Consider the following 57,671-nt stretch of genomic DNA (forward strand, 5'->3'; position numbering starts at 1 on the left):
TGCAATATGGCGTGATTCCAGAGTTACAGAAACGCTTGGAACAAGCCGAGGTTGCTGAGGAAAATGAAGAGCCGAAACTGATTCGTACCAAAGTGACTGAGAATGAAATTGCTGAAGTGGTCAGTGCGGCAACAGGTATCCCAGTGGCGAAAATGTTGCAGGGTGAACGTGAAAAACTGCTGAACATGGAAGAGTTCTTGCATAACCGTGTGGTTGGACAAGATGAAGCAGTGGTTGCTGTTTCCAATGCGGTCCGTCGTTCACGTGCGGGCTTGTCTGACCCGAATCGTCCAAGTGGCTCATTCTTATTCCTTGGACCAACAGGTGTGGGTAAAACCGAGTTGACCAAAGCATTGGCGAACTTCTTGTTTGACAGTGATGATGCCATGATCCGTATTGATATGTCTGAGTTCATGGAAAAACACTCAGTCAGTCGTTTGGTCGGTGCGCCTCCGGGCTATGTTGGTTATGAAGAAGGTGGTGTGCTCACTGAAGCTGTACGCCGTAAACCTTACAGTGTGGTGTTATTTGATGAGGTGGAAAAAGCGCATCCAGATGTATTTAACATCCTGCTACAGGTGTTAGATGATGGGCGCTTAACCGACTCGCAAGGTCGTGTGATCGACTTTAAAAATACGGTGATTGTGATGACCTCGAACCTTGGTTCACAAGATGTGCGTGAACTAGGTGAAGGCGCAACCGATGACGAGGTTCGTGCTGTGGTCATGAATGCGGTTACACAGCATTTCCGTCCAGAGTTTATTAACCGTATTGATGAGTTGGTGGTATTCCATTCACTGCAAAAGGCACAGATTCGTGGTATTGCGGATATTCAGTTAGATCGTTTACGTTCACGCTTGAGCGATCGTGATATGGGCTTAACTGTGGATGATAGCGCTTTTGATCTATTGATCGATGCTGGTTTTGACCCTGTATACGGTGCACGTCCATTAAAACGTGCGATTCAGCAACAAGTGGAGAATAACTTGGCTCAGAAAATCTTGTCTGGGGAATTCCAGCCAGGGGATAACATTTTAATCAAAGGTGAAAGTGGTCATCTGGTCTTTGATAAAATGAAACTGAGTTAAGTGAAATTTGAACGTTTGGCTAAAAAGATGGTGATGAAAATCACCATCTTTTTTTGTATCAGTGCAACTGGTCAGATTTTTGCAGGAATATTACCAATAACATTGCGACTTTGTGAAAAACTTGATAGTTTCGGATCAAATAAGAAAAAAATTCAGGATGAATTGCAATGGAAAAGAACAGACATCATTGCACAAATGCTTGTGTAATTTTGTTGATGACTGCCTTATCTTCAATGGTGCATGCCGCACAACCATTGAGTGAAGGGACACTCGCCTTACAAACTGCTATGCTGAATAATGCACTTCCCAGTATTCTCATTAAAGCGCAACAAGATGCCTTAAAGCCTGAAGAAGAACGTTGGCGTTCACAACGGATCTTGAGTGATAAATACTTGGGTGATATTCGTGTCAGTACGATCTTAGGAGGCGTTTTATCACCTCATGAAGAGCAGAAGAAAGTGTTGGCTGTTGATAATCGAGATAAGCGGGCTGCGACCATCAAACCACATGAACAGCCACCTGATCGCTACATGATTTATGAGTTCGAGTCAGGCAATGTTCATGTGACTTATAACGATGACGTAAAAGCCGAGCTAGTGATTAAATAGCAGGGTGTTGAATTTTCCAAGCACGATGAATTTTTTGATTCCGTTTAAAATCTGGACCAATCGTTTCAGAGGTGATCTCTTCAACCTGATACATCGCCTCAATTTCTTCATCTAACTCAAAACCACGATAGTTATTTGAGAAGTACAGGGTTCCATCACTGGTTAAGCGATTCATAGCTCGTTTAAGAAGTGAAACGTGGTCACGCTGTACGTCAAAAGTTCCATAGAACTTCTTTGAGTTCGAGAAGGTTGGTGGGTCAATGAAAATCAAGTCATATTGCTCATGACCTTCTTTTAGCCATTCAAAGCAATCACTTGCAAAGAACATGTGCTGTTCATCTGCATGATCGACAGTCAAACCATTGAGTACAAAATTCTCTTTAGACCAATTTAAGTAAGTATTGGATAAATCGACACTGGTCGTACTTGCTGCACCACCTAAAGCGGCATGTAGACTTGCTGTAGAAGTGTAGCTATAAAGATTTAAGAAGTGTTTACCTCGCGCTTCTTTGGCAATTCTTAAACGCATCTGACGATGGTCCAAGAATAACCCTGTATCCAAATAATCAGTCAAATTCACCAAGATACGTGCTTTGCCTTCCTGAACGATAAAACGTTTAGAGGCAGTACTCTGTTTCGTGTATTGGTTTGCACCCGCTTGTTTTGCACGTGTTTTAATAAAGATGGCATCACGACCTAAACCGGTCACAGCACGGATGGCAGCAAGAGCAAGGTTAAAACGTTTTTTTGCTTTTTCTGGATCAATGGTTTTTGGTGGCGCGTATTCTTGAACATGCAAACGATCGCCATATAAGTCGACTGCGACGTTAAAATCAGGCAAATCGGCATCATATAAACGTAAACAGAAAACATTTTCTTTGACTGCCCATTTTTTCAATGTTTGCATATTTTTTTGCAAGCGATTGGTAAAGTCTTCGGCACCTTCAATTTTTTCAAACTGTTGTGGCTGCCAAGTGGCAAGGAAAGGTTGTGTCACTGTTGCAGGTTTAACGGTACCAAAACGGATATAAATTGGTAATTTACCATTCATTAAACGTAAGGTTTGGGGATCGTTAATAGCAAGTACATCTGCTTGTTCAATTTGTGCCGCAATGACAGCCACAGACTGATTTGGGAAATTCTTTTGTAACAGTCCAGATAAACCTAGATAAAATGCACGACTAGAGGCTTTATCACCTAAACGTTCGCCATAAGGAGGATTTGTAACGATAAATGCTTTTTTACCTTCGGCATGGAAGTTATCCCAATCGGCCAAGGTACGTTCTTCAATCTGAATTTGATCGAGTAATTTTTCGAAACCAGCCGCAATGATGTTTTGACGCGTTGCTTTTACGGCTTCCCAATCAGCATCATAAGCATAGAATTTAGGTAGTGGCTGTTCTAAAGCCTTTTCATGACGTTCAGCAGCTTCAGCTTTTAATCTTAACCAAAGTTCATGGTCATGACCATGCCAACCATTAAAGCCAAAACGACGCACTAAGCCTGGTGCACGGTCTGTTAAAATGAGTAGAGATTCGATAATAAATGTGCCTGAACCACACATTGGGTCAAGAATAATATCGGGTTGGTATTTTGATAATTGGGCTTTTTGTAGAATCGCTGCTGCCAAGTTTTCTTTAATGGGTGCATCGGTCATATAGCGTCGGTAGCCGCGCTTATGTAAAGAATCACCAGATAAGTCTAAGCAATAAGTATGTTCAGTTTTACCTGCTAGAGCGTATAGGGTAATTTCAGGCTGCTTGATATCAATGCTCGGACGCTTACCAACGGCTTCCATAAAGGAATCCACTACACCATCTTTAACTCGTAGGGTCGCGAACTGTGTATTGACCTTGATTTCACGTTCAACATGTAAGCGGACTGCAAAGGTACTTTGTGGTGCAAAAATCAGTGACCAGTCAAAGCTAATCGCGCCTTCATAGAGTTCTTCAGCTACATCACGTGCATCATGGGTATGTTCAAGTTCATGGGTATGAATCGGTAAAAGCACGCGAGAGGCAAGGCGTGACCACATACAAACCCGATATGCATTTTCAAGTGTGCCTTTAAACACTAAACGCCCAGCAAAACGTTGGATATTTTGAATGCCTAAATCTTCAAGCTCTTGTTGTAATAAGGTTTCAAGCCCGTCTGCACAGGTCACCCAATAGTCTGTTAGACGTTGTTTAGCATTCATTCAAATTTCCAAAAACATTTTTAGCAATCGCATATTTTAACTGATTTTTGCTTGCTCTGTCGGTGCATATTTGTGTGATTGTCAGCTTTATTCTGCATTAATCGATATTTTTTGAATAATTTTATCTGTGTTTGGGTGATTCAAAAATGTGATCAAGTGCATTTTTATTTTTTATTTTAATAGTTGGTACAGCTTTTGCTTTTCTCTTGATGAATTATCAGTAAATATTTCTCCCAATGATGTGAGGACTTTATGAAAGAAAGCATGAATAACGAAGTATTGGTCAATGCTGAAGCTTTTACGATTGCAACTCAAATGTATGTCCGTTTAAGACGTGTCTGTGGTCGTGTGATCGATGTAATGTATCTCGTTAACAATAAAGATTATGCCAAGCATGTGCTGGATATCGCCTTAACAACTCAGGACCCAGAGTTGGAACGTTTTGTACATCGTTTAAGCCCATTGATTGATTTATATCCTGAGCCAAATCCATTGGTGGTGGAGACAAAAACTGCGACGGAGAAACAACCAGCTGAGATTTTGGAAACTTATTCCATGGAAGTTACCGATGAAGAAATTTATCAAGCACAGGTACATCATCACTATATTGGTGCATTAAGGTAAATTATAAGTCATTAAAAAATAGAATATTAAAAGGATGTAGAGATGATGCTTACATCCTTATCTTTATTTTGGAGTATTTGTATTGGATCAATATTCAGAATCTATGTTCTGATATTGAATAAAAATAAGATCATGGAAAAGATCTAAAATATTTTTACTTAAGTGCTGAAAAGTTCAACTGCGAATGAAATCCAAAGTCTGTATAATGCGTTAACTTAACGTGTTAGGAATCTCTTATGCACTTGGCGGCATTGCATACTTTGAGTCAGATCCAGCTCAATCAACAAGGAAATCTCAAGCACTTTTTAACAATTGAAGGTCTTTCTAAAGAAACCTTAACCAAGATTCTAGATACAGCGCAAAGCTTTTTAGATGAAAATAATAACTTGATCAATCGTCCGTTGCTTGAAGGACTGACGGTGATGAATCTTTTCTTTGAAAACTCCACTCGTACCCGTACTACGTTTGAGGCTGCAGCAAAGCGTTTGTCTGCCAATGTCTTAAATATTGATATTGCACGTTCAAGTACCTCTAAAGGTGAAACGCTACGTGACACGCTTTGGAATTTGGAAGCGATGGCAGCGGATATCTTCGTGGTGCGTCATTCATCTTCTGGTGCAGCACATTTTATTGCCAAAGATGTGTGCCCTAAGGTTGCGATTATCAATGCAGGTGATGGTCGTCATGCGCATCCTACCCAAGCCATGCTGGATATGTTGACCATTCGCCGCGAAACCCAAAAGCCATTTGAAGACTTAACCGTGGCGATTATTGGTGATATCAAGCATTCACGCGTCGCACGCTCAAATGTAGCGGCATTGCAAACATTGGGTTGTAAAGACATTCGTGTGATTGCACCAAATACCTTATTGCCAGTGGCCTTTGATAAATATGGCGAACATGTACGTCTGTTTAACAAAATGGATGAAGGCGTAAAAGACTGCGATGTGATTATTGCCTTACGTATTCAAAATGAACGTATTGATTCACCTGCATTATCTTCACAAGCTGAATTCTATAAAATGTACGGCTTAAACAAAGAGCGTTTGGCATTGGCTAAGCCTGATTGCATCGTGATGCATCCGGGGCCAATGAACCGTGGAGTTGAAATTGATTCAAGCGTTGCCGATGGTGATCAATCTGTTATTTTGAAGCAAGTCACCAATGGGATTGCAGTTCGTATGGCAGTGTTGGCACTTGCGATGCAAGGGCAGTTACAAGAACAAGGTTTAATTGAAGCGATTGCGCTGTAAAGGATAGATCACATGAGTATAGTAAAAATTGAAAATGTCCGTGTGCTCGATCCAATTCAAAAAACTGATCAAGTCAAAACGGTATATATCGAAAACGGTAAGTTGGTTGATGCAGTAGATCAAGTCGATGAAACGATTGATGGCCAAGGCAAATGGTTAATGCCAACCATGGTTGATCTTTGTGCACGTCTACGTGAACCAGGGCAACAACAGCATGGAACCTTAAAGTCAGAAGGTAAAGCGGCGCGTGCCAATGGTATTTTGCATGTGATAACACCACCTGATTCAAAACCAATTGTTCAAGATAATGGCGCTTTAATTCATGGCTTGATTGAAAAAGCACAATTGGATGGCGGCATTTATCTACAAATTATTGGTGCACAAACCCAAGGTCTGAATGGCAAACAACCTGCCAATATGGCGGGATTGAAGAAGGGTGGATGTACTGCGGTTTCAAATGCGAATGCAAGCTTTGAAAATGATGATGTGGTCATTCGTACTCTGGAATATGCAGCAGGTTTGGGCTTGACGGTCGTGTTCTATGCCGAAGAACCACAGATTGCCAAAGATGGCTGTGCACACGAAGGCTTTATTGCTTCTCGTCAAGGTTTACCCATGATTCCTGCGATTGCTGAAACTGTTGCGATTGCTAAATACTTGATCATGATTGAAGCAACTGGCGTGAAAGCACACTTTGGTCTGTTGTCTTGTGGTGCTTCGGTTGATTTGATCCGTGCAGCAAAAGCCAAAGGTTTACCTGTCACTGCCGATGTTGCTATGCATCAGTTACATCTGACTGAGCAACTGACCGATGGTTTTAACTCACTTGCCCATGTACGCCCACCGTTACGTTCTGAGCAAGATAAGGCATTATTGCGTCAAGGAGTGAAAGAAGGCGTGATTGATGCAATCTGTACCCATCATGAACCCCTTAGTAGCTCAGCGAAAATGGCTCCATTTGCTGAAACACAGCCAGGGATTGCTGCTTTTGATACCTATGTCGGTTTAGGTGTGCAGTTGATTCAAGAAGGTGTGTTTGAACCTTTGGAATGGGTGGAGAAAGTCACCTCTATTCCAGCACAAGTGGCCAATATGACGGATCGTTGGTTGCAAGAAGCCGGTTGGGTTTTGATTGATCCAGAACTACAGTGGACGGTGTCTAAAGACAGCATCCTGTCTCAAGGTAAAAATACGCCATTACTTGGTCAACAGCTGACAGGTAAGGTGATGACGACCTTCGCATAAATGATATGCAAACAGCAGAATAAGGCGATCAAGTCTTATTCTGCTTTGTAAAGTGTGATGTAGATATTGTATTTAAATTTTACAAAACTGATAAAAATAAAAAAATTAGATTAAAGTAAGAAAATAAATGAGATGTGCTTTACATAAAATTATAAAAAATGAGAATTAAACAATTGAAATAATTGGAGCTAAATCATATGGCTATTCACCCAATGGAGCTGCTTAAGCAAAAAGTATCCTCTATTATTGTCAATGATCAAACATGTCTAGTAAATGAAAAAAATGATGTTTTATCAAGATTTTATCCTATTTTTTTGCATCGTTTTTTACAGAAACCAGAACTTGTTGATCAGTTAAAAGAGAAGCTGACACCTTCTGTTTTTGACCTAATGGAAGAAAATGAAAAAGTAAAAAATGCATTACTGTTAAGGTTGGCAGCAGGTAAAGTTTCGGTTGCAGAGGTAGAAATCACATTAAATCGAGCGATCCCGAAGAGTCTAGCAGTACTTTCAAATGAAATCGGAAATGATGCAATCAGCATTATTCATTACCTTCGTGAACATCAAGAATCGATAAATGGACTGTTGCCAAATTGGTCGGAGGAGGTGCTTGCCCTATTAGATGAAGTTCCAAGCGTAGCAGTGTCATTAGAAGAAATTACTGAGCCGGTTGAGATAGCGCCTGAAAAGAAATCTTATCGTTTATTTCCGTTTCTTACACTCATTTTTGCGAGTTTTTCCTTACTGTTTCTATATCAATTAAGCAAGTAAAATGCCTTATTATGAAGATGAAATTATTCCTTATCGCACAATTTATAACTCAACTGAATGATGATCTAAAGCGATTTGGCTTTTTCTCGGTTTTGTAAAGTGTGATGTAAGTATTGTATTTAAATGATATAAAAACGAATAAAAAACACACAAATGATTAGAATGAAAAAGCTTCAGTTTGCTTGTACTTCGCATTTTTCTTAAGCGATCTGAATATTATAAATTTAATGTGTTGGAGAGAATAACAATGTCAATAAACCCAATAGAACTGTTAAAGCAGAAATTGACCTCTGTGCTTGTGAGTGGTCAAGATGGATTGGCGAACGAAAAAAGTGCGCTGTTATCTAAATTTTACCCGATTTTTCTTTCGATTTTAGCTGCAAAACCTGAATTGATTCAGAAACTAAAAGAGTCGATTTCACCTTCCTTATTCGATTTATTTGGTCATAATGATCAAGTTAAAAATGCATTATTATCCAACCTCGCAGGTGGTCAGCTTCCCATAGCTGAAGCAGAGCAAACATTAAATCAAGCGCTTCCAGCCAGCCTTGCTGCTTTAACCAGTGAAGCGGGTAATGATACCCAAAGCATTGTTAATTATTTAAAACAGCATGCTGATTCAATTCGTGCGCTGTTACCTGCATGGGCGGTAGGTTTGCTTGCACCTTTAGGTCTCGTTTCGAGTGCTACAGCCTCCACAACGAGCTTAGCCAGTGCGACCGCGACGACAGGAAGTAAGTCTCGTGCTTGGCTACCGATTGTAGCGCTGATTATTTTGGCATTGTTGGTCGCATGGTTGTGGAAGTCATGTCAACATAAACAAATGGAAGTACCTGTAAGTAATGAGGATTCACCGGCATCACAAGTCGGTACGATGATTGCGCCCGCGAGCTTGGCATTAACCACCGATGCTAATGGTCATGTTGCACAGTGTCAGGTCATGGTTGGTGATCAAGGGCTCCTTGCCAGTATTCAGGCCAAGGTCAAAGAAGTTTTTTCTTCTAATCAGGACTGTACGGTAGATACAGCAGGTACGGCTGCAACACATGCAGGCTCGTTTACTGATCAAGCAGGACTGGCAGGTGTTTTGGGATTGCTTAAAGGGGTTCCAAATGTTTCCTTGGAATGGGTGGGTGATAAGATCACCTTAAAAGGTGCAGATGCAGCTAAACTCAATGAGTTGCTTGGCAAGATTAAAGGATTAGTACCAAATACCGAGGTGGTTGTCGAAGCGCCTGTTAGTGCTGCTGATTCGGTAAGTAATAGTCTAAATGCAGCACAGGATGCATTGGCAAGCATTGATGCCAATCAGGTTGATATTAATGCCGTAATTAAAGCACTTAATCTACAGATTATTAATTTCTCAACGGGATCCAACCAGATTCCAGATGAAAACAAAGCAATCTTGGATAAAGCCGCTGGCTTAATGAAAAATACCAAAGATGCAAAACTGACCGTTGCGGGTTATACCGATTCAACAGGTAATGCCAATAGCAATAAAACGCTATCACAAAAACGTGCACAGGCGGTGGTTGATTATTTAGTCAGTCAAGGCGTGGATGCGGCTCAACTCACAGCGGTGGGGCATGGTGCAGATAATCCTGTTGCAGATAATGCAACTGAAGAAGGACGTTTTAAAAATCGCCGTATTGAGTTTTCAATTAGCCCTTAATTGAGGGTTTGTTGACGTTTAAAAGGAGTTATTGGAAAAATAACTCCTTTTATTTTAATTATTTATTTGAGTGAATATAATTTTAAATGAAGTTGTTTAAATAAAATCAGAGAAAAGACTCGAAAGTATCGTTTTAAATTGAGTAGAATACGCCCGAAAAAAACAAGATTACGAGTATTAATATGAATAAGTTTTTTATATTCACAACATTAACAGCAGCAGTGTTATTAACAGGTTGTGACAAGTTCAAGCCGAAAGATAAAGTTGAAAATACGGATGCGGCTGTCGCTGAGTGGAGTTGTACCAATCAAGACAACTTGAATAATATTCAAGCGGCATTGAAAAAAGACTATTTAAAACAAATCGAGCGTAGCCTAAGAGAAAGTGGGTATCAGGCAGATTATGATGTTTTGGATAAAATCAATAAAGGTCTGAAATTCGAAATTAAAAATGTGCGTACCTTAGATGCAGCAGAAGGCGAGCAAGCATCAAAAACACAATTGAGCTGTGAAAGTCAGTTAATTGTTCAATTCCCGAAAGGCTTACAAAAGCGTGCGGAGAATGCTTATGCTGAGCAGCAAAAAAATTGTGAAGAGTGTGAAGGCGATTATAGTGCCAGTACTTTAGCTGATTATTTTGCAGATAATGAATATTCACTGACCTTAGAAGATGACAAGCTCAAAGGTAGCTTTTTATATGACATTACCAAGACGGATAAAGATGGTTTAGTGTTTAATATTCCTGATCAAAATGCAGTGATTGATGGTGTGGTCTTTATGGCGACCAAAGCCGTGCAATATGTGGCTTATTTAAAAGAAAACCGCCTGATTGAACAAAGCAATGAGCAAGCTCAGCAGCAATATGATGCAGAAGAGTCGGCTCAAATGGGCTTGGCTCAAAAAGCAATGGATATTCGTAAGAAAGAGTTAGATGCTGAAAAAGCACAGCAGGTTGAACGCTTAAATCAAACTTGGGACAAATTTAGTGCAGAGCAAAAAGCACAGTTGCAACAAGACCAGTCTGATTGGTTTGAAAAACGTGATGTTGATTGTAAGGTACTTGCTCAGAAGCATGTATCTGATATTCCTGAAAAAGATTTAGAAACCTATCAAAAGCAATCACGCTATTGGAATGATGCGATGCGTCAACAAGATCAAGATATGCAGTACACCAAGTGCTTCACCCAACGTACCATAGAGCGCATTGTCTATCTCAATAATGTCAATTAAGTAAGCAACAACAAGAAGGACGAATTGATTCGTCCTTTTTTTATTGGCATGCTTAGCACAGCGATGGTTTTAAGATAAATATTATGCGAATTACATTGATTGGAGCAGGTCGTGTTGCAACCCATTTGGCCAAAGTATTGCAATTGCAGCATCAGATTGTGCAAATCTTTAGTCGGAATCTACAACATGCTCAGACCCTTGCAGACCAAGTCAGTGCCCAAGCAATTGACGATGTGCAACAGTTGGATGCGCAAACCGATTTAGTGATTATTGCAGTCAGCGATCAGGCGATTCGTAGCGTGATTGATTCGATTGCGCCATATCTCACTGAAAATCTGATTGTACATACTTCGGGAAGTACTGCTTTATCGGTACTGCAACAGAGACATCCACGCGCGGGTGTGTTCTATCCTCTGCAAACCTTTAGTATGGAAAGGGATGTGAATTGGGCAGATACCCCTTTGTTTGTGGAGGCAGTACAGCAACAGGACTTAACCTTATTAACCGAGTTAGCAAACAGTTTAAGCCAATCTGTCTATCAATATAGTTCGACTCAACGTCTGACTTTGCATTTAGCGGCGGTATTTGCTTGCAATTTTAGTAATTATTGTTATGACATGGCGAAGCAGATCGTTGATGCTGAGCAGGTTGATTTTAGTTTGCTCTATCCACTGATTTTAGAGACCGCAAATAAAGCCACAGCCAATAATCCCAAGGATATGCAGACAGGCCCTGCGATGCGAGGCGACCAAAATATATTAAGTATGCATAGCCAATTATTAGCAGATTCTAATCGCCCAGACTTGCAGAATGTCTATGGTCTTATCAGTGAATCTATTTTAAAACGCCACCATTAAATCGATTTAACAATAAATATACAAAATAGACAAATCAGTCTGTTTTGTATACCATGCCTAAAATTTGATTTAATTTTATATAAAAAGATGTTGGCTAATATATTTCAAGCTTTAGACAATTTAGGTTTGACTGCACAAAAACGTGCAATTCATATTCAATTTTCCAATCAAAATTTAAATACTCAAGTCTTCCTACAGCGTATTGATGGTCAGCATCAACTGAATGAAGGATTTAGGGCAGAACTGATTTGCCTGTCGACCAATGCGACCATTCCTCTTAAACAATTTATTGGCAGCCAAGCGGCAATTGATACCGTCACCGATCAAGGTCAACTGACCCGCGTCACAGGGATTATCACACAAGCCTTACAAGGACAATCAGACGGTAGCTTGACTGTCTATAAACTGACTTTAGAAGATCCCACCGCACTGTGGAAACAACGCCGTAACAGCCGTGTGTTTATGAACAAGAGCGTGCGTGATGTGGTGGAAATTATCTTCAAAGAGTGGCAACAAAAAAGTCCCTTATTTGCATCCAGTTTAACGCTTGATTTAAGCGGACTCAGTCAAAACTACGACATTCGTCCCTTTATTATGCAATATAATCAATCAGATGAAGATTTTTTAACATCTTTGATGCGTAGCGAATCGATTAACTGGCTCATTGATGAAGCTGAACGAACCGTCGCGCAAAGCAGTGCTGCGATTCAGCCGCAAAAACTCCGTCTGATTGATGACAATAGCCAATACCAAGCCTTAGAGCGTCGGCAGATTCGTTATCACCGTAGTAGTGCCACCGAACAATACGACAGCATGACCAGTTTGGTTGGACAACGCTCATTACAACCGAGCAGCGTACATGTACAACGCTGGCAAGCCGATGCACTGGAACAAGAAGATGGTGCAGGCAGTGTACAGAGCACACATAAACACAGTGAACAATATGACAATGCCAGCCTAGGACTAGAGCAGGCATGGCATTTTTCACCCGCGTGGATGCAAGATTTAAATGGGGAAGATGGTGCAACCCCATCGGGCAATGCTCAAATTGAAAAACTGAATCGGAACTTAGGTCAATACTACGACTTACAATCCAAACAATTTACAGCCCATAGCACCGTGCGCGATACCCATGTGGGTTACTGGTTTGAATTGGCTGAACACCCTGAAATTGATCAGCATGATGGTAGTGATAAAGAATTCCTGATTACAGGCAAAAACTTTTATAACCAAAACAACTTGCCTAAAGATCTACATCAACAGATCAATCAATTATTAGCACAAAGCAATTGGCAAATAAAAGAGAGTGACGAACGCCAAGCCAATCAACTGATTTTGCAACGCCGTAGCATTAAAACCGTTCCTGAATATCATCCCTTACAACACCGTCCAGCAGCTTCACCGCAACGTGCCAAAGTGGTTGGGCCAAGCGGCGAAGAAATCTATGTGGATGAATGGGGGCGGATTAAAGTCCGTTTCCTGTTTACCCGTAATGACGATCATAGCCATGATGGTGGTGCGGGTGCCAATGATAACGACACCGATTCTGCTTGGGTTGATGTACTCACGCCTTGGGCAGGTGAAGGCTATGGCGCACGATTCTTGCCACGAATTGATGAAATCGTAGTCATCGACTTCTTTGATGGCAATATCGACCGTCCATTTGTAGTGGGAAGAATCCACGAAGGCCATCGTAGTCCAACTAGATTTGACCATGCAGGCAAGCTGCCTGACACCAAGAAACTGGCAGGGATCAAGTCAAAAGAATATCAGGGCGAAGGTTTTAACCAACTGCGCTTTGATGACACCACAGGTCAGATCAGTGCTCAACTACAAAGCAGTCATGCAGCCAGTCAACTCAACCTCGGCAAACTGAGTCACCCTAAAGCAACCGCAGAAAGTGAAGACCGTGGCGAAGGTTTTGAACTGCGCACTGACCAATGGGGTGCAGTACGCGCAGGCGAGGGTCTACTCGTTTCCACGCATAAACAGGATCAAGCCCAAGGCGAACATCTGGATGCCCAAGTTGCTAAGCAGCGGCTAGAGGGCAATCAAAACAATGCCAAGGCACTGAGTGAAATAGCTAAGAACCAGCAGACCGATGAGATTGAATCACTGGATCAACTGAAAGAGTTTGCGGAAGAAATTGAATCTGATATTGCCAAGTTTAATAAGGCGATGTTGTTACTGAGCTCACCAGAGGGGATTGGTTTAAGTAGCAATGAAGATATTCATCTCTCTGCGGATGGACAGATTAACCAGTTTGCGGGCGATAGTATTAATCTGAGTACGCAAAAAAATTTGATCGCACATGCCAGTGCTAAGGTGAGCCTGTTTGCAGCACAAAATGGAATTAAACAGGTTGCCGCCAAAGGTAAGTTTGAAGTTCATGTGCAAGCTGACACAATGGATTTACTTGCCAAGCAAGGCATCCAGATTACTTCGACTGAAGATCGTATTGAAATTACTAGCCCTAAAGAGATTGTGATTACTGCGGGTGGTTCTCAAATCAAGCTGGATGGTTCAGGTATTTTCCCAACCACAGGTGGCAAGTTTGAAGTGAAGGCAGGGCAGCATTTGTTTATGGGCGCTGCATCTGTGAGTATACCTGCGATTGATTTACCAGACTGTTCTGCGAAACAGCACTCAGCTGCGACCAATGGTGCTGCATTGGTTGAGATATAAAATGTCAGATTTATTTAAATTAGATACACCGATTGAAGCAGTTAATGAAGATTTACTGCTATCTAGATTTGAACATATTTATAAAGAGAATCGAGTTATTGATTTCATTATAGATCGGACTGTTGAACCTGATTTGTTTAGTGAAATTATTGATGATTTTGATCCCCTTATTTCGGTAGAAAAAGTTTTTATCGCTAAGCCGATTACACGGGGGGCAAAACAGCCTCTTGCTCTGCTAAGGCTTAAAAATGATATTAAATTCTATAAATATGCACCTAAGATTATCGAAATATTGTTAGAACAACTGGCTTATACATCCACACGTCAGATTATTTGTGGTTGGGGATATAGTGAACATTCATTAGATGGTTTAAAAATCAAATTTCAAAAAGATTTAATTGCTAAGTCAGAAGGCTCTGCTCAAGCCTTTGTTCTACGTTGGTATGATCCCCGGGTTCAGTATGTTTTTCAAAATATGGCGCCAGAGGTGCTTTATCATCATTATTTGGCGGATTATAAAATTTGGGAGTACCTCCACCCTAAGGGAATTTTCACCAAAGCATCTGTAGCCTATACGTTTAAATTTAATAATATTTTTCCAAAACAGGTCATTGATTTTTTAATGATGTGTGAAGACGTGAACAGCATTAATAAATATCTAGTTAATAAAAATATTCCGTCAAATCAAATCGAGCCTATGTTGACCTATGAACACCTGATTTTGATTAAAGGTAATTCAGCCAATGTTGAGTTTAATGTGATGAGTGAGCTTGTATATTGGTTCTATAAAGTCGGTTCAACTTTGACTGAGCATGCAGACATTAAAACTTTATGGCATAGAGAAGATTATGAGCAAATGCTTGAAAAGCTCAATACAGATTCAACTTTGCAAGCCAATGTTTTAGAAAGAGATCGTGTAAATGGATAATAATTCAACTAAAAAACTTCCCCCTTATTTACAGAATGCACAAAACAATCAAGCAAATAAAACTGTTTCTTGGGGGCAGAATCTTAAAAAATACGATTTAGCCAAGATTGAACAAAAGAAAGCTGAATTACCTGCCAATCAATCTAAAGGCGCACCCAAAGCAATTGCAGTAAAACAGCTTTCTTCAGAAGGGGTAAATGAGCAAAAAAAGGATTGCCCATTTTGTCATGCAGAAGATGATAGTTTTTTTCTATTTCCGACACGCTATGCTATCGCTAAGAAAGCAGATACCCAAGCGGTTTCTCTACCTGCGCACTTGAATAGTTATGTAGGTGATAAGACCATTGCTTATTCGAAGTACACATTAAAATATTTAAATACAGGTTATTTATATGCCTTTGTTGAGTATGAGAATGGAGCAACCCGATGGTTGGGATATCGTGTCAATGAAGAAGGATTTCTAGCAAAGCTCAAGAATATTTTTGACCCGAATTGTGCACCGACGCCATATGGTTGTACCAATGAAAAACACTTTGCAAATAGCTCAATGATTTGTCTTGCGCCTTTTCAGAAGTCAAAGGCAAAAACAGCCTATCTTCTATTTTCAAAGGGATTTCTTACACAAGCAAGATTAAAACTCTACCAAGCAAATCGAGTTAGTTATGCCAATGAAAAAAAATGGCAGAAGATTAATTTAAATGCTTGGCGTGGAGGGCAAAAATCAAACTTTTGTTATAACCAGCAAATTTTTGATCGTCATGTTCCTACACCTAATTTTGCGAAATTTGGTAAGGCTAATCAAACTAGAAAGCAAAAAATTTCAGGTAAATTTGCCCAGTTTCCAAAAGCGGTATGTGGCGTTGCTATTTATGATGCTTTGGGAATTGCAATTGATTTAAATGAAAGAAGAAATGATCAATTTATTGAATTAACAAAATTCATGAATACCTATAAAGATGGTATTAGTAATCAGCAGCGATTTAATAGCATTCCTTTAATTGAATCGATTGAAGAAGGCTTAAAAAGAAAAGCCTTACAAAGTGCAAAAAAATGGGCAGAACACACTAAAAATGTTGATATGAAATCAATTGATGCCCAATTGAACCAACCTTATAGCGAACGTAATTTTCAAATGCATCAACAGAACCTTGAGCAGATGAAAAGAAAAAATCCTGAGCAGTACAAGTTTACCGAAAAAGCGCGTAAGGCTTATTTTGCGCAATATGGTATGACCCCACCAAGCTCTGCCAAACAGGCATATGAACAGCAAAAGGAAATCGCTCAACAGAAGGCAAAAGCACTGGAAAAGGCAAAGATTGAAAGCAATACCGCTTTTGCAATGAATCAGTGGGAGAATAAATATAAGCCTTTAGTCAAATATGATGAGATGCAGACATTTAAATCAAATGTTGCTACAAAGACTAAAAGTGGAATGGACAACGCAAATGTGGTAGGTGCTGATCATTTGATTTGGTTGAAATCGTCTCAATTAGTACAAGAGTTACACGCCTTTGATCCAGAAGATAAAATAAGTGGCTTTGTTTTTTATGAATACATGATGCAGGCCGTTGCTGGTACAGGCGTAACAAAGGCAGGCGCGACTCAGATGGATGGTTGGATTACCAAGCGTAAAGTCGAGTCTGATAATGTGTTTATGCGAGCGGTTCTTTATAACCAGAAATCTGCTATTGATTATTATAATGATGGCACACAAAGCTTCTTTGCATCGGTTGTAAATTATACCGACTGGACAACAGGCCAGAGTACCTATAAGCAGTTGATTGTTACTATTGCTGCCTTAGATGCTGCATGGGATGAATGGGCATCTAATAATGCCAACAAGCATTATATGCCCGATTTTGATAAGACTTTTGTGGGCCGTATAGGGCGTTGGAGCGCAGAGTTTATTCGTGTAGCAGCACAAAAAGCCAGAAGTACCAGTCTCGATCGTTTAATTGCCACACAAATTTGCTGCTTTTTATATGCTCGTACAGGTGTCTTTAGTAAAGGTGTAAATTTACATTCACTGATGTTGTTTGCAACTCCGGGACTAGATCCGCAGCGGCGAGATCCAAAGGTCAGCAATGCAACTTTAGATTCAATTTTAAATGACAGCAAAAACAAAGGTACTGCACGGGTTGCATCTTTTGTCATGGTGTTAGAAGCAATTAATTTAATGTTCCAATTAAATAAAACTATAGATTCTCAGCAGCAGTTGCAAATTTTAGGAGGAGCATGTGGCTTAATCACCGCCAGTTTGGAATTGGTTGGTGTTATTACAGTAACAACCAAAACTGCTACACATAACTTAATTAAATTCGCCGCAAATAGTTTTGCAATAGCTGGTAGTGCATTCTTTTCATTATACGATCTTAGAGCAGCAATGAGCAGTAATGATAGTTTCCTCGCGGTTGTTTATTTTGTTCGTGGTGGTGTGTATTTTGGTTTAGCTTTAAGCTATACGAAAATCTCCATTGATTTTCTACAAAGTGCAGGGAATGCGTTAAAAAGACCAGCTCTGATTAGTTTTTCTAAATTATTAGTTAAATCAAATTTTTACCTAATGATTACACGTATAGGTTCTGTTGTTTGGTTGGCTAGATTTAATATCATTATTCTAGGGCTAACAGCAGTTGAAATTATTTATAAAGTTTATTTTGCAGATAATGCACTTGAAGATTGGTGTAAAAAATCAGCCTTTGGTATTAATGTAGTGAATTTTGAGAATGAAGCAAAAGAGCTTGAGGTTTTTAATCAAGCATTTGTAGAGGTCGTTGGAGTGTAAATATGAAAGTAAAATATGGGACAATTAAAAAACTCCAATTTGTTGATGCAATTGTTGGTGAGTTACCAAAGCTGAGATCTCATGCAACAGCGATGGCTTTAGTATCGATGTTTGCAGAATCTGGAGGGATGGGGGCAGCAGCAACTTTAGCTGGGGTAAATGGGTTTCCAGGTTACTATATTCATTTCTATATTGATGATGTTGAGTTTTATGCAGCCTTTACAGGTCTATTTTTCAAAGAAGGAGAAGATATCTTTGTGGTTTATGATGAAGAAATAAAACAAAACTTTAATGTTTTAGCAGTTATGAATAAAAACACTAAACTATTAGGAATGGTAGCACCTTTTGGGCATACAGTAGAAATATCTGACAAGACTCATAATCGTAATGCATTATATCTGTTTTTAGGAATTAATATTTTTACAACTTTGGTTTTATTCTTTTTTGAATTTAAAATGTTTTTATTTCTTTCTGGATTGATAGGGTCATTTATAATAGTTTTTTCTATAGGTTATAGCGTTAAGAAACAATTTAGAGGGTATGCAGAGGAATCAGAACGAATTTATAAAATATTAGGTATTAGTGATATTAATGCTTTAAATGTAGAAATTAATAAGAATCATCTGAAGCCATACGAAGATAAAGAAACTAATCGTATCTATGATGATGTTCATAATTATACTGAATTTTTAAACTATGATCCTCAACCACTAGTAGATGTAGATATAAAGAAATAAAATTTGAAATAATTAATATTTTATTTATTTTCTGATCTCTAAATTTTTTTGTAATTGAGCCATGTTTTTTATTTTTAAATTTGGAAGTAATTTTGATGTAAGTAATATGTTAATTGGATAGAAAGTTATTTTTGTTGTGTATGCTTTGGCTTTTTATTTTTAATATTTGGTCTTACACATATAAAAGACTTATTTTTTAATATGTTGTTATCTAATTGATTTTTATTAATGCAATAATGTGATGGATTTAGATGAAAGTTGTTTACGGTAAAATTAAAAATCTTCAGTATGTTGATGCAATGATAAGTGAGCTCCCTAAACCAAAAAAAGTTAGAGCACAAGCTGGAGCTACAGCATTGGTATCGATTTTTTCTGAGTCTGGAGGGATGGGTGCTGCTGCTACCTTGGGTGGAGCAAATGGCGAACCAGGTTATTATATTTATTTCTGTATTGATCATATCAATTTTTATGCCGCGCTTACTTCTGTTTTCTTTAAAGAAGATGAAGACGTATATGTCGTTTATGATGAAAATGTGGAAGGTGACTTTAATGTCTTAGCAGTTATGAATAAAAATAATAAGTTATTAGGCATATCTTTGCCTTTTGGAGAAACGGTAGAAATGGTAACAAATAGCCACAGCCCCAAGAATTTGGCTATTGTTGCATCGGGAATGTCGATATTCATGCTTATAATATCATTGTTCTTGACTGATAACGGCACTATTAATGTAGACATAATGGATTATGTCTTTTTATATGCATGTATTTTAGTTTTACCATTTGTTGTGATATTTGGGATAGGGGCGAGTGCGAAAAAAGAGTTACTCCGTTATGCTCTCATATCGGATCAAATTTATAAGTTGTTAGGAGTAAAAGACTTAAAAGTATTTGAGAAAAGGGATCTTACATTAGCTTATCATGATGTTGAGAATAGACAGTTATGTAAGGATATACATGATTACACCCAGTTTTTAGATTACGATCCTCAGCCACTAGTAGATGTAAAGACTAATTGAGTCATATAAAATCTATAAATAAATGAGAAGAAGTAAAAAGCCACTAAAAAATTAGTGGCTTTCTCGAAAAACTAAATCAGCTTATTTAATTTTCTTAAAGATAAAATCATTAATCTTATGACCAGATTCAAGACCACGACGCTCAAATTTAGTCACTGGACGCCATTCTGGGCGAGGGTAGCTATTGCCTTTACCTGCCAAGTTTTCCATATCTGGACGGTTATCTAGGATATCAAGCATCCACTCTGCATACGGTTCCCAGTCAGTTGCTGAGTGGAAGGTACCACCAAGCTCTAACTTCTGTTCAACCAGTTGCATACGCTCATGAATCACAAAGCGGCGTTTAAAGTGACGCTTCTTCTGCCACGGATCTGGGAAATAAAGCTGTACACAGTTAATGCTGTTGTCTGGCATTTCACGTAACACTTGGATTGCATCGGCATCCAGTACAAACAGGTTCTTTAAGCCCGCCATACCCGCTTCATAAACACACTGTGCGATACCAGGCACATGCACTTCGATGCCGACAAAGTTACGTTCTGGATTGGCTTTTGCCATCAATACCAAAGAGCGACCCATACCAAAACCGATTTCAACAGTTAAAGGGCGTTCAGGATGTTCAAAATGCTGGCGTAAATCACCAACAGGGTATTCCAAAATTAAATCACGATAATCTTCTAAAGCAGTACGTTGTGAAGTATTGAGCGGAGCTGAACGACGCATAAACGTCACAATTTCACGGTGCTCAGGCAAATTGTCGAGTTCCGTAATTTGCGTTTCTAACTGATCGTTTGACATGATTCTGGAGATATAAATATAGAAATGCCGTATTTTAAGTGTTCAGGTGGTCAAGTCAAACTTTAAGTGATTTTATTTAGCCGATCATTTCTAAAATTGCTTAAAATTTGTCAAAAAATCTTCATGTAGCTGTCACAGAAATTGCATAGCCTAATTACAATTTTAACACTAAGTAAAAAACCATGAACAATTTTAAATACCATTCGATCGCCATTTGTTTAGGCCTGTTAGGTGCATCTTCACTCTTTTCTGCTGCACATGCACAACTGATGTTTAGCCAGTATGTCGATGGCAGCAGTAATAAAAAGGGACTGGAAATCTATAACCCCGATGCCACAACCGTGAATTTAGCCGATTATGAAATTCAGCAGTTTAATAATGGTGGCACAGTCAAAACCGCAGCTTTTCCTTTACAAGGTAGCTTGGCCAGTAAACAAAAATTTCTGATAGGTCGTTCTGAATTACAGGCACAATTGGGCGATAAGGTTAATCAAGTTGCGGGATTATCTTTTAATGGCGACGATGCCATTGTGTTGCTTTATCGCGGTACACCCGTAGATCGTTTTGGTCGTATTGGTGAGCGTCCAACGGCAGGTTGGGGCACAACGGTATTCAGTACTGCGAATAGCTTTAAACGCATTCAAACAGTTAATCCTGTAGTGAGTGTTGACCCGACCAGTCCATTTGACCTTGACCAATCTTGGCAGGCATGGACAGATCGAAATGATTTTTCGAATTTAACAGGTTCAACCACCACTCCACCTGTAGATGCAGTCAGCTGTAGCAGTAGCGATACACCAATTGCCAGCCTTGCGCAATCGACTCAAAATCAAAACTATACTATTCGTGGTGTAATCACGGCGGATTATCGTTATAGCAATGGTTTCTCAGGTTTCTATGTACAAACCCCTGATAGCAAAGCTACGCCAAATGTCAGTAATGCGATTTTTGTCTATATTCCTGCAAGCAGTGTAGTCAAAGGTGGGCAGGTTGGTGATGAAGTTATCCTACGTGGTCGTTTAACCAGTTATCAAAACCAACTTCAACTGGATCAGTTACAGCAGGATATTAAAACCTGTAACCAGAATATGGCATCGCTGATTCAACCACTGGACTTAAACTTGCCATTTAGCAGCTTGACCGATACTGCTGGTAATTCACCTAAGCGTTATCAAGGGATGTTGGTGAAATTACCGCAAACGTTGACGGTAAGTGAAAACTATAATTTTGGTCGTTATGGCGAACTTTCTCTAAGCCTTGGTCGCTTATTTATTCCGACCAATCTTTATCCTGCACTTTCAAATGAAGCCAAGGCTTTAGCGCAACAAAATCTGCTTTCAAAGATTATCTTTGATGATGGTTATAACAATCAAAACCGTGCACCGTGGTTGCCACAAAACTTTAGTGCGTTGAATACGCTACGTTCGGGCTATCAGTTAAAGAATGCACAAGGGATTCTAGAATATCGTTTTAATGCATGGCGTGTACAGCCGATTGCAGGTGCAAACTTGCCAGAAGTGGTGAACACGACCAATCCACGTACAACGATTGCGGCTAAACAAAGCAAACATATTCGTGCTGCGGCATTTAACGTGCTGAACTATGACAATGGCAAGAATGGTTTCCCAACCGAGCGTGGCGCCAACAGTCAGGCTGAATTTGATAAGCAACATACCAAAATCGTCAATGCATTAAAATCAATCGATGCAGACGTGTATGGTTTGATGGAGATTGCCAATAATGGTTATGGCAGTGATAGTGCAGTTGCTAACTTGACTAAAGCTTTAGGGCCAGACTGGAAATATGTGATTCCAGAAGGACTTAATCAGTTGGGTACTGATGTGATTGCGGTTGCGATTATTTATAACAGCAAACGTGTTCAGCCAGTGAATAAGCCTGCGGTATTGGATTTAGGGGATAAAAGCCGTTCAACCATTGCACAATCCTTTAAGCCTGTACAAGGTGGACAAATCTTTACAGTGATCCCAAATCATCTTAAATCGAAGAGCTGTCGCGGTGTCGATGAAAACTCTCTGGATGCAGATCAACGTGATGGGCAGGGCTGTTGGAACCCAACCCGAGTGAAAGCGGTTGAGCAACTCACCCAATGGATTGCCAAGAATCCAACCCAAGTGAAGAATCCGAATATCTTACTGTTAGGCGATATGAATAGTTATGCCAAAGAAGACCCAATCTTAAGTTTTGAGAAAGCCAATTACAAAGTTTTGCTGAATGACAGCAAAGTCGGTGAGGGGAGTAAGGCATATAGCTATGTCTTTGGTGTGGCGAGCGATGCCGATGGTTATGGCGGTGCAGGTAACCTTGATCATGCCATTGCCGATGCCAATCTGTATAAACGTGTGATTAAAACCTTTGCATGGCATATCAATGCCGATGAACCAACGGTATTGGACTATAACGAAGAATATAAAACTGATGAGCAAAAGGCTTTGTTCTTCTCGGCAGATGCTTATCGCTCGTCAGATCATGATCCTGTGATTGTAGATTTGGATATGAAAAGCTCGGATTCTCAACTTGAGCCAAATAATCCGAAGAATATCATCGTTGAATTTTTAAACTCATTATTTGAATGGTTAGGCAAACTTTTTGGTCGAGCGTAATCTGATTTCCGTGACATTGTTTGGTTTGTTTTTTCATAAATTAATCAATCGTCACGGAATATAACTTGCAAGGCAGAAAAAAATTCATTAATAGTAGTGGTGTAGATGTTCTTAGCATGAAAGCTATTATAAATTTTGGTTATTTCTGTTCTCGAGTTTCGTAGGAACGTTCTAGGGCATAAGTTGTTAGATAACAAGGATCAATTATGAAGTTGTATTATTCACCTGGTGCATGCTCATTGGCAGCCCATATTATTTTAAATGAAATAAATGTCGATTTTGATTTAGAACGAGTTGATCTAAAAACACATAAAACTTCAAAAGGTGCAGATTATTACGAGATTAATCCAAAAGGCTATGTCCCTGCTTTGGAAATTAATCCAGGTTTGATTTTAACTGAGAATGTGGCAATTTTACCGTTTTTGGCACAGCATGATCCTAAACAGGATTTGATTCCACCATCAGGAATGGGGCGTGCTAAAGTCCTAGAGTGGTTAGGCTACTTGAATTCAGAATTGCATGATGCTTATTCAGTATTCTTTGGCGGGAAGCTCACTGACGATGAGAAAACCAAAGCCTATGCAGAAGTTGATCGTTTGCTTAAATATATCGACAATTATTTAGCTGAATCGGATTGTGATTATTTGGTCGATGATAATTTTGGTCCTGCGGATGCCTATCTATTTGTTCTTACCAACTGGTCAAACCATATTGAACATGACTTAACGCCATATATCAATATTATTGCATTGCGTAATAAAGTGGCTGAACGTCAGTCTGTACAAATTGCGATGCGGGATGAAGGTTTATTAAGCTAATTCAAACCAATAAAAAAGCCTCTGTTTACAGAGGCTTTTTTATTTCAACTCAATTATTGTTGAGCTTTTTCTTTCACATCAGCAGCAGTTGATTCTACTGCACCAGCAACTTTAGCCGTTGCATCACGTGCCGCAGCCTCAGTTTTAGCAGCAGCTTCAGCCGTTGCAGTTGCAGTGTGATCAGCAGCAGCATCAATTTGATCACCAGCAGTATCTACAGCCGTTGCAACATTGCTCGCAGCTGCATCAGCCGCATTTTGAACGTCTGCACCAGCTTGATCAGCAGCATGTTCTAAATGCTCACCCGTGGTTGCACCAGTTTCAGGTGCTTTATCTTTATTACAGCCTACAAGCGCAACAGTAGCAGCAAGACCTAATGCAACAAGTAATTTATTCATTGTCTATTTCCTTTTCTTTGTGGCATCCAATCGGATATGGATACCGAAAATATAAACATAAACTTGATGAATAATAAAGTTGAAAATTTGTTGATAACTTGTAAAAACACGCACTTACATCGGAAAATGTAAGTGCGTGCACATGTTCTGAGTAGACTTATACTCCAGAACGGATCATATAATCAAAAGCAGACAGCGATGCTTTGGCGCCTTCACCTGTGGCAATGATGATTTGCTTGTACGGTACTGTCGTACAGTCACCTGCGGCAAAGACACCTTTGACATTGGTTTCGTTGCGATCATTAATCACAATCTCACCACGATTACTCAACTCAACCGCACTGCTCTTTAAGAAATCTGTGTTTGGTAATAAACCAATTTGTACAAAGATCCCTGCAAGTTCAACTGTGTGTTCAACATTAGTAGCACGGTCTTTGTATTTCAATGCCGTTACCTGAGCACCATCACCAACCACTTCAGTACTTAAGGCATTCATGATCACAGTGGTATTTGGTAAGCTATTTAATTTGTCCTGCAACACTTGGTCTGCACGAAGTTTGGTATCAAACTCAACCAAAGTCACATGCTCAACAATCCCTGCAAGGTCAATCGCTGCTTCAACACCAGAGTTACCTCCACCAATCACCGCAACACGTTTGCCTTTGAATAATGGACCATCACAGTGTGGGCAGTATGCTACACCACGAGTACGGTATTCAGCTTCACCCGGTACATTCATTTCTCTCCAACGTGCACCTGTAGACAGGATGATGGTTTTCGATTCAAGCTTGGCACCATTTTCCAGTTCCACTTCAACCAGACCATTGGCCGTTTGATCTGCACCAGTGATTTTGCTGACACGTTGCAAGTTCATGATATCGACACCGTATTCACGAACATGTGCTTCCATGTCTTGAGCGAACTGAGGACCGACAGTTTTTTGAACAGTGGTGAAGTTCTCAATGTCCATGGTATCCATCACTTGACCACCGAAACGTTCAGCCACAATACCCGTTTTGATGCCTTTACGTGCCGCGTAAATCGCTGCTGTACCACCCGCAGGCCCACCACCAATCACCAACACATCAAATGCATCTTTGGCATTGATTGCGGCTGCATCTTTCTCAGCCGAGTTGCTATCCAACTTCGCTACAATTTCTTCCAAAGTCATACGACCTTGACCAATATGCTGATTGTCTTGGAACACCATTGGCACAGCCAAGATTTTGCGTTCTTCAACTTCGTCTTGGAAGAAAGCACCATCAATCATGGTTGCCGTGGTATTTGGATTGTTAATCGCAATCAAGTTGAGTGCTTGAACCACATCCGGACAGTTATGGCAGCTCAGCGATACAAACACATCAAAGTTGGCAGTCAAGTTTAAGCCTTTGATCTGAGTGAGTACTTCATCAGACACTTTAGGCGCATAACCTGATACTTGTAATAATGCCAAGATCAAAGAAGTAAACTCATGTCCCATCGGTAAGCCAGCAAAGAACACACGTGGTTGTTCACCTGCTTTGGCTACACCGAAACTAGGACGGCGAGCGTTTGAACCGTCAAAACGCGCCGTAACTTGGTCAGAAAGTTCCGCAATTTCAGTCACGAGTTCTTTAATTTTTTCTGCTTTGTCGGAGTCATTTAAAGCAGCAACCAACTCGATTGGACTTTCTAAACGTTCTAAGTAAGCTTTTAATTGAGTTTTAATATTTTGATCTAACATGTATTTCTCCAAACGCTAAGACTTTTAAATCAGCTAAATTCATTCAATGAGGCTATAGTACGCAAAAGTACTGAATAGGTAAAACAGTATGTTTTTATGAGTTTGATCGGTTTTTTGAATTTTTAATAAATTTACTATTTTTTGAAGATTTCTTTCACAAAAAATTTGAGTACAATCAAAGTTGTTATATAACTGCAATCATTTCGTGGCATAAATAAAGGGTAAGTAATATGACCTTACAACGTGGCATTTATCAACACTATAAAGGTCAGCTGTATCAAGTGTTTAATGTGGCTCGTCATAGTGAAACCGAAGAGGAATTGGTGGTCTATCAATGCTTATATGGTGATTACTCAATGTGGGTACGTCCATTGGCAATGTTTAGCGAAACCGTTCAGCTCGATGATGGTCAAATTCTGCCACGCTTTAAACTAATACAAACGACTTAAATTAAATACACTTTGCATAAGCGTAGTTGGGGGATCAGATATGACCAGCACTGTATTTTTAAAACGTATCTCTGATTTATATGATGAGTTTAAACAACATGATGCTCGACAGTCTGATCGTTTAAGACGCTACCGAAATATTGAAGCTGAGTCAGCTAAGCTACTTGCGATGTTGGTTCGTACTCAACGATCAAAACGGATTCTAGAAATTGGGACATCTACAGGCTATTCAACACTTTGGCTGGCGGAAGCAGGTAAAAGCGTCGGTGGGGCTGTACAAACCCTAGAAATTAATGCCTTTCGCAGTGCGCAAGCAAAAAAATATGCGGAAGAATTTGGCTTGGAGCCGTTTATTGATTTTTGGGTGGGAGATGCTGCTGATTATCTGGCCCAAGCGGTTGAACCTTATGATTTGATTCTACTGGATGCTGAACGTGGTAGTTATGTGAGCTACTGGCAAGACTTAAAGCGTTTATTGCAGTCTTCGGGAAGTACTTTAATTGTTGATAATGTGATTTCTCATGCAGCAGAGGTGAAGGAATTCCTCGAACTGATTAAAGATGATGAAGATTACATGAGTACCATTCTGCCGATTGGTGCAGGTTTATGTATGGTAGTGTTGAAGTGAATTGATTTTACTTTGATGATGTAGTCGATATGCTTGAGGGCTACAGCCAATCACTTTATTAAATGCACGGGTGAAATTGGCAGGATTAGAATAACCCAGCTCATAGGCAATATGGGTAATGGTAAAGCTAGAATTTTCTAATAACTCAATCGCACGCTCAGTGCTGATTTGCTGCTTTAAAGCTTGAAATTCAACGCCTTGTTGCTGTAAATAGCGTTGCAAGGTCTTGGTCGAAATGTTTAATACTTTGGCACATTCCATGAGGGTTGGGACTTGATTGGCTTGTCGCAACATCATGCTGACCCATTCCACAATTTCTCCTTGATGATAGATCTTCTGGATTTGTTCCTGACAGCGTTGTTCAACTATTTTTAAACTATGTGCATCTGCCAAAGGTAAGGGGAGTGCTAATTGCTGCTGATCAATCACCACGCGGATACCTGAAAGCCAAGTATAGTTAAAGTGGAAATTGGCTTTTACTAAGGTTAAATAACGTTCTTGATAGCTTGGCTCTGGAACACTCAAATAGACTTGATAACGTTGTAATTGCTGACCTGCCAACTCTAATAGGCTGTAGTAGAACGCTACGGCAATCGCTTCAATATGAAAGGCCAAACATTGCTTATTCATCTGCAAAATTGGTTCAAATAATAGTTCAACTTTTTGTGAGCCTGTTGGAAACTGAATGCTGAGCTTAAAACTTGGCATAATCAGTCTAAAATATTGTGCAATCAGCCTAAGTGCATGTTCCAGATTAGGACTGGTCATGAGTGCATAACCGACGAGACTATGTGAGCTGAGCTTGATATTTTTGCCCAGTTCAAAGGCCAAGTCTTGGGTATTGGGCAGACTTAAACCAATCTCAATGAATTGTTCAATTTGCTGAATCGATAATAATTCTGTTTTTGCCAGTTCTTGCTGCACAGCCATCAACAAATCATTATCGTATTGATGCGTACCGATTAGAATTTCAATCAGTCGTAAATAATAACGTGATGGAATAACAGGGATCTGTTGCTTTTGCACAAGAAAAACTCAGTAAAGTCTTAAAATGATAATAGCAAGTCTTAAAATGATAATATAGAGGGCCGGTGAAGAGACACAATCAACTCAAGCAAAACATTTTGTGTTTGATTGAGGAGTTTCTAATGAATATGCATACTCAACTGGATGTCGAGCAAGCGACAACAACATTTAAGGATAAGAAACGTCATTTATGGCTATTGGGTTTGGCTGTACCGACCATTGCGATGGGTGGTTTGGCGGGCTATCAGTTTGGCCCTAAAAAAACGAAAAAGTTCTTTGCTTCATTTGGGCCATTATTTATTCATGGCGTTATTCCAACATTAGATAAATTAATTGGTGAAGACACCGAAAACCCACCATTAGATGCAATCGCGGATTTAGAAGCCGATCCGTATTACGCTCGAATTGTTAAACTTTTTATTCCATTACAATATGCAACCAATATTTATGGGGCTTATTTAGCCAGTCGTAAAGACACCCCAGTTGCAGATCAGGCCTTATTGGGAACTTTGGTGGGCATGGTCAATGGAATTGCGATTAATACTGCACATGAACTGAGCCATAAGAGTGGGCGTCTAGAGCATTATCTTTCGCATTTGGCTTTAGCGCCATCGGGTTATAACCATTTTCGAATTGAACACCCGTATGGACATCATCGTCGCGTTGCAACACCTGAAGATCCAGCATCTTCACAATTTGGCGAAAGCTTTTGGAGGTTTTTACCGCGTACTGTGATTGGCAGCTTTAAATCGGCGATCGAAATTGAGAAAAACCGTTTAGAACGTAAGAAACTGCCTTTCCTCTGTAAGGAAAATGAGTTAATTCATGGCTGGGCGATGTCTGCTGTATATCATGCCGCCATGTTTAGCAAGTTTGGTATGCGTTCAGTCCCGTTCCAAGTCACGCAAGCAGCTTATGCGATTACCTTGTTTGAATCAGTAAATTATATTGAACATTATGGTTTAAAGCGTGCAAAGAAAGAAAATGGCCAATATGAACGGACTTTGCCAGAACATAGCTGGAATAATAATAATGTGGTGACCAATTTGTTCTTGTATCAATTACAACGTCATTCGGATCATCACGCCAATCCGACTCGAAGCTTTCAAACCTTACGTCACTTTCAAGATGCGCCGCAGTTACCCGCAGGTTATGGTGCCATGATTCTGCCAGCATTTATTCCATCTTGGTGGTCAAAAATCATGGATGATCGGGTTGTAGCGCATTATAAAGGTGACCTCAGTAGAATTAATATGCATGCTGATGTGAAGGAAGAAATGCTCGAGAAGTATATTGAGCAAAATGACGCGGCTTAAATAAGCGAAAGATATAAAACAGATCAGCCCCAACGGGCTGATTTTTTATGACTAGGCTGAAATACAGAGTCGTTTAAAATGTAGATCAAATTCTAGATATTTATGCACAAAGGCAGTTTTATCATTGGTGCGAAGTAAATTATTGTAGATAAACTCTGGAACGGGATGATAAAGCTCACCTGAGCCATTGCTATAGAAAATTTTTAAATAGCGTGAAGAAACATCATATTTCCAAGAGGTTACAACAACTGGTTTTTCCATATATTTGTCCCCATTTTGATTTGATCTTTTAGTACATGGTTAATAACTCTGGTGTTCTATTCTTTGACAGTACTCCAACTGTAACCGTCTGACAATTCATAAATGAAGCTTGCTATAAATTTATAAGTATAAGAATTGTAAAAAAATAGCTATAAATTTTGGGTGTGAAATAGGGCTTGGATTGATAAAAATAATCAATAAAAAAACCACCCTAAAAAGGGTGGTTTCAAACCAATTGGTCTAATCTAAATAATTAGATTTTACCAACTAAGTCGATAGATGGAGCAAGCGTAGCTTCGCCTTCTTTCCATTTAGCTGGGCAAACTTCACCTGGGTGAGCGTGAACATATTGAGCAGCTTTAACTTTACGAAGAAGTTCAGATGCATCACGGCCGATACCACCAGCGTTGATTTCAACGATTTGGATTTTGCCTTCTGGATCGATTACGAAAGTACCACGGTCAGCAAGACCAGCAGCTTCGATTAATACGTCGAAGTTTTTAGAAAGTGTCCAAGTTGGGTCACCGATCAATGGGTATTGGATTTTACCAATAACTTCTGAAGTGTCGTGCCAAGCTTTGTGCGTGAAGTGAGTGTCAGTAGACACGCCATAGATTTCAACGCCTAATTTTTGGAATTCAGCATAGTTGTCAGCAAGGTCGCCTAACTCAGTTGGACATACGAAAGTGAAGTCAGCTGGGTAGAAGAATACAACAGACCATTTGCCTTTAAGATCTGCTTCAGATACGTCAACAAATTGACCGTTGTGGTACGCAGTCGCTTTAAATGGTTTAACTTCAGTATTAATTAAGCTCATCATTGTCTCCATGATTGAGGTTTTATTGAGAGGCTAACGCCTTACTTGTTTACGAGGTCAAGAATAAATAATTTTTAGTTATTGGGGAAATAGTATTTTTACATGACTAAAATCGGAAAATTGAATAAATCAATAAAAACGACTTTCACCCAAGAATATCTGTCCTATTTGACTGCATCGAGATGAAGCAAACATGACAAAAGATCCAGAACTAATGTGCATAACAACATGAAGTCTACGCCATCAAAATTCAAGGGTAAAATTGAAAAAATCTAAAATTATATAAAAAACGGAGATATACGATTAAATATTCTACATCAGATGAATATGTAAAATGATCTGGGAATAAAAAAGTATAATTGGACGAATAAGTGCGGTTTTAGATTTTATCTCAAACAGTTTGAAAAGGTTTCTTTGCATAGCAAGGGCTTAAGGCGTAAAATAGCCGATTATTTAATTTTTCAGGAAAGCTGTTCAGTGCAGAGTCATTTAAATGTAGATCAATTGGTTATGGCACGTGACCGTCACCGTTTAAATCGACTGCGCAAAGATAAAAAAACAGAAACAGCGGAAATCGAAAAACTGATTCAACAATCGAATCATAAAGTAAAACAACGCTTAGCACGTGTTCCCAAGATCAAGCTGAATCAAGACCTACCTGTTACCCAATACGCAGACCGTTTAATTGAGGCGATTCAAAAGCATCAAGTCATTATTGTTGCTGGTGAAACGGGTTCTGGTAAAACTACACAGCTTCCCCAAATCGCGATGCTGGCAGGGCGTGGACTCACTGGGATGATTGGTCATACTCAGCCACGTCGATTGGCGGCTCGAAGTGTCTCACAACGTATTGCAGAAGAAGTGGGCGAGAAGCTTGGCGAATCAATTGGCTTTAAGATTCGTTTTAATGAGCAAGGTTCACAAGATTCAATCGTCCGTTTGATGACAGATGGTATTTTGTTGGCTGAATTGACCAATGACCGTTTTTTATCAAAATACGATACGATCATTATTGATGAAGCGCATGAACGTTCACTCAATATTGACTTCATTATGGGCTATCTCAAGCAGCTTTTGCCAAAACGCCCTGATCTAAAAGTTATCGTGACCTCGGCTACGCTAGATGTAAATCGTTTTAGCCAGTATTTTTATAATGCACCAATTTTTGAAGTAGAAGGTCGCAGCTTTCCTGTCGAGCTACGTTATCGTCCAATCTCTGAGCTGAGTATTGTCGGTAGCGATGACGACGAGTTTGACGATTTTGAAGAAAATTTACCGCGCGCTGTAGTACAAGCGGTAGAAGAGTGTTTTGCCGATGCTGAAGCAAAAGGTCATCCTGAATATGCGGATATTTTAATTTTTGCCAGTACAGAGCAGGAAATCCGTGAATTACAGGAAACGCTGCAAAAATATGGTCCTCGTCATACTGAGGTGTTGCCTTTATATGCACGTTTAGCACTGGCTGAACAGCAAAAGATTTTTAGTCCAAGTGGCAAAGGTCGACGCATTATTATTGCGACCAACGTGGCTGAAACTGCATTGACGGTTCCGAATATTCGCTATGTGATTGACAGTGGTTTTGCTCGTATCTCGCGTTATAACTACCGTTCTCGGGTACAGCGCTTACCGATTGAAGCGATTTCACAAGCTGCAGCCAACCAGCGTAAAGGCCGCTGTGGTCGTATTGCTGCGGGTGTATGTATTCGTCTATACAGTGAAGAAGACTTTTTAAGTCGTCCTGAGTTTACTGAACCTGAAATTAAACGGACCAACTTAGCCTCTGTTATTTTGCAAATGCAAAGCTTAGGTTTGGGCAATCTAGAAGATTTTGATTTTATTGAGCCACCTGATTTCCGTTTGGTGAATGACGGACGTAAGCTCTTGGTTGAGTTAGGTGCATTAAACGAACGTAAGAATGATTTAACCAAAGTCGGTCAAATGATGGCGCGTATGCCAATTGACCCACGTTTAGCACGTATGTTGGTTGGCGGGGCTCATTTTGGTGTGCTCAAAGAAACGTTGATTATTGTCAGTGCCTTGGCTATTCAAGATCCGCGTGAGCGTCCTGCGGACAAGCAAATGCAGGCAGATCAAAAACATGCCTTGTTTAAAGAAGCTGACTCAGACTTTTTATTCTATTTAAAACTTTGGAGTACGCTGCAAACCAGTCCTGAAACACAAACTGAAAATAAGCGCCGTCAATTTGCACGTCAGCACTTTTTAAGTTGGTTACGTCTTCGTGAATGGAAACAAACCCATCAGCAATTGGTTGAATTGGCAGAAGGTTTAAAGCTCAGTTTTAATGAAAAATCAGCCAATTATGAAAACTTACACCGTGCGCTGTTAACTGGTTTGCTTTCATTTATCGCGAATAAAACAGATGAACGTAATACTTTTATGGCGGTGCGCCAGCAGAAGGCTAAAGTTTTTCCTGCCAGTACCTTACACAAGACCAATACCGCTTGGGTTATGGCATTTGAGATGGTGGAAACCTCTCAGGTGTATTTACGGACTTTGGCAAAAATTGATCCTGAATGGATTCTATTGGCTGCGCGTGATTTATTGAAATATCACTATTTTGAACCACATTGGTCGAAAAAAGCGGGTATTGTTAATGCTTATGCGCAGATTTCTCTGTTTGGTTTGATTATTGAACCGAAAAGATTAATCAATTTTGAAAAAGTGGACCAACCTGCGGCACATGAAATCTTTTTACGTGATGCCTTAACGACAGGTAATTTAGGTATTACGCCGCCATTTTTAAAACATAACTTACTCAAACTTCAAGAAGTTGAACGGGTTGAAGATAAATTACGTCGTCGTGATTTGGTGGTGGATGAAGAGACTATTTACCAGTTCTATGCAGAGAAAGTGCCAGAAGAAATTGCCAGTCGCAGCAGTTTTGAAGATTGGCGTGCAACCATTGAGTCAGAGCATCCGCGTTATTTATTTGTAGATGATGATGCGTTATGGATGAATGATCGTCCAACGACGCAACAATTCCCAGATTATTTGCATAATGGACAACTGCGACTTGCTGCCAGCTATCGTTTTGACCCTAGCCATGATGAAGATGGTGCGACAGTTAAAATTCCAGTGCAGGCTTTACCGCAAGTGGATGAAAAGCAGTGGTCATGGGGCATTCCAGGGTGGCGTCAGGATTTAATCGAAGCTTTATTAAAAGCACTACCAAAAGACAAGCGTCGCAATTTGGTGCCGATTCCAGATACAGCTAAAAAGCTCATGCAGGGGATTGATGCGGTTCATCTGCGTGAACATTTATTTAGCTACTTGGCGTTTGCTTTACGCGGTGAGCAGATTACGGAAAAAGATTTTTCTTTTGAGCGCATTGATCAGTATCTGATTCCGTTTATCAAGGTGGTAGATGAAAAAGGCAAGTTGATTGCACAAGGGCGTGATCTAGATGAGTTAAAAGCACGTTGTCGTGTTGAAACCCATCGTCCAGTGAAACAGCAACAAGGCGAGTTCCAGACCTTCCCTGAAAATTTTGTATTCGAAGCATCGCAAAAAGTAACAGGTGTTGTGATCAAGCAATATCAGGCCTTGGTGCCAAGCAAGCTATTTGCTGATCTTGACGCCAAAGATGAATCTGGCGTGGTGATTCAAACCTTTAATGATCAGGATGAAGCGATTAAGCAACATCGAGAAGGGGTGATTCGTCTTGTACATATGCAGTTGGGGGATTTAATCCGTCAATTGAAAAAACAGATTTCCAAGCCGTTGGCTCTCGCTTATTCACCCCTGGGTGATCGTGCCAAGCTGGAACAAATGCTGGTTTATGCAACCTTGCAAGTTTCAATTCAAGATCTACCAAAAAATTCGGCTGAGTTTCAGCAGTTACTCACTGAAACTAAAAAGCAATTTTTAGCAAATGGTCAACAGACATTAAGTGATTTAACTGAAATATTTACTCAATGGCAGCAGATCCGCCGTGAGTTATTGGTGTTGGATCAAAGCATCTTTGGTCGAAGTGTAGATGACATTGAAGATCAACTTGATTTAATGTCATTAGCAAACTTTGTTTATAGCCGTCCTGCTGAAATTTGGCAGGAATACCCGCGTTATTTAAAAGCGCTGCTATTGCGTTTAGATCGTTTGCCCAATAATCTACAACGAGACCTTGCTGCAATTGATGATGTCGATCCATGGATGGACAAAGTATTTAAATTTAAAAATGATCCTAAAATCAAAGAACTGTATTTGATGTTGGAAGAATTTAGAATTTCTTTGTTTTCTCAGCCGATGAAAACAAAGCTGCCTATTTCACCAACTAGATTACAAAAACTATGGGATCGATTAGCAATCGGTTAAACTGAGAAATATGAAAGTTAGAAGCATTCTTTACAGGAGTTTTACATGGGCATCCGTATAACAGGTACAGGTTTATTCCACCCAACCGAATCTATTTCCAATGAAGAATTGGTTGAAAGTTTAAATGCTTATGTAGAACAGTATAACCAAGATAACGCAGCGCAAATTGAAGCTGGCGAAATTGAAGCACTTCGTGGCTCAAGCCCTGAATTTATTGAGAAAGCATCGGGTATTCAACGCCGTTATGTGGTCGAAAAATCAGGTATTCTTGATCCGACACGTTTACGTCCGCGCTTGCAAGAGCGTAGTAATGATGAACTTTCACTTCAAGCAGAGTGGGGTGTTATTGCTGCTAAGCAGGCGATGGAAAATGCAGGTGTTACCGCAGAAGATATCGACGTTGTAATTTTGGCATGTTCAAATATGCAACGTGCCTATCCAGCGGTTGCAATTGAAATCCAGTCAGCTTTGGGTATTCAAGGTTATGCTTATGACATGAACGTGGCATGTTCTGCTGCAACGTTTGGTTTGAAACAAGCCTACGATGCAGTGAAATGTGGTGCACGCCGTGTACTCTTGCTCAATGTTGAAATTACATCGGGTCATTTAGACTACCGTACTCGTGATGCACACTTTATCTTTGGTGATGTTGCGACAGCATCAATTATTGAAGAAACTGAAACCAAATCGGGTTATGAAATCTTAGATATCCATTTGTTTACCCAGTTCTCAAATAATATCCGTAACAATTTTGGTTTCTTAAACCGTAGTGAAGATGCAGTTGTTGACGACAAGTTATTCCGTCAAGATGGTCGTAAAGTCTTTAAAGAAGTTTGTCCACTAGTTGCGAAAATCATTACCGCACAATTGGAAAAACTTGAGTTAAGCGCTGAACAAATCAAGCGTTTCTGGTTACACCAAGCCAATGCCAATATGAATGAACTGATTTTGAAATTGGTGGTCGGTAAAGAGGCTGATTTAGAGCGTGCACCGATCATTCTGGATGAGTTTGCCAATACCTCATCTGCAGGTGTGATTATTGCGATGCATCGTACTGGTGAGCAGGTCAATGATGGTGAGTATGCTGTGATTTCTTCATTCGGTGCTGGTTATTCTGTCGGTTCGATTGTAGTGCAGAAGCATATTGCCTAAAGTTTTGTTTTAATCATAAAAAAAACACCACAATTGTGGTGTTTTTTTATTGCCAACTAAAAAGTTAAGCTTCAATCGCCTGAACTGCAATTTTCTTGGCAGGATCGACTTTACGGCGTACCACTGGAACAGGTTCACCATGGTATTGGCGATCAGCAAAGTAGCTTGAGCGAACCATTGGCGCAGACCAGATATTTCTAAAGCCAAGTTTACGACCATGCTCAGCATAACGCTCGAATTCATCTGGCGTTACAAAGCGGTCAATCGGCGCATGTTGCTTAGATGGCTGTAGATATTGACCAATGGTAATGTAGTCAACATCATGTGCTCTAAGGTCATCGAGCAGGGCAATCACTTCTTCTTCAGTTTCACCGATGCCGACCATCAAACCACATTTGGTTGGTACATCAGGGCAGTATTCTTTAAACATTTTTAACAGCGTTAAAGAGTGCTGATAATCAGAACCTGGACGCATCGCTTTATACAAACGTGGCACAGTTTCAATGTTGTGGTTGAATACATCTGGCGGACATTCAGTCATGATGCGTAAGGCAATATCCATACGACCACGGAAGTCAGGTACTAGAATTTCCAATAAGGTTTTTGGGCTTAATGCACGGGCTTCTTTGATACAATCAACGAAGTGTTGCGCACCACCATCCAAAAGGTCGTCACGGTCAACCGAGGTAATCACGGCATATTTGAGGCCGAGATTGGAAATGGTTTCTGCCATGTGGCGTGGTTCATCTGGATCTAGAGCATTTGGGCGACCATGTGCAACGTCACAGAATGGACAGCGACGTGTACAGATATCACCCATGATCATGAAGGTTGCTGTACCACCACCGAAACATTCTGGTAGGTTGGGGCAAGCCGCTTCTTCACATACGGTATGCAGTTTTTGCGAGCGCAAGGTTGTTTTGATACGCTGAACTTCTTCTGGAGCGGTCATCTTGACTCGAATCCAGTCAGGTTTGCGAGGTACTTCAACCGTAGGGATAACTTTTACAGGAATTCTCGCGACTTTTTCCGCGCCACGAAGTTTTATACCCTGTTCAGGTTTACGGTGTTCAGACATATAATTTCTACAGCCTTTGACTTGAGATATCCCGTTATTATAGTCAAATTTACCGTAATAAAGCATGAAAAGTGGTATTCATTTTGAAAATGTAAATATATAAAAATATATAGTTGTGAAATACATCATCTGGCTGCATATTGGTTATCATATATATAGCAAAACGGTTAAGAGACAAAGGAGCTTTGAATGCCACGTAAGAAAGAGGTCGTTGGTGGGAATATTGTCAAATATGATGCAGTAATTCTCGGTTCTGGCCCAGCTGGCGAAGGCGCGGCAATGAAGCTTGCAAAAGCAGGTAAGCGTGTTGCAATCGTTGATGTTCGTGATCAACTCGGTGGTAACTGCGCACACGTAGGCACAATTCCAAGTAAAGCTTTACGTCAAACAGTTTCAAGTATTATTCGTTATCAACGTGACCCAATGTTTCAAAAAGTAGGTGAGTGGAAACAATTCACCATGAAACAGGTACTACGTAATGCGCATAAAGTCATTCAACAGCAGGTTGATACGCATACACGTTTTTATGATCGCAATAAAATCGAAGTTTTCCACGGTCGTGCGTATATCCAAGATAAAAACACCGTACTGATTTTTGGTCAGGATGGCATTAAAGATACCATTATTTGCAAGCAAATCGTGATTGCAACGGGTAGCCGTCCATACCAACCAAAAGGTTTAGATTTCAATCATCCGCGCGTATTTGATTCGGACAAGATTCTTGACCTTGATTATTCAATCCAAAAGATCATCATTTATGGTGCGGGCGTAATTGGTTGTGAATACGCTTCTATTTTTATCGGACTCGATCATAAAGTTGATTTGATCAACACCCAGCAAAAGCTTTTAAGCTACCTTGATGATGAAATTGCCGATGCATTGTCATATCACTTACGTGAACAAGGGGTATTGATTCGTCATAATGAGCAAATTGATCGTTTAGAAACTTTTGATGATCATGTGGTCTTACATTTACTCAGCGGTAAGAAGATCAAGGCAGATGCGATCTTATGGTGTAATGGCCGTTCAGGTAATACCGATGGTCTAGGCTTGGAAAATGTGGGCTTGGTACCGAATGGTCGCGGTCAGCTCATGGTCAATGATCAATATCAAACTGAAGCTGAAAATATTTATGCTGCAGGTGATGTGATTGGTTGGCCTTCACTTGCTTCCGCTGCGTATGACCAAGGTCGTTGCGCAGGTGCAAACATGGTAGGCGAAAAGAATGTGAAGCCAATCCGTGATGTACCAACAGGTATTTATACCATTCCAGAGATTTCTTCAATTGGTAAGACTGAACAAGAACTGACTGAAGAGAAAGTGCCTTACGAAGTTGGTCAGGCTTCTTTCCGTCATTTGGCACGTGCACAGATTACTGGTGATACCGTCGGTGAATTAAAGATTCTGTTCAATCGTGATACTTTAGAGGTCTTGGGTATTCACTGTTTTGGTAACAATGCAGCAGAGATTATTCACATTGGTCAAGTGGTGATGCACAGTCCAAACAATACCTTGAAGTATTTCGTAGAAACGACATTCAACTATCCAACCATGGCTGAAGCCTATCGTGTTGCGGCTTTGAATGGTATGAATCGACTATTCTAAATGTGATAGACGTTGTATGATCAAAATGCCAATCAATTCGATTGGCATTTTGCTATTTTGCGTCTGATAAAAGGTAAATATGAAAACTCAAAAAAATAATCTGATCATTATTGCGATCATTGTGTTGATTGCAGCTTATTTCGGTCTTGATTTTAAGCAAAAACAAAATACCAGTAATTCTTCCTCTATACCAAGTACGAGTAGTGCTGTAGCGGTCGATGATCAAAACAAGATCATGCAAGCCTATCAGCATCAACGAAGTAATGTACAGGTCCAAGCACAAGGTGTTGTGAAAGCGATTTTGCCAGATGACAATGAAGGTTCAAGACATCAGAAAATGATTCTTAAACTGGAGAATGGTTTAACCGTATTGATCGCACACAACATTGATTTAGCCCCAAGAATCGAAGGGCTGAAAAAAGGCGATACAGTTGAGTTTTTTGGTGAATATGAATATAGCCAAAAAGGTGGTGTCATTCATTGGACCCATCATGATCCACGTGGAAAACACATCGATGGTTGGTTGAAATACCAAGGGAAAATCTATCAATAACAGTTTCCCTTGGCTGGTTGCTTGCAAGATGTGCGCTAAATTAGCTTGTAAGCGCTGATTTTTGACGAATTTTCCATTTAGGTAGGACTTTAGCTAAATAAGCGTCCATGCACCACACAGGGCCAATCAGAAGGAATTGTAAATCTTTAAAGAATGAAGGCTTCTTGCCCTCAACTTTATGCCCATAAAATTGTCCGATCCACGCAATCACAAAAACACCGATATAGAATCCAACTCCCACAGGTAGGATCACAATTAGCCACGCCATGACGGCTAATAAAGCAGCCATTGCTATTGCAAGTACGACATCCAGACGTGCGTAAAACACCAAAGTTAAAACCAGCAATAGGGCGGTGAGTAAGGTGCTAAAGTGCGCCAGAATACCAATGATCGAAAATAGAATGGCAGGAACACAGACCCAGTGGATTTTTTTGTTGGTTTGGTTTTGGTGACTGTCACTATATTCATCAAACCATTCGTCAATCGATTTCACAGCGCGCTCCTTGCAGTATTCATTTTTATTTATTCAATATACCGAAGAATAGGATAAGGCGTAAAGCATTAACAAATGTAATAGATAAAAATAAAAAAGCCGCAATAAGCGGCTTTTTAGTAATGGTCTTAATGATTAAGAATTAGGACCATCAACACGTTCAATGCTCACATTGCCCGTACCTGAACTAGACATACCAAGTTGCTTTGCAGCGCCATAAGATAAATCTAATACACGGTTACCATGGAATGGACCACGATCGTTAACTTTTACAACAACACTTTTGCCATTGTCTTTGTTTGTTACACGGATATAACAGTTCAAAGGAAGGCTACGGTGAGCAGCAGTCATAGCATTCATATCGAATGTTTCACCGCTTGCTGTTTTGCGACCATGGAATTGACGACCATACCACGATGCAACGCCATTTTGGCTGAATTTACGAACGGTGTTCGAAGCAACAGTATTCAGTTTTTCAATCACTGAAGGCTCTTCTGCTGGGATATCGATCTTAGCAGCGATCGTTTGGCGACGTACTTTGTCACCTGAACTCTCAGTGATTGAAAGACTATTAACGTTTGAAAAACGAGAATTAAAATTTTGAGAATCTTTGCTTAGTACGCGGGCAGCCAAGTTAGAACCTTCAACATCATTGGTTAATGATGAAGACTGTACCATTTCAGCATGTAACGGGCTTAAACTTAAGCCTGCCGTCAGCGCTATAATATATTTTAGCGAAAACTGCATTGTATAAACTCCTAGAGAACATGCTTTTCTATTTCAATAAAAACACCTTGAAATATAGTGCACATGTCTAATTATTCACTTTTGCAATTACTTTATCTTGCGGCGATAATATTCATCACTTACGAAGTGTGTCTAGTCCTTAACGATAAATAGTTACAAAAAGGGCAAAAACTTACAGTTTCTGGTTAAAAAATAATCAATATTGTAACAATTTATAAATTTTGCTGATTAAGTGTACTTTTTTAATAAAAAATTTATTGACTTTTCATAATGTTGTAAAAAAGCTAGCCTATCGGCTAGCTACTTCGGTGCCTAATAACCATACAGCAGTTGCATACATGCGACTCTTGTTGTAGGTCGTAATGACTTGGAAATTTGGATAAGTAATATAGTAAATTGGACCAAATTGGTCTTGTAATTGAATAACATTGACTAAATCAAGATCATCAATTTTTACCAAAGGGTCAATTGGTGCGACTCCCAATTTTTTCAATTCACCATAAGGAACTGGCTGGGTCAAATCTTTAGCAATCACGCTATCTGGATTGTTACCTAAGTAGCGAGCAGGGAAGCCAATTGGACGATCTCGCTGCCAACCGTGTTGAGCTAAATAGTTGGCAATTGAACCAATTGCATCAGCAGCAGAGTTTCTTAAATCGATATGTCCATTACCATCGTAATCCACGCCTAATTTTTGAATATTGCTTGGCATGAATTGCGGGTAACCAATCGCACCTGCATAAGAACCCATGATACTGTTGGTTGGATAGCCTTCTTTATATGTCCATGAAATTAATGCAGCCAATTCATCGCTAAAGTAGTCAGCACGACGAGGGTAACCAAAGGCAAGCGTTGCTAAGGCGTCTCTAGTGATGAAAGAGCCTTTATTGGCACCATAGCCCGTTTCTACACCTAAAATGCCGAGAATCACCGATTTAGGTACACCATACTGCTGTTCAGCACGATTTAGTACATCTTCATATTGGCTTTTAAAACGTGCACCACGTTGAATGGTACCTTCAACTAAAAACATTGAACGATATTGATACCAAGGTTTACTTTCACCAGGGCGAGTCATGATGTTCAAAATATTGGGTAAATTACGCGCACCACTCATCGCAGCATCGATTTGTTCGCTGCTTAAGCCGTAGGTTGTCATTGCCTTTTGTTTGAAAGCAAAGTAATTAGGGTGATTGTAAAATTCATTTGCTTGTGCCCAATTACTGCTCAAGAATAAACCAGCACTTAAAGTTAAAAATTTAAAAGTTTTATTCAAAGTAGGAAGAAACATAAGTTTATAAAATTCCTCATTATCGATGTGTATGAATAGACATAACCAGTCCAAAAGTTGACATAAGGGTAATAATTGCAGTTCCGCCATAACTCATGAACGGCAAAGGCACACCTACTACAGGTAAAATACCACTGACCATGCCTGCATTTACAAATACATAAACAAAAAATGACAAACCAAAGGCACCAGCAACCAAACGACCATAGTTATGAAAGCTTTGTAAGCCAATCTGGAATGTTCTAAAAATAATTGCACAATAGAGAAGAATCAGCAGTGTAACGCCAATCAAGCCAAATTCTTCTGAATAGGCGGCAATAATAAAGTCAGTATGACCTTCAGGTAAAAAGTGTAAGTGGGATTGAGTTCCCTCTAAAAAGCCTTTACCTGAAAAGCCACCAGAACCGATTGCAGTTTTAGACTGAATAATGTTCCAACCTGTACCTAGAGCATCGGCTTCTGGGTTAAATAAAGTCAAAACACGTTGGCGCTGATAGTCGTGTAGTAAAAATTCCCATGCGATCGGAATAATGACACCTGCTACACCCGCTGCACCTGCAATCAATTTCCATGATAAGCCACTGAGGAAAAGCACGAAAATCCCACTGGCGAGTACCAATAAGGAGGTGCCTAAGTCGGGTTGTTCAGCAATGAGGAGAAAAGGCACCACAATCAGCAATAAAGACAGAATGACTTGTGAGAAGCTTGGCGGCAGAGCTTTACGTGACAAGAACCACGCTACCATCATCGGCATACCAATTTTCATAAACTCACTGGGTTGCACGCTACCAAAGCCGGGGATGTCAATCCAACGCTGAGCACCCATACGAACTTCACCAAAAATCACCACTGCAAGCAGCGACAGCACTCCAAATACATAAAAGTAGGGAGAAAATGCTTGATACACTTTTGGTGGGATCTGAGCCAAACTAAACATGACCACGAAACCGATACCAAAGCTCATGGCTTGTTTACTTACAAGCCCAACGTCTTGTGCAGATGCACTATATAAGACCGTGAGCCCTAGTATGGCATTGAGAATCAGAAATAGACAAAGCCATGGGTCGATATGCAGTTGTTGCCAACGAGAAGGCTGATTGGCTGTGCTCAAGCCATCACGAGGTGCTTGACGTAAAAATTTGTATTGCGGGCTTGGAGACATGCGATTCTAAATCAGGTAAATCAACGCTTCGCGAATGCTAACATAAACGCTGATTTAGACAATGTAAATTTAGAAATTGTGACATTTATAAGAGATTAATTTGGCATAAAAAAAGCGACGATTTGGCAATCGTCGCTTTCTCAGCATTCTAGGCTTATTTTTGTACCAAAAGTTGGTCGAAGTGCTTGGTAAAGACTTCAAGTTCCACTTGGCTTAAGCTCGGAATCAGTTTTTTAATCACGATATGAACAGCAGTTTCTACGCCGCTGGTCGCAACGCTGGCAACGCCACGTTTCACCATACCTAGACCAAGAGTTTTGTTGAATTCAGTCATAAAGTGATGGATGAGGGCATCAGCAAAAGATTTAAACTGCTTTGTTAAAGCATCACGTTGCTCTTTACCGTTTCCAGCAGCAACTTCTGCAAAGCTTTTTTTCATGTCGTTGACAAGATTGTCTGGTAATACCGTACCGATACGTTGTTTACCCTCATTATCAATAAACAAGCTCTTTTCCATGAATGCTAATGATTCAAGCACTTGTTCATTTGAAGCTTTGCCTAGGAGCTGCTTCATCAAGGTTTCAACAATGCCGCGAATTTTAATCGCAAGACCTTCAGTCGTATCACGTTTGTCACTTGGTGGAAATTGTTGAACCAAGTGAACCAACATAGTGTCAATTAACTCATCAGTTAGCTGTAGAGAAATTTTGTCGCGTAAAGGGTATTGAGGCTCTTTACTGTCACGGTTGGCTTGTGCAAGTTGAATGTCCTGACTCAAACTTGCTGACGGAAGAATCCCGAAATAACTGGTCATTGAAGAACGTCCTCTATATCAAATTTATTCGTTTTATTGTCGTGCCAAGCGAATTGGCTCGGGCATCCATGACAAATCTGATACTCGGCATGGGTTAATATCCAAGCCCCCACGGCGAGTATAAGTTGCATAGACCATCAGTTTTTCTGGTTTTAACAGTTGCCAAATATCCGCAAATATTTGCTCAACACATTGTTCATGGAAACCATTATGCTGACGGTACGAGATAATATAAGCTAAAATGCTGCGATAACAAGGCTTTTTACCTTGCAAACGAATAAAAACAGTGCCCCAGTCGGGCTGACCCGTCACTGGACAATTGCTTCTCAATAAATGTGAATACAACTCGATTTCAACCTCATCTTCAGCGCTTGTATCTAACTGCAACAAAGTCGAATCAGGATGTTCTGATAAACGCTCAGGAATGAGATCGTCAATACAGATCCCTTGAGGTTTAGAAATCGCTAAATCATCAACTTGAAACAGTTGCAGCTCGACTTTAGCACCCGCAGCATTAGATAAATCACCTTCAACGGTTTCAATAAAGGCTTGCTGAGACTCAAATTGGGTGAAGTTCATGCTGTTGAAATAAAGTTTAAGCGACTTTGATTCAATTAAATTGGGTGAATGGGCTGGTAATGTCAAACGGCCAATCGCAACTTGTGGTAAGCCAAGTTGGTTCAACCATGAAATTTCAAAAACATGCCACCAGTCTTTACCCTGCGTAATTCCGTCAACATGTAAATATTGCTGACGTGACTCGGCACGAGCAATCGGAAATAAAACATCGGGTTGATATTGAGTTGGGTATTGGGTGTCTTTACCCAATAAAGAATGTTCAACACTCATTCACGCATTCCTGAACCACGAGCTAATAAATGATAGGCAACTGCATAGAGGACAACACAGCACAACGTCACGATGCCTAAAGAGAAAGATACATTGACATCGCTATGACCCAAGATACCGTAACGGAATGCATTGACCATATATACAATTGGATTAACTAAAGAGACGTTTTGCCAAAATGGGCTGAGTGCACTAATGGCATAGAACACACCACCTAAATAGGTGAGTGGTGTCAATACGAAAGTCGGGATAATTGAAATATCATCGAAGGACTTGGCATAAACCGCATTGATAAAACCGCCCAGTGAAAATAATAATGAAGTAATGATGACGGTATATATAGTCACAAATACATTATAAATTTCTAGATGAGTAAAGAATAGGCTCATTATCGTGACGATCAAACCAACCAATACACCACGGCTAACACCACCAATCACATAACCCCATAAGATTAAGTGTAAGGGTACTGGGCTCATGATCAGTTCTTCAATACTTTTCTGGAATTTGGCACTAAAGAAGCTTGAGGAAACGTTAGCATAGCTGTTGGTGATCACGGCCATCATAATTAAGCCAGGCACAATAAACTGCATGTAGCTAAAGCCACCCATTTCACCAATACGTGAACCCACCAAGTTGCCAAAAATTACGAAGTACAAACTCATGGTAATTGCTGGTGGAAGTAAGGTTTGTGGCCAAATTCGCATAAAGCGACGAATTTCTTTAACCACTAAAGTCCAGAGTGCGGTTTGTAATTGACTGAAATTCATTGATCCGCTCCTGCAAGATTTTTCTCGACCATTTTCACGAACAATTCTTCCAAGCGATTCGATTTATTCCGCATACTGCTGACTTGGATATTCTGTGACTGTAATAACAAGAACAGATCATTCATGCTATGCGCTTTGTCCATCGTTACTTCTAAGGTGACGGGGTCAATTAAATTGAATTTAAAACCAATAATATTGAGATCAAATCCATTGATCGGCTCAGCTAAATCAAAAATGAATGATTCTTCATTCAGCTGATTGAGGAAACCTTTCATCGAGGTATCTTCTTTAATCACACCGCGGTCAATGATTGCGATGCGACGGCACAGCATTTCTGCTTCTTCTAAATAGTGTGTTGTGAGAATGATGGATGTGCCATTTTCATTCATTTCGGTGAGGAAGTCCCACATCGAACGACGCAACTCAATATCAACGCCAGCTGTCGGTTCATCGAGGATCAGCAGTTTAGGTTCATGCATCATCGCACGTGCAATCATCAAACGGCGTTTCATACCACCAGAGAGCATACGCGATTGAATATTACGTTTTTCCCATAAACCGAGCTTTTCTAAATAATGTTCAGCACGTTGTTCGGCCAATTTCTTCGGAATGCCGTAATAACCCGCTTGGGTCACTAAAATATCGAAAGTTTTTTCGAATTGACCAAAGTTAAATTCTTGAGGAACAACGCCAAGACATTGTTTTGCATGTGAGGGATGGGTATCTAAGTTATGCCCAAAAATCTCAACTGAACCAGATGTTTTTTTGGTTAAAGAGCTGATGATACCAATCGTTGTCGATTTTCCTGCACCATTAGGTCCTAATAATGCATAGAATTCACCTTCAGGTACGGTAAGGTCGATCCCTTTTAACGCCTGAAAACCATTACGATAAGTTTTGGACAAACCGCTCAACACCAAAGCATCAGTCATAAACGTCTCACGTTGTTAAATAGAACGGGTATTTTGAGCGATATGAAAAAATAAACCAAGTAGAAAAATAGGTTTATGGCGTGTTAAAAACAGAACGTTGTCTGTTGGGCTTGATTCAAGCGTAAGGAGATCGGTTTTTGTTAAATTAAACTGTTTAAAAGTAATTAGATAATTCTATAAGACCAAAATCGTTGTTTTAATAGGCAATAAACATTTTTGTTTAAGGCTATGTATTTACCAATATGCTTTTTTTGCCTATGATGTGGCTCGCATGCGCTCATAGCTCAACTGGATAGAGTACAGGTCTCCGAAGCCTGTGGCGTGGGTTCGAGTCCCGCTGAGCGCACCAAAATTATTAATTTCTTACATAATATAATAAGCATCGTCTCTCTAAATGAGCTTTTAGAGGATTGCGATTGGCTCAAATTCTTTCTTTTCACTTCTCTATAAATGTTGCACTGAATAATTGATCAACTTTAACGTTTGATTCAGTTGAGCCGGTGGAATGCGTGATTCTTGCAAGGACGTAATCCATTGCATTTGGCAGGCCTTCAGTTGTTGTAAAGAACTAATCGACTGAATTTTTTGTATCAATGGACGCGCCATCAAACCACAATAGGTCGTGAGTGTTTGAATCATGACTTGCTGGATTTCAACAAAAGGTAATTTTTCTAACTCAAGAATTTCAGGTTCGATTTCAGGTTTTAGTTCAACTTCAATCGGTTTTGGTGCGATTGCGATTGTTTCTTGTGTTGTAACGGGCTCTGATGGTGTTTTGAGATCATTAACTTTTAATTCTGACGCTACATTTTCTTTTTGAACAATAGGTGTTGTTTGTTCAGCCAGTAGGCCCATATCAATCAGTTGTTGAACCAGTTCAGTCGGTGCAATCCTTTCCTTATAGTCTTGATCCAGTTCTTTAAAATCTTCATGATCAATTAAAAGTAGTAGACGACGTTGACGTGCAGTCAATGCAATACTACGTTCTTGTAGTGCAGTTTGCCCAAGCTCTGTTTTAAAAAAATGTGACATCTCTTAATCTCCCCAAATCAAGATCTAGACGGAGATTAAGATAAGGTTAAAAAATGACAATAATGTTAACAATTTATTAAATATCATTGTCTTGTTTAAAGTAACTGGCAAATAAGATAAAAATTGAGAACTTTATCCTTTATTTCACTCATTTAGTTTCTAATGCTTTGCGCAAATATGGGTCAAGATCATCCTGACGTATTAACCATTGAATGTAATCAGCAGGGAGGTCTTGAATGGCAGTGCCTTTATGTTTACCAAAGGTAATGCTTTTAGGAATACGGGCGTCTTCAGAAGCAAGATAAAGTTGTTCAATATTTTGAATGTTAAGCTGATGAATAATATGCATCAGAATGTTGGCGGTTAAGATAATGTCTGCATCAGCTCGATGTGCACCTTTCAACATTTCCCGTGCTTTATCACTGCCTTTTGAGATCAAATAAATCAAGGCGGAAATGTTATGTGCCTCTGCATCTTCCCATACGCGACGAGCTAAGGCCAAGGTACAAATTGGTTTTAATTTTGAGGTATCAACGCCACAACGTGCAATAGCTGCAATATCATAATCAACGTTGTGACCAATGATATAAGTTGTTTGAGCAGGAAGTTGAAATTCATTATAAAAAGGTTGGTCTACGAGATCAGATTCTAAAATATGATGTACCGCCATCGCAGCAAATGAAATGGGCTGGCCAACTTGATAAAGCTGATCAAAAATTTGTTTTTTATCGAGACTGAGTTTGCCATTTTCAATTTCAATCGGGGCATAGGCAATTTCAATCGGCAAACCATTCAGTGTATGTGTTTCAGTATCTAAGATGATTGCTTGCATAAAACTAACCTAGCTTGAGTTGAGTGTGCGAATATCTTACAAGAAATTCATAGTCAGCAGTGCTGAATGAAGGGGATGCGATTTAATTTTCTAGTTATCAAAAAGAGTTTGAATAAATAAACAGCAAAATAAAAAAATACTTGAACAATTTGATATTAAGCGCATCCTTATGGAAGTAATTGCCTTAGTAAAAGAAATACTAAGCACTAAAATGAAAACGATAATAATCAGGGAAACATGACATGAACATGAAATTATTAACGGTTGCACTGCTGAGCTCAAGTGTGTTGCTTACAGCTTGTAATGATGATGACGACAATATTTCGTTTGTACCGAAGCCAGAAATTCCAGAAAATAATATTAAAAATCCTGTGGTGGGTATTCCTGTCGCTTATACCAAAACAGATTTTAGCGCTGTGGCTGCTGAAAGTTCGGTCATGACGTATAAAATGCTAGGACAAAATGGTAAAGAGACCATGGCAACCAGTTTATTGTTTGTCCCTGGTGGACCAACGCCAGCAGGTGGCTGGAAAATTGTTGCTTGGGCGCATGGTACAACAGGGGTTGCAGATCAATGTGCACCGAGTCGTAATGCGACTAATCCTGCTATTAAAGATATGATTAGCCAATTTCTGGCAGCAGGTTATGTGGTGGTTGCACCTGACTATGAGGGTTTAGGAGAGCCAAGTGGTCGCGAACTTCATCCTTTCTTGAATGTTAAAAGTGAGGCATATTCAATTACCGATGCGGTGGTTGCTGCACGCTATTATTTAGCAGGGCAAGGTAAACTGCTTTCACGTCAATGGATGACCGTTGGGCACTCTCAAGGTGGGCAAGCCGCATTAGGTGCAGCACAATATCAAAGTCGTGCTAAGCTTGACTATAAAGGGACAATTGCTGTTGCACCTGCCTCAAATTTAGCTGCGATTTTAGTCAATGGTAATGCGTCAGTTGAGAATGCACCTTTAGCGCAAAAAATTGCGATGTACGCACAGTTAGATACATATACTGCATTGATCACAGCTGGGCTTAGAAATAGTGCGCCTGCTTTAACTTATCGAGATGTATTTAAAGTTCCTACAGATGATGTGGCAAGTAAAGCTGAAAGCTTATGCGCTAGTGGCGACAAAAGTTTAGGGCAGGCTTTTGTCCAAAGTATGGGGATTTATGCTGCAAGCCATAATAATAGTCTAGATGGTTACCCGCGAACTCAAACTAACTTTATGGGTATTCCTGTGATAAAAACATTCTTGGATACAGATTCCCAGCCAGCTCAAGTGAAGTTGAATCAACCTGTCACTATTTATCAGGGCGACAAAGATACAACTGTTCCTAAAGCTGTAACGGATGTGTTGGTCACAACTGCTCAAAATAAAGGATCAAAAATCCAATATATTACCAATGCAGAGTGGGACCATAGTACTGCCTATGAGGCGAATATTGTGAATATTGTGGATGATGTAAAAACGAAAATGCCTGCCAATAATTAAGAGACCAGAGGAGCCCGATTTTCCCTTTTGAGAAGATTGGGCTTTTTCAATTTTAGCCTCTAATATATAAAAATGTATAAAAAATAGCTTGTTGATTTTGGCTTATCAAAACCACTGCTAGGAATGAATAAAATTCACGAATAATTAAATAAATATCAATCTGTGAAACCATAAACTTCGTGCTACAATATGCACCAATCTTTAGCACGGCTTAAAAGCCCTAATATATAGGACCCTCCGCTAATGTTTGCCAATATTTCTATTGCTGAATTTGATCCAGAATTAGCTCAAGCGATTGCTTCTGAAGGCGTACGCCAAGAAGCGCATATTGAGTTAATCGCATCTGAAAACTATTGCTCACCAGCTGTAATGGAAGCACAGGGATCAAAACTTACGAATAAATATGCAGAAGGCTATCCTGGCAAACGCTACTACGGCGGTTGTGAATATGTGGATGTGATTGAACAACTTGCGATTGATCGCGCTAAAGAGTTGTTTGGTGCAGACTATGCAAACGTTCAACCACATGCGGGTTCACAAGCAAACTCTGCGGTTTACCTCGCGCTTCTTAACCCAGGTGATACCGTTCTTGGTATGAGCTTGGCTCACGGTGGTCACTTGACTCACGGTGCTAAAGTAAGCTTCTCTGGTAAAACCTATAACGCGGTTCAGTATGGTTTAAATACTGAAACTGGCGAAATTGATTATGAAGAAGTAGAACGTCTAGCGTTGGAACATAAGCCACGCATGATCGTTGCTGGTTTCTCTGCATATAGTCAAATCGTTGATTGGCAGCGTTTCCGTGACATCGCAGACAAAGTAGGTGCATACCTTTTTGTTGATATGGCGCATGTTGCAGGTTTAGTTGCTGCTGGTGTTTATCCTAACCCAGTTCAAATTGCAGACGTTACTACAACAACGACGCATAAAACACTTCGTGGTCCACGTTCTGGTTTAATCCTTGCGAAAGCAAATGAAGAAATCGAAAAGAAACTTCAATCTGCTGTATTCCCAGGCAACCAAGGTGGTCCTTTGATGCATGCGATTGCCGCTAAAGCAATCTGCTTCAAAGAAGCAATGTCTGATGAGTTTAAAACTTACCAACAACAAGTTGTGAAAAACGCGCAAGCAATGGCTGAAGTATTAATTTCACGTGGTTTTGATGTTGTTTCTGGTGGCACAGAAAACCATTTATTCTTATTGTCTTTGATTAAACAAGACGTAACGGGTAAAGAAGTTGATGCTTGGTTAGGTGATGCTCACATTACCGTAAACAAAAACGCAGTTCCAAATGACCCGCGTTCTCCGTTCGTGACTTCTGGTATCCGTATTGGTACGCCAGCAGTGACGACTCGTGGTTTTGGCGAAGCTGAAGTACGTGAACTTGCAGCTTGGATCGCTGACGTGATCGACAGCAAAGGTGACGAGAAAGTTATCGCTGACGTAAAAGCTAAAGTTGAAGCTGTTTGTGCAAAATTCCCAGTATATGCAAACTAATTTGTATATCTAAAAAAGCGCCGTAAGGCGCTTTTTTTATGGATAAAGAAAACCTAAAAGTATCAATCATTCCAATTTCACAGCATCAAATTGGTGCTTTCTTTTTAAAAGCGCACCTAGAATAATCTAAAAATGATCATTTTAGTATTACGAATATGGAAAATCGTATTACCAAACTGGCATGTCTTTTGCTTCATACAATACAGATAAAGTTGTCTAGGGTTCCGATGTGTCCGTAGGGAGACATGACTGGTCCGAGAGATAACGGTTCGATAGAACTACACGGAGGGATAAAAGCCCGGGAGGACAGGCATATCGCCATAACGAGGTTAAGCATCCGCAAGAGGTTTGTTATGAATCAATCGTTCTATCACGACAATAAAATACTGTGGGAAGAAACACTACCGGGTGGGCATCACTGGTCTGATCGCATTCAACGTGGCGCAGTTTTGCAGTTTGAAGCACTGGAACATCGTGCCAATGTGTCTTTGTTCTGTGTCAATGCCGATGACAAGTTGGAGCGCTTTAATATGCCGGATAGTTTGAAAGCACAACATACGGCTTTTCTCTCGACAGGGCATGTTCTGTATTCTGATCTGGGTCGTGTGATGGCCTCCATTGTTCAAGATCAACATGGCTGGAATGATGTGTTTTGTGGTCCGAGTACGGCACAGCATATTGCACAACATTTTGGTCAGAAAAACTTTCAGGATGCGCGTAATGACATGCATCAAAATGGTCTAGATAGTTTATTGGTGGAATTGACCAAGTTTGGTCTAGGCCAAGCGGATTTGAGTGCGACGGTAAATTTATTTTCAAAAGTCCAGCCTGATGATCATGGTCGATTAAGCTACATCACAGACGATAATCAAAATCAAAAGATTGAACTGCGTTTTGAAATGGATTGTTTGGTGTTTCTTTCTGCGGCACCGCATCCACTCGACTCATCCACACCTTATCAGCCCTCCGATATCCAACTTCGCCTATTCAAAGCCAATACCTTAACTGAACAGGACGTTTGTCGGGATTCATGCACGCAAAATCAGCGTGGTTTTGCCAATAACACACGCTATTACGCATTGTCGAATTAAGGTGGGGAGCGAGAAAATGACAGCATCTGCAAAAATTGAACAGATTGTTTTAGATGAGATTTGCCTTGCAGGCGAAGCGTGGATGGGGGAGGTTAAACAAGGTCAGTACTTCCGCATTATTGATCTGGAAGGCAACCAAGCCGTTGATACCTTATTTATCAGTGCCAACAATGCCGAAGAGCGTTATAGCGCAACAGATACTTTGGCGCAAAATCAGCAGCTTTATCTGGAAAAAGGCACAACCTTATTTAGTAATTTTGCCCGTCCTATTGCCAGCATTGTCGATGACAATTGCGGCAGACATGACACCTTAGGCGGCGCGTGTTCATGTGAAAGCAATACGGTACGTTATGCACACGATAAATATCCGATGCACAGTTGCCGTAATAATTTTATGTACGCCTTGGCACAGCACCCAATTGCCAAAAAGCATCAGCTCAATGTCCGTCATATTGGACCCAATATTAACTTTTTTATGAATGTACCTGTGACCGCTGAAGGCCACTTAAAGTTTGAAGATGGGGTGTCTGCACCGGGTAAATATGTCGAGATCAAAGCGGAAATGGATCTGATCATTCTGATTTCGAATTGTCCGCAATTGAATAATCCTTGTAATGCCTATAACCCGACCAAAATTCAACTTGTTATACGTGACACGTGAGGTGACATAATGTTTAAAAAAGTACTCATTGCCAATCGTGGTGCGATTGCCTGTCGTGTCATTCGTAGTTTAAAGAAACTTGGGATTCAATCTGTTGCGGTTTATTCCGAAGCGGATCGGGATTCCTTACACGTCAGTTTAGCTGATGAAGCGATTTTTATTGGTGATTCAGCTGCACAGCAAAGCTATCTTAATATTGAAAAAATTCTGGCTGCAGCACAGCATACTGGGGCCGAAGCGATTCATCCTGGTTATGGTTTTTTATCGGAAAATGCCGCATTTTGTGATTTGTGCGAGCAACAAGGTATCGAATTTATTGGTCCGACTTCACAGCAAATGCGTGATTTTGGTCTAAAACATACTGCACGTGAATTGGCAATTCAAAACAATGTACCCTTACTCCCAGGCAGTCAGTTGCTTATCGACTTGGCTGATGCCGTGTTTCAGGCCGATCAGATTGGCTATCCCGTGATGCTGAAAAGCACCGCAGGCGGTGGCGGTATCGGGATGCGTTTGGTATGGAATGCGCAGGAATTAAAAGAAGCCTATCAAACTGTTTCTTATCTGGCACAAGCCAATTTTAAAGATGCAGGGCTGTATCTGGAAAAGTTTGTCGAAAATGCGCGTCATATTGAGGTACAAATTTTCGGTGATGGTCAGGGTCATGTCATTGCACTTGGTGAGCGTGATTGTTCCGTACAACGCCGTAATCAAAAGGTGATTGAGGAAACACCTGCACCGCATTTGAATGATGAGCAACGTACTTATATTCAAAAAGTTGCGATTCAATTGATGCAGTCGGTGCAATATCGTTCCGCGGGTACGGTGGAATTTGTGATGGATACCGATACACAACAGTTCTACTTTTTAGAAGTGAATACACGTTTGCAAGTGGAACATGGGGTGACGGAACAGGTTTATGACGTTGATCTGGTTGAATGGATGGTGAATTTGGCCAGTGGGGATTGGCAAGCACCGCAACAGATTGCGCCACCCAAAGGTCATTCGATTCAAGTGCGTTTATATGCCGAAGATCCGATTAAGAACTTTCAACCTAGCGCAGGCTTATTGACCAGTGTCAAATTTGACCCTCAATCACGGGTGGAAACCTGGGTGGAAACAGGCTCAAATGTTTCTTCATTCTATGACCCGATGATTGCAAAAATTATTGTCACGGCGACAGATCGCGAGCAGGCGATTGCTGCCATGCAAAATAGCCTAAGCAATACGGAAATTGCAGGGATTGAAACCAATCTCGAATACTTACAGGAAATCATTGCAGGAGAGGTGTTTCAGCAAGGCATACAGACCACGCGTTTCTTGAATCATTTTGAATGGAAAACCCAAAAAATAGAGGTGTTACAGGCAGGGATTCAAACTGCAGTGCAAGATGTAACAGGTCGCTTGGGCTATTGGGACGTCGGTGTTCCGCCTTCAGGCGCAATGGATGCATTGAGTCTGAATGTTGCCAATCAATTGTTGGGCAATACATTTAACAGTTCGGGACTAGAATGTACCTTGCTTGGACCGACTTTAAAATTTCATTGTGACACTCAGATTGCCATTACAGGCGGCGAGATGGAAGTCAGTTTGGATGGCCAACCGGTTGCGATGTGGTCAACGATCAATGTGCGTAAAGGGCAGGTGTTAAAATGTGGTCGTATCAGTACAGGTTGTCGCAGTTATATTGGGATTAAACATGGATTTAATCTGCCTGCTTATTTAGGCAGTTTAGCCACATTTACCTTAGGGCAATTTGGTGGTCATGCAGGGCGTAACTTATTGATTGGTGATATGTTGCCAATCACTGAGGCGAAAACCGAGCAAACAGTTGTATTAAAGCCTGAACAAATCCCTAGTTTTAAAACTGAATGGGAAATTGCGGTCATGTATGGCCCGCATGGTGCACCTGATTTCTTTACGCCAAATGATGTTGCCATGTTTTTTGATCAAGACTGGGAGATTCATTTTAATTCGAGTCGTACTGGTATTCGCTTGATTGGACCGAAGCCTAAATGGGCACGGATTGATGGAGGTGAGGCTGGTCTACATCCGTCGAATATCCATGACAATGCCTATGCGATTGGTGCAATTGATTTCACTGGAGATATGCCGATTATTTTAGGGCCAGATGGTCCGAGTTTAGGCGGTTTCGTTTGTCCTGCGGTGGTGATTAACTCAGAGTTGTGGAAGTTGGGGCAACTGAAAGTAGGCGATAAAGTCAGATTTATTCCTGTCAGCTATACACAGGCGCAACAGCTAGAACAACGCTATCAATCGGCTTTACAGGATGAAACGATATCGCAGGTTAATTTTTCACCTGTATTCAAAGCTGAGCCTGTTACTTTAAAAAATGCGGTGTTGGCGACTTTGGATCAGGGCGCTGATAAACCCAAAGTGAGCTATCGCCCTGCAGGTAACCAATATCTGCTGGTGGAATATGGTGAACTGGTCTTGGATCTTAATTTACGTTTCCGTATTCATGCCCTGATGCAATGGGTACAGCAACAAAATATTCAGGGCATCATTGATCTGACGCCGGGCATTCGTTCATTACAAATTCATTTTGATTCGACAGTCTTAGAGCAACTGGATTTACTCCGCTTGTTACAGGTCGCTGAAAGTGAATTACCTGATATTGAAAATATGCAGGTACCGTCTAGAACTGTGTATTTGCCGTTAGCTTGGGAAGATTCACAAACGCAGCTTGCAACCGAAAAATATACCCAATTGGTTCGTCCAGATGCACCGTGGTGCCCAGATAATATCGAGTTCATTCGCCGTATTAACGGTCTTGCATCTAAGCAAGCAGTAAAAGATGTGGTCTATGACACGGCTTATTTAGTGATGGGTTTGGGAGATGTCTATCTGGGTGCACCTGTTGCCACACCGCTAGACCCGAGACATCGTTTAGTCACCACCAAATATAATCCTGCTCGAACATGGACGCCTGAAAATGCGGTCGGAATTGGCGGCGCCTATATGTGTGTTTATGGCATGGAAGGGCCAGGTGGCTATCAGTTTGTTGGACGTACCACACAGGTGTGGAGCCGTTATCGTCAAAATCCGAATTTTGAACCGCACAAGCCGTGGTTGCTTAGATTCTTTGACCAGATCCGTTTCTATGAAGTGTCCGAATCTGAGCTGTTGGAAATGCGTGAAGACTTTAAAGCAGGACGTTTGCAATTACGGATTGAAGAGGGGGTGCTGAATCTCAAAGACTACAATGCTTTTCTAAAAGACAATGAAAGCAGTATTCAGGCTTTTAAACAGGTTCAACAAAGTAATTTTGAAGAAGAACGCCGTCGCTGGCACGAAGCAGGCTTGGCTGAATATGTTTCCGAAAACATGGATGTAGTACTGGATGATTCAGAAATAATTGTTCCGAGTGGTGGCATGATCGTGGAGTCACATATGCCAGGCTCAGTCTGGAAAATTGAATGTACCGTGGGGGATATTATCGAAGAAGGTGAAACCTTGGCGGTAATTGAAGCAATGAAAATTGAAATCCCAATCCTGGCGCCTGCAAAAATGAAAGTTGACAGTATCTTGATTGATAAAGCACAAACGGTAAAAACAGGACAGGCATTATTCACGCTTGCACCTGCCGTATAGCGATTAAATTCATGATGCAGAAAAGGCCCTATGATGAAACATAGGGCTTTTTTTATGTGCATTTATTCAGCAATGCACACGTTTTTTTCTACTTTATTTGGCTAAAAAACTGGCATAGATACTGCATTAAATATTACGAATTATAAATTTGGTATTACTAAGGCTGAGGTGGTTATGAAAACGCAATCAATCCTAATTCAGTATTTCAAAGTTGCAGCGCGCTGTTTTGCCAATTTACTGAGCGTCCGTGCAGGTCTGTATGTAAAGCAAACCCAGCTTCCTAAACAGTAGTCTTCATTATGAATGCTCGTCCTAAACTAACCCGAATCAGTATTACCGTCCCTGAAAAAACGGTTGAGGCCTTAGATCAAACTATTGTCGAAGAGCATTATGAAAGTCGCTCTCAGGCAATTGTCGACATGATCAACAAGCATCTCATTGCTGAGCAGGCACAGCAAAATGCAGTCATGGTTGGCACGCTGACCTTGCTCTATGACGCCAGTTGTATGCCGTTGCGTATGCAGCTATTAGATTTACAACAGAAATTTTTAGAACAGGTGATCAGTTCATTACATATTCAACTGGATCAACAAAAAATATTGGAAGTGATGCTATTACAAGGTGGCAGTAATGACCTTAAACAAATTAGTCAACAATTTACGGCCTTAAAAGGAGTCATTAAAGGGCATCTGGAACTCATGGATGCCGTGATGCCACCCTTACAGCAAAATGAATAGGAAGCGTCGGCATTGGTATTGTCGCAAAACGTGGGATTCACATGTTCTCTGGGCAAAATTTCAAAAAAGATATGGGGTGATTATGAAGCAAGCAATAGCAACTTTATCCGTTTCAGTGCTGTTGGGACTGAGCCTTACAGCGTGTGATAATTCGGCCAAGGTGCCAACAGCGGAGAAAGCAACCGAGGCCAAAGACTCAATGTCGACGACACCAATGACGATTGGTTATAGTGATTGGCCTGGTTGGGTGGCTTGGCAAGTGGCGATTGAAAAAGGTTGGCTCAAAGACGCAGGCTTAAATGTTGACTTTAAATGGTTTGATTATTCAGCCTCAATTTCTGCCTTTGCTGCCAATCAACTGGATGCGGTGTTTATTACCAATGGAGATA

Annotated in this window: 49 protein-coding genes, 1 tRNA gene and 1 riboswitch (2 of these 51 cut by a window edge); of the genes, 32 read left to right on the forward strand and 18 right to left on the reverse strand. The window is 40.3% G+C overall.

Annotation, left to right across the window (positions count from 1 at the left end):
* The 3 genes in view from clpB to B2727_RS11075 are tightly spaced (each overlapping or abutting the next) and all read left to right on the forward strand, a layout consistent with a single transcriptional unit that may run on beyond the window.
* Positions 1 to 1,088 carry the 3' portion of an ATP-dependent chaperone ClpB gene (gene clpB, locus B2727_RS11065; protein WP_004806339.1) on the forward strand. 1,492 nt of this gene lie to the left of the window's left edge, so 1,088 of the gene's 2,580 nt are visible here — the last part of the coding sequence; the start codon falls outside the window, past its left edge; the stop codon is at positions 1,086 to 1,088.
* Complete coding sequence (locus B2727_RS11070; RefSeq protein ID WP_033134033.1) at positions 1,089 to 1,295, forward strand: hypothetical protein; 207 nt, start codon at positions 1,089 to 1,091, stop codon at positions 1,293 to 1,295.
* The gene (locus B2727_RS11075; RefSeq protein WP_004806342.1) at positions 1,256 to 1,696 is read left to right on the forward strand and encodes a hypothetical protein; all 441 of its coding nucleotides are present in this window, start codon (positions 1,256 to 1,258) and stop codon (positions 1,694 to 1,696) included. The genes B2727_RS11070 and B2727_RS11075 overlap by 40 nt, the downstream gene beginning before the upstream one ends.
* Here B2727_RS11075 and rlmKL read toward each other — a convergent pair.
* On the reverse strand, positions 1,689 to 3,893 hold the full coding sequence (rlmKL, locus tag B2727_RS11080) for a bifunctional 23S rRNA (guanine(2069)-N(7))-methyltransferase RlmK/23S rRNA (guanine(2445)-N(2))-methyltransferase RlmL (RefSeq protein WP_005204447.1): 2,205 nt from the start codon (positions 3,891 to 3,893) through the stop codon (positions 1,689 to 1,691). The genes B2727_RS11075 and rlmKL overlap by 8 nt on opposite strands.
* A gap of 252 nt (positions 3,894 to 4,145) precedes the next feature.
* Between rlmKL and B2727_RS11085 the strand changes: the two genes are divergently transcribed.
* The 12 genes from B2727_RS11085 to B2727_RS11140 all read left to right on the forward strand — a co-directional run bounded on the left by B2727_RS11085 (position 4,146) and on the right by B2727_RS11140 (position 19,694).
* Entirely contained in the window at positions 4,146 to 4,517 is a 372-nt protein-coding gene (locus tag B2727_RS11085) for a hypothetical protein (RefSeq protein ID WP_004806346.1), read from the forward strand.
* Positions 4,518 to 4,753: 236 nt separating this feature from the next.
* A complete protein-coding gene (locus B2727_RS11090) occupies positions 4,754 to 5,770 on the forward strand; it encodes an aspartate carbamoyltransferase catalytic subunit (RefSeq protein ID WP_033134032.1) in 1,017 nt (338 codons plus the stop codon).
* Between the two features lie 12 nt (positions 5,771 to 5,782).
* Complete coding sequence (locus B2727_RS11095) at positions 5,783 to 7,015, forward strand: dihydroorotase (protein ID WP_033134031.1); 1,233 nt, start codon at positions 5,783 to 5,785, stop codon at positions 7,013 to 7,015.
* 197 nt (positions 7,016 to 7,212) lie between these two features.
* Entirely contained in the window at positions 7,213 to 7,785 is a 573-nt protein-coding gene (locus B2727_RS11100) for a hypothetical protein (protein ID WP_004806349.1), read from the forward strand.
* A 247-nt stretch (positions 7,786 to 8,032) separates the two neighbouring features.
* Entirely contained in the window at positions 8,033 to 9,457 is a 1,425-nt protein-coding gene (locus B2727_RS11105) for an OmpA family protein (RefSeq protein WP_033134030.1), read from the forward strand.
* 182 nt (positions 9,458 to 9,639) lie between these two features.
* On the forward strand, positions 9,640 to 10,686 hold the full coding sequence (locus B2727_RS11110) for a hypothetical protein (protein WP_033134029.1): 1,047 nt from the start codon (positions 9,640 to 9,642) through the stop codon (positions 10,684 to 10,686).
* Positions 10,687 to 10,769: 83 nt separating this feature from the next.
* Positions 10,770 to 11,543, forward strand: a complete 774-nt coding sequence (locus tag B2727_RS11115; protein ID WP_033134028.1) for a Rossmann-like and DUF2520 domain-containing protein — start codon at positions 10,770 to 10,772, stop codon at positions 11,541 to 11,543.
* Positions 11,544 to 11,630: 87 nt separating this feature from the next.
* On the forward strand, positions 11,631 to 14,228 hold the full coding sequence (locus B2727_RS11120; protein ID WP_241345079.1) for a type VI secretion system Vgr family protein: 2,598 nt from the start codon (positions 11,631 to 11,633) through the stop codon (positions 14,226 to 14,228).
* Position 14,229: 1 nt separating this feature from the next.
* Complete coding sequence (locus tag B2727_RS11125) at positions 14,230 to 15,156, forward strand: hypothetical protein (protein WP_241345080.1); 927 nt, start codon at positions 14,230 to 14,232, stop codon at positions 15,154 to 15,156.
* Positions 15,149 to 17,941 (forward strand): T6SS effector BTH_I2691 family protein, encoded by a 2,793-nt coding sequence (locus tag B2727_RS11130; RefSeq protein ID WP_033134777.1) that lies wholly within the window; start codon positions 15,149 to 15,151, stop codon positions 17,939 to 17,941. Before B2727_RS11125 ends, B2727_RS11130 begins: the two co-directional genes overlap by 8 nt.
* A 2-nt stretch (positions 17,942 to 17,943) precedes the next feature.
* On the forward strand, positions 17,944 to 18,678 hold the full coding sequence (locus tag B2727_RS11135; protein ID WP_033134776.1) for a putative type VI secretion system effector: 735 nt from the start codon (positions 17,944 to 17,946) through the stop codon (positions 18,676 to 18,678).
* A gap of 251 nt (positions 18,679 to 18,929) precedes the next feature.
* The gene (locus tag B2727_RS11140; protein WP_033134775.1) at positions 18,930 to 19,694 is read left to right on the forward strand and encodes a putative type VI secretion system effector; all 765 of its coding nucleotides are present in this window, start codon (positions 18,930 to 18,932) and stop codon (positions 19,692 to 19,694) included.
* An 81-nt stretch (positions 19,695 to 19,775) separates the two neighbouring features.
* Here the strand turns inward: B2727_RS11140 and trmB are convergent, their stop codons facing one another.
* Positions 19,776 to 20,492, reverse strand: a complete 717-nt coding sequence (trmB, locus tag B2727_RS11145) for a tRNA (guanosine(46)-N7)-methyltransferase TrmB (protein WP_004654068.1) — start codon at positions 20,490 to 20,492, stop codon at positions 19,776 to 19,778.
* A 182-nt stretch (positions 20,493 to 20,674) separates the two neighbouring features.
* Here trmB and B2727_RS11150 point away from each other — a divergent pair, with 182 nt between their 5' ends.
* Positions 20,675 to 23,113: an ExeM/NucH family extracellular endonuclease gene (locus B2727_RS11150; protein ID WP_033134774.1), complete on the forward strand. Its 2,439-nt coding sequence runs from the start codon at positions 20,675 to 20,677 to the stop codon at positions 23,111 to 23,113.
* 206 nt (positions 23,114 to 23,319) lie between these two features.
* Positions 23,320 to 23,931 (forward strand): glutathione binding-like protein, encoded by a 612-nt coding sequence (locus B2727_RS11155; protein WP_005294962.1) that lies wholly within the window; start codon positions 23,320 to 23,322, stop codon positions 23,929 to 23,931.
* A gap of 53 nt (positions 23,932 to 23,984) precedes the next feature.
* Here the strand turns inward: B2727_RS11155 and B2727_RS11160 are convergent, their stop codons facing one another.
* Both B2727_RS11160 and ahpF read right to left on the reverse strand, forming a co-directional pair.
* The gene (locus B2727_RS11160) at positions 23,985 to 24,329 is read right to left on the reverse strand and encodes a hypothetical protein (RefSeq protein ID WP_004806359.1); all 345 of its coding nucleotides are present in this window, start codon (positions 24,327 to 24,329) and stop codon (positions 23,985 to 23,987) included.
* A gap of 157 nt (positions 24,330 to 24,486) precedes the next feature.
* Positions 24,487 to 26,052: an alkyl hydroperoxide reductase subunit F gene (ahpF, locus tag B2727_RS11165; protein ID WP_241345081.1), complete on the reverse strand. Its 1,566-nt coding sequence runs from the start codon at positions 26,050 to 26,052 to the stop codon at positions 24,487 to 24,489.
* Between the two features lie 230 nt (positions 26,053 to 26,282).
* Between ahpF and B2727_RS11170 the strand changes: the two genes are divergently transcribed.
* Positions 26,283 to 26,501 (forward strand): DUF1653 domain-containing protein, encoded by a 219-nt coding sequence (locus B2727_RS11170; RefSeq protein WP_005204420.1) that lies wholly within the window; start codon positions 26,283 to 26,285, stop codon positions 26,499 to 26,501.
* Positions 26,502 to 26,541: 40 nt separating this feature from the next.
* Entirely contained in the window at positions 26,542 to 27,129 is a 588-nt protein-coding gene (locus B2727_RS11175; RefSeq protein ID WP_005204419.1) for an O-methyltransferase, read from the forward strand.
* Here the strand turns inward: B2727_RS11175 and B2727_RS11180 are convergent.
* Positions 27,106 to 28,155: a helix-turn-helix domain-containing protein gene (locus tag B2727_RS11180; RefSeq protein WP_033132995.1), complete on the reverse strand. Its 1,050-nt coding sequence runs from the start codon at positions 28,153 to 28,155 to the stop codon at positions 27,106 to 27,108. The genes B2727_RS11175 and B2727_RS11180 overlap by 24 nt on opposite strands.
* A 122-nt stretch (positions 28,156 to 28,277) precedes the next feature.
* Here B2727_RS11180 and B2727_RS11185 point away from each other — a divergent pair, with 122 nt between their 5' ends.
* Positions 28,278 to 29,471, forward strand: coding sequence for an alkane 1-monooxygenase (locus B2727_RS11185; protein WP_033132994.1), 1,194 nt, complete (start codon positions 28,278 to 28,280; stop codon positions 29,469 to 29,471).
* 51 nt (positions 29,472 to 29,522) lie between these two features.
* Here the strand turns inward: B2727_RS11185 and B2727_RS11190 are convergent, their stop codons facing one another.
* Together B2727_RS11190 and ahpC are read right to left on the reverse strand one after the other, a co-directional pair.
* Entirely contained in the window at positions 29,523 to 29,732 is a 210-nt protein-coding gene (locus B2727_RS11190; protein ID WP_005204416.1) for a KTSC domain-containing protein, read from the reverse strand.
* Positions 29,733 to 29,985: 253 nt separating this feature from the next.
* A complete protein-coding gene (ahpC, locus tag B2727_RS11195; protein ID WP_004654049.1) occupies positions 29,986 to 30,549 on the reverse strand; it encodes an alkyl hydroperoxide reductase subunit C in 564 nt (187 codons plus the stop codon).
* A 477-nt stretch (positions 30,550 to 31,026) separates the two neighbouring features.
* Between ahpC and hrpA the strand changes: the two genes are divergently transcribed.
* Both hrpA and B2727_RS11205 read left to right on the forward strand, forming a co-directional pair.
* The gene (gene hrpA / locus B2727_RS11200) at positions 31,027 to 34,881 is read left to right on the forward strand and encodes an ATP-dependent RNA helicase HrpA (RefSeq protein ID WP_033132993.1); all 3,855 of its coding nucleotides are present in this window, start codon (positions 31,027 to 31,029) and stop codon (positions 34,879 to 34,881) included.
* 45 nt (positions 34,882 to 34,926) lie between these two features.
* Positions 34,927 to 36,033 (forward strand): beta-ketoacyl-ACP synthase III, encoded by a 1,107-nt coding sequence (locus tag B2727_RS11205; protein WP_004806370.1) that lies wholly within the window; start codon positions 34,927 to 34,929, stop codon positions 36,031 to 36,033.
* 64 nt (positions 36,034 to 36,097) lie between these two features.
* Here B2727_RS11205 and lipA read toward each other — a convergent pair whose 3' ends face one another.
* On the reverse strand, positions 36,098 to 37,111 hold the full coding sequence (lipA, locus tag B2727_RS11210) for a lipoyl synthase (RefSeq protein WP_033132992.1): 1,014 nt from the start codon (positions 37,109 to 37,111) through the stop codon (positions 36,098 to 36,100).
* A 189-nt stretch (positions 37,112 to 37,300) separates the two neighbouring features.
* Between lipA and sthA the strand changes: the two genes are divergently transcribed.
* Positions 37,301 to 38,716 (forward strand): Si-specific NAD(P)(+) transhydrogenase, encoded by a 1,416-nt coding sequence (gene sthA, locus B2727_RS11215; protein WP_004806376.1) that lies wholly within the window; start codon positions 37,301 to 37,303, stop codon positions 38,714 to 38,716.
* Positions 38,717 to 38,795: 79 nt separating this feature from the next.
* On the forward strand, positions 38,796 to 39,269 hold the full coding sequence (locus B2727_RS11220; RefSeq protein ID WP_004806378.1) for a DUF3465 domain-containing protein: 474 nt from the start codon (positions 38,796 to 38,798) through the stop codon (positions 39,267 to 39,269).
* Between the two features lie 40 nt (positions 39,270 to 39,309).
* Here B2727_RS11220 and B2727_RS11225 read toward each other — a convergent pair whose 3' ends face one another.
* From B2727_RS11225 to B2727_RS11260, 8 genes are all read right to left on the reverse strand, one after another.
* On the reverse strand, positions 39,310 to 39,762 hold the full coding sequence (locus B2727_RS11225; protein WP_004806380.1) for a DUF962 domain-containing protein: 453 nt from the start codon (positions 39,760 to 39,762) through the stop codon (positions 39,310 to 39,312).
* A 135-nt stretch (positions 39,763 to 39,897) separates the two neighbouring features.
* The gene (locus B2727_RS11230) at positions 39,898 to 40,509 is read right to left on the reverse strand and encodes a septal ring lytic transglycosylase RlpA family protein (RefSeq protein ID WP_004806381.1); all 612 of its coding nucleotides are present in this window, start codon (positions 40,507 to 40,509) and stop codon (positions 39,898 to 39,900) included.
* 289 nt (positions 40,510 to 40,798) lie between these two features.
* Positions 40,799 to 41,800: a lytic murein transglycosylase B gene (gene mltB, locus B2727_RS11235; RefSeq protein WP_033132991.1), complete on the reverse strand. Its 1,002-nt coding sequence runs from the start codon at positions 41,798 to 41,800 to the stop codon at positions 40,799 to 40,801.
* A gap of 19 nt (positions 41,801 to 41,819) precedes the next feature.
* On the reverse strand, positions 41,820 to 42,962 hold the full coding sequence (gene rodA / locus B2727_RS11240) for a rod shape-determining protein RodA (protein ID WP_004806385.1): 1,143 nt from the start codon (positions 42,960 to 42,962) through the stop codon (positions 41,820 to 41,822).
* Positions 42,963 to 43,116: 154 nt separating this feature from the next.
* Positions 43,117 to 43,776: a hypothetical protein gene (locus tag B2727_RS11245; protein WP_033132990.1), complete on the reverse strand. Its 660-nt coding sequence runs from the start codon at positions 43,774 to 43,776 to the stop codon at positions 43,117 to 43,119.
* A gap of 33 nt (positions 43,777 to 43,809) precedes the next feature.
* Entirely contained in the window at positions 43,810 to 44,625 is an 816-nt protein-coding gene (gene queF / locus B2727_RS11250) for an NADPH-dependent 7-cyano-7-deazaguanine reductase QueF (protein ID WP_033132989.1), read from the reverse strand.
* Positions 44,622 to 45,395 carry an ABC transporter permease gene (locus B2727_RS11255; RefSeq protein WP_033132988.1) on the reverse strand — a complete coding sequence of 258 codons (774 nt, stop codon included), beginning with the start codon at positions 45,393 to 45,395 and terminating at the stop codon, positions 44,622 to 44,624. Before B2727_RS11255 ends, queF begins: the two co-directional genes overlap by 4 nt.
* Positions 45,392 to 46,327 carry an ABC transporter ATP-binding protein gene (locus tag B2727_RS11260; RefSeq protein WP_004654024.1) on the reverse strand — a complete coding sequence of 312 codons (936 nt, stop codon included), beginning with the start codon at positions 46,325 to 46,327 and terminating at the stop codon, positions 45,392 to 45,394. The genes B2727_RS11255 and B2727_RS11260 overlap by 4 nt, the downstream gene beginning before the upstream one ends.
* A 273-nt stretch (positions 46,328 to 46,600) precedes the next feature.
* On the opposite strand from B2727_RS11260, the gene B2727_RS11265 reads away from it, so the two are divergent.
* Positions 46,601 to 46,676: transfer RNA gene (locus tag B2727_RS11265), tRNA-Arg, on the forward strand.
* Between the two features lie 95 nt (positions 46,677 to 46,771).
* Here B2727_RS11265 and B2727_RS11270 read toward each other — a convergent pair.
* Together B2727_RS11270 and B2727_RS11275 are read right to left on the reverse strand one after the other, a co-directional pair.
* Positions 46,772 to 47,359, reverse strand: a complete 588-nt coding sequence (locus tag B2727_RS11270; protein ID WP_033132987.1) for a hypothetical protein — start codon at positions 47,357 to 47,359, stop codon at positions 46,772 to 46,774.
* 148 nt (positions 47,360 to 47,507) lie between these two features.
* Entirely contained in the window at positions 47,508 to 48,191 is a 684-nt protein-coding gene (locus B2727_RS11275; protein ID WP_033132986.1) for a 3'-5' exonuclease, read from the reverse strand.
* A 242-nt stretch (positions 48,192 to 48,433) separates the two neighbouring features.
* Here B2727_RS11275 and B2727_RS11280 point away from each other — a divergent pair, with 242 nt between their 5' ends.
* The 7 genes from B2727_RS11280 to B2727_RS11310 form a co-directional block, all read left to right on the forward strand.
* Entirely contained in the window at positions 48,434 to 49,681 is a 1,248-nt protein-coding gene (locus tag B2727_RS11280) for an alpha/beta hydrolase (RefSeq protein WP_033132985.1), read from the forward strand.
* Positions 49,682 to 49,924: 243 nt separating this feature from the next.
* Complete coding sequence (gene glyA / locus B2727_RS11285; protein WP_033132984.1) at positions 49,925 to 51,178, forward strand: serine hydroxymethyltransferase; 1,254 nt, start codon at positions 49,925 to 49,927, stop codon at positions 51,176 to 51,178.
* 205 nt (positions 51,179 to 51,383) lie between these two features.
* A riboswitch (guanidine-I (ykkC/yxkD leader) is annotated at positions 51,384 to 51,485 on the forward strand.
* A 46-nt stretch (positions 51,486 to 51,531) separates the two neighbouring features.
* Complete coding sequence (locus B2727_RS11290; RefSeq protein WP_033132983.1) at positions 51,532 to 52,269, forward strand: urea amidolyase associated protein UAAP1; 738 nt, start codon at positions 51,532 to 51,534, stop codon at positions 52,267 to 52,269.
* A gap of 16 nt (positions 52,270 to 52,285) precedes the next feature.
* Positions 52,286 to 52,930 carry an urea amidolyase associated protein UAAP2 gene (locus B2727_RS11295; protein ID WP_033132982.1) on the forward strand — a complete coding sequence of 215 codons (645 nt, stop codon included), beginning with the start codon at positions 52,286 to 52,288 and terminating at the stop codon, positions 52,928 to 52,930.
* A gap of 9 nt (positions 52,931 to 52,939) precedes the next feature.
* The gene (gene uca / locus B2727_RS11300; protein WP_033132981.1) at positions 52,940 to 56,545 is read left to right on the forward strand and encodes an urea carboxylase; all 3,606 of its coding nucleotides are present in this window, start codon (positions 52,940 to 52,942) and stop codon (positions 56,543 to 56,545) included.
* A gap of 299 nt (positions 56,546 to 56,844) precedes the next feature.
* A complete protein-coding gene (locus B2727_RS11305) occupies positions 56,845 to 57,282 on the forward strand; it encodes a CopG family ribbon-helix-helix protein (protein ID WP_004654007.1) in 438 nt (145 codons plus the stop codon).
* An 82-nt stretch (positions 57,283 to 57,364) separates the two neighbouring features.
* On the forward strand, positions 57,365 to 57,671 hold the 5' portion of the coding sequence (locus tag B2727_RS11310; protein WP_033132980.1) for an ABC transporter substrate-binding protein. The gene runs 725 nt beyond the window's last position; only the first 307 of its 1,032 coding nucleotides appear in the window; it begins with the start codon at positions 57,365 to 57,367; its stop codon lies beyond the right edge, outside the window.

It is taken from the genome of Acinetobacter sp. UBA991, from assembly GCF_002292065.1.
GTDB lineage: Bacteria > Pseudomonadota > Gammaproteobacteria > Pseudomonadales > Moraxellaceae > Acinetobacter > Acinetobacter higginsii.

Bases quoted from the DNA above. Each gene is read 5' to 3' on its own strand.
- B2727_RS11075 (WP_004806342.1), top strand. From the start codon at position 1,256: ATGGAAAAGAACAGACATCATTGCACAAATGCTTGTGTAATTTTGTTG.
- rlmKL (WP_005204447.1), bottom strand. From the start codon at position 3,893: ATGAATGCTAAACAACGTCTAACAGACTATTGGGTGACCTGTGCAGAC.
- B2727_RS11085 (WP_004806346.1), top strand. From the start codon at position 4,146: ATGAAAGAAAGCATGAATAACGAAGTATTGGTCAATGCTGAAGCTTTT.
- B2727_RS11090 (WP_033134032.1), top strand. From the start codon at position 4,754: ATGCACTTGGCGGCATTGCATACTTTGAGTCAGATCCAGCTCAATCAA.
- B2727_RS11095 (WP_033134031.1), top strand. From the start codon at position 5,783: ATGAGTATAGTAAAAATTGAAAATGTCCGTGTGCTCGATCCAATTCAA.
- B2727_RS11100 (WP_004806349.1), top strand. From the start codon at position 7,213: ATGGCTATTCACCCAATGGAGCTGCTTAAGCAAAAAGTATCCTCTATT.
- B2727_RS11105 (WP_033134030.1), top strand. From the start codon at position 8,033: ATGTCAATAAACCCAATAGAACTGTTAAAGCAGAAATTGACCTCTGTG.
- B2727_RS11110 (WP_033134029.1), top strand. From the start codon at position 9,640: ATGAATAAGTTTTTTATATTCACAACATTAACAGCAGCAGTGTTATTA.
- B2727_RS11115 (WP_033134028.1), top strand. From the start codon at position 10,770: ATGCGAATTACATTGATTGGAGCAGGTCGTGTTGCAACCCATTTGGCC.
- B2727_RS11120 (WP_241345079.1), top strand. From the start codon at position 11,631: ATGTTGGCTAATATATTTCAAGCTTTAGACAATTTAGGTTTGACTGCA.
- B2727_RS11125 (WP_241345080.1), top strand. From the start codon at position 14,230: ATGTCAGATTTATTTAAATTAGATACACCGATTGAAGCAGTTAATGAA.
- B2727_RS11130 (WP_033134777.1), top strand. From the start codon at position 15,149: ATGGATAATAATTCAACTAAAAAACTTCCCCCTTATTTACAGAATGCA.
- B2727_RS11135 (WP_033134776.1), top strand. From the start codon at position 17,944: ATGAAAGTAAAATATGGGACAATTAAAAAACTCCAATTTGTTGATGCA.
- B2727_RS11140 (WP_033134775.1), top strand. From the start codon at position 18,930: ATGAAAGTTGTTTACGGTAAAATTAAAAATCTTCAGTATGTTGATGCA.
- trmB (WP_004654068.1), bottom strand. From the start codon at position 20,492: ATGTCAAACGATCAGTTAGAAACGCAAATTACGGAACTCGACAATTTG.
- B2727_RS11150 (WP_033134774.1), top strand. From the start codon at position 20,675: ATGAACAATTTTAAATACCATTCGATCGCCATTTGTTTAGGCCTGTTA.
- B2727_RS11155 (WP_005294962.1), top strand. From the start codon at position 23,320: ATGAAGTTGTATTATTCACCTGGTGCATGCTCATTGGCAGCCCATATT.
- B2727_RS11160 (WP_004806359.1), bottom strand. From the start codon at position 24,329: ATGAATAAATTACTTGTTGCATTAGGTCTTGCTGCTACTGTTGCGCTT.
- ahpF (WP_241345081.1), bottom strand. From the start codon at position 26,052: ATGTTAGATCAAAATATTAAAACTCAATTAAAAGCTTACTTAGAACGT.
- B2727_RS11170 (WP_005204420.1), top strand. From the start codon at position 26,283: ATGACCTTACAACGTGGCATTTATCAACACTATAAAGGTCAGCTGTAT.
- B2727_RS11175 (WP_005204419.1), top strand. From the start codon at position 26,542: ATGACCAGCACTGTATTTTTAAAACGTATCTCTGATTTATATGATGAG.
- B2727_RS11185 (WP_033132994.1), top strand. From the start codon at position 28,278: ATGAATATGCATACTCAACTGGATGTCGAGCAAGCGACAACAACATTT.
- B2727_RS11190 (WP_005204416.1), bottom strand. From the start codon at position 29,732: ATGGAAAAACCAGTTGTTGTAACCTCTTGGAAATATGATGTTTCTTCA.
- ahpC (WP_004654049.1), bottom strand. From the start codon at position 30,549: ATGAGCTTAATTAATACTGAAGTTAAACCATTTAAAGCGACTGCGTAC.
- B2727_RS11205 (WP_004806370.1), top strand. From the start codon at position 34,927: ATGGGCATCCGTATAACAGGTACAGGTTTATTCCACCCAACCGAATCT.
- lipA (WP_033132992.1), bottom strand. From the start codon at position 37,111: ATGTCTGAACACCGTAAACCTGAACAGGGTATAAAACTTCGTGGCGCG.
- sthA (WP_004806376.1), top strand. From the start codon at position 37,301: ATGCCACGTAAGAAAGAGGTCGTTGGTGGGAATATTGTCAAATATGAT.
- B2727_RS11220 (WP_004806378.1), top strand. From the start codon at position 38,796: ATGAAAACTCAAAAAAATAATCTGATCATTATTGCGATCATTGTGTTG.
- B2727_RS11230 (WP_004806381.1), bottom strand. From the start codon at position 40,509: ATGCAGTTTTCGCTAAAATATATTATAGCGCTGACGGCAGGCTTAAGT.
- mltB (WP_033132991.1), bottom strand. From the start codon at position 41,800: ATGTTTCTTCCTACTTTGAATAAAACTTTTAAATTTTTAACTTTAAGT.
- rodA (WP_004806385.1), bottom strand. From the start codon at position 42,962: ATGTCTCCAAGCCCGCAATACAAATTTTTACGTCAAGCACCTCGTGAT.
- B2727_RS11245 (WP_033132990.1), bottom strand. From the start codon at position 43,776: ATGACCAGTTATTTCGGGATTCTTCCGTCAGCAAGTTTGAGTCAGGAC.
- queF (WP_033132989.1), bottom strand. From the start codon at position 44,625: ATGAGTGTTGAACATTCTTTATTGGGTAAAGACACCCAATACCCAACT.
- B2727_RS11255 (WP_033132988.1), bottom strand. From the start codon at position 45,395: ATGAATTTCAGTCAATTACAAACCGCACTCTGGACTTTAGTGGTTAAA.
- B2727_RS11260 (WP_004654024.1), bottom strand. From the start codon at position 46,327: ATGACTGATGCTTTGGTGTTGAGCGGTTTGTCCAAAACTTATCGTAAT.
- B2727_RS11270 (WP_033132987.1), bottom strand. From the start codon at position 47,359: ATGTCACATTTTTTTAAAACAGAGCTTGGGCAAACTGCACTACAAGAA.
- B2727_RS11275 (WP_033132986.1), bottom strand. From the start codon at position 48,191: ATGCAAGCAATCATCTTAGATACTGAAACACATACACTGAATGGTTTG.
- B2727_RS11280 (WP_033132985.1), top strand. From the start codon at position 48,434: ATGAACATGAAATTATTAACGGTTGCACTGCTGAGCTCAAGTGTGTTG.
- glyA (WP_033132984.1), top strand. From the start codon at position 49,925: ATGTTTGCCAATATTTCTATTGCTGAATTTGATCCAGAATTAGCTCAA.
- B2727_RS11290 (WP_033132983.1), top strand. From the start codon at position 51,532: ATGAATCAATCGTTCTATCACGACAATAAAATACTGTGGGAAGAAACA.
- B2727_RS11295 (WP_033132982.1), top strand. From the start codon at position 52,286: ATGACAGCATCTGCAAAAATTGAACAGATTGTTTTAGATGAGATTTGC.
- uca (WP_033132981.1), top strand. From the start codon at position 52,940: ATGTTTAAAAAAGTACTCATTGCCAATCGTGGTGCGATTGCCTGTCGT.
- B2727_RS11305 (WP_004654007.1), top strand. From the start codon at position 56,845: ATGAATGCTCGTCCTAAACTAACCCGAATCAGTATTACCGTCCCTGAA.